The 57,124-nt window shown below is 61.2% G+C and carries 52 protein-coding genes and 3 pseudogenes (2 of these 55 running past the window's edge); 28 read left to right on the top strand and 27 right to left on the bottom strand.

Features of this window, described 5'->3' with window-relative positions:
• From J5278_RS23900 to J5278_RS23915, 4 genes are all read left to right on the top strand, one after another.
• Positions 1-845: the 3' portion of an efflux RND transporter periplasmic adaptor subunit gene (locus J5278_RS23900; protein WP_142831305.1), read on the top strand. 235 nt of this gene lie to the left of the window's left edge; the window shows 845 of its 1,080 coding nt (coding positions 236-1,080); its start codon lies off the left edge, out of view; the stop codon is at positions 843-845.
• Complete coding sequence (locus J5278_RS23905; protein ID WP_219258612.1) at positions 842-3,913, top strand: efflux RND transporter permease subunit; 3,072 nt, start codon at positions 842-844, stop codon at positions 3,911-3,913. The genes J5278_RS23900 and J5278_RS23905 overlap by 4 nt, the downstream gene beginning before the upstream one ends.
• A 149-nt stretch (positions 3,914-4,062) precedes the next feature.
• Positions 4,063-5,133 carry an alpha/beta hydrolase gene (locus J5278_RS23910; RefSeq protein WP_257623430.1) on the top strand — a complete coding sequence of 357 codons (1,071 nt, stop codon included), beginning with the start codon at positions 4,063-4,065 and terminating at the stop codon, positions 5,131-5,133.
• Positions 5,134-5,173: 40 nt separating this feature from the next.
• Complete coding sequence (locus tag J5278_RS23915; protein WP_209229615.1) at positions 5,174-5,608, top strand: hypothetical protein; 435 nt, start codon at positions 5,174-5,176, stop codon at positions 5,606-5,608.
• Between the two features lie 34 nt (positions 5,609-5,642).
• Here the strand turns inward: J5278_RS23915 and J5278_RS23920 are convergent, their stop codons facing one another.
• Entirely contained in the window at positions 5,643-6,251 is a 609-nt protein-coding gene (locus J5278_RS23920; protein ID WP_219258614.1) for a GNAT family N-acetyltransferase, read from the bottom strand.
• 162 nt (positions 6,252-6,413) lie between these two features.
• Between J5278_RS23920 and J5278_RS23925 the strand changes: the two genes are divergently transcribed.
• Positions 6,414-6,659 (top strand): hypothetical protein, encoded by a 246-nt coding sequence (locus tag J5278_RS23925; protein WP_142831300.1) that lies wholly within the window; start codon positions 6,414-6,416, stop codon positions 6,657-6,659.
• 64 nt (positions 6,660-6,723) lie between these two features.
• Here the strand turns inward: J5278_RS23925 and J5278_RS31685 are convergent, their stop codons facing one another.
• Positions 6,724-7,029, bottom strand: coding sequence for a DUF2934 domain-containing protein (locus J5278_RS31685; protein ID WP_374109197.1), 306 nt, complete (start codon positions 7,027-7,029; stop codon positions 6,724-6,726).
• Positions 7,030-7,085: 56 nt separating this feature from the next.
• Here J5278_RS31685 and J5278_RS23935 point away from each other — a divergent pair, with 56 nt between their 5' ends.
• Entirely contained in the window at positions 7,086-7,328 is a 243-nt protein-coding gene (locus J5278_RS23935; protein ID WP_209184732.1) for a hypothetical protein, read from the top strand.
• Between the two features lie 83 nt (positions 7,329-7,411).
• On the opposite strand, the gene J5278_RS23940 is transcribed toward J5278_RS23935, so the two are convergent.
• The 5 genes and pseudogenes from J5278_RS23940 to J5278_RS23955 all read right to left on the bottom strand — a co-directional run bounded on the left by J5278_RS23940 (position 7,412) and on the right by J5278_RS23955 (position 10,316).
• Complete coding sequence (locus J5278_RS23940) at positions 7,412-8,158, bottom strand: GGDEF domain-containing protein (protein ID WP_219258615.1); 747 nt, start codon at positions 8,156-8,158, stop codon at positions 7,412-7,414.
• A 235-nt stretch (positions 8,159-8,393) separates the two neighbouring features.
• Positions 8,394-8,501: pseudogene (locus J5278_RS31210) on the bottom strand (IS630 family transposase); the annotation flags it as partial.
• Positions 8,494-9,118 (bottom strand): annotated as a pseudogene (locus J5278_RS23945) (transposase). The pseudogenes J5278_RS23945 and J5278_RS31210, both read right to left, overlap by 8 nt.
• A 132-nt stretch (positions 9,119-9,250) precedes the next feature.
• A complete protein-coding gene (locus J5278_RS23950; protein ID WP_219258616.1) occupies positions 9,251-9,448 on the bottom strand; it encodes a hypothetical protein in 198 nt (65 codons plus the stop codon).
• Positions 9,449-10,067: 619 nt separating this feature from the next.
• Complete coding sequence (locus J5278_RS23955; RefSeq protein WP_219258617.1) at positions 10,068-10,316, bottom strand: hypothetical protein; 249 nt, start codon at positions 10,314-10,316, stop codon at positions 10,068-10,070.
• Positions 10,317-10,704: 388 nt separating this feature from the next.
• Between J5278_RS23955 and J5278_RS23960 the strand changes: the two genes are divergently transcribed.
• The 6 genes from J5278_RS23960 (at position 10,705) to J5278_RS23985 (ending at position 17,161) form a co-directional block, all read left to right on the top strand.
• Complete coding sequence (locus J5278_RS23960; RefSeq protein ID WP_161990991.1) at positions 10,705-11,685, top strand: sugar phosphate isomerase/epimerase; 981 nt, start codon at positions 10,705-10,707, stop codon at positions 11,683-11,685.
• 55 nt (positions 11,686-11,740) lie between these two features.
• The gene (locus J5278_RS23965; RefSeq protein WP_142831294.1) at positions 11,741-12,805 is read left to right on the top strand and encodes a substrate-binding domain-containing protein; all 1,065 of its coding nucleotides are present in this window, start codon (positions 11,741-11,743) and stop codon (positions 12,803-12,805) included.
• 70 nt (positions 12,806-12,875) lie between these two features.
• Complete coding sequence (locus J5278_RS23970; RefSeq protein ID WP_219258618.1) at positions 12,876-14,399, top strand: sugar ABC transporter ATP-binding protein; 1,524 nt, start codon at positions 12,876-12,878, stop codon at positions 14,397-14,399.
• Between the two features lie 25 nt (positions 14,400-14,424).
• Positions 14,425-15,405, top strand: a complete 981-nt coding sequence (locus J5278_RS23975) for an ABC transporter permease (RefSeq protein WP_161990988.1) — start codon at positions 14,425-14,427, stop codon at positions 15,403-15,405.
• Complete coding sequence (locus J5278_RS23980) at positions 15,402-16,277, top strand: MurR/RpiR family transcriptional regulator (protein WP_142831292.1); 876 nt, start codon at positions 15,402-15,404, stop codon at positions 16,275-16,277. The genes J5278_RS23975 and J5278_RS23980 overlap by 4 nt, the downstream gene beginning before the upstream one ends.
• On the top strand, positions 16,274-17,161 hold the full coding sequence (locus J5278_RS23985) for a ribokinase (protein WP_219258619.1): 888 nt from the start codon (positions 16,274-16,276) through the stop codon (positions 17,159-17,161). The genes J5278_RS23980 and J5278_RS23985 overlap by 4 nt, the downstream gene beginning before the upstream one ends.
• Here the strand turns inward: J5278_RS23985 and J5278_RS23990 are convergent.
• Positions 17,158-17,598 (bottom strand): RbsD/FucU family protein, encoded by a 441-nt coding sequence (locus tag J5278_RS23990; RefSeq protein ID WP_209187922.1) that lies wholly within the window; start codon positions 17,596-17,598, stop codon positions 17,158-17,160. The two genes, J5278_RS23985 and J5278_RS23990, sit on opposite strands and share 4 nt — an antisense overlap.
• A gap of 362 nt (positions 17,599-17,960) precedes the next feature.
• On the opposite strand from J5278_RS23990, the gene J5278_RS23995 reads away from it, so the two are divergent.
• From J5278_RS23995 to J5278_RS24015, 5 genes are all read left to right on the top strand, one after another.
• Positions 17,961-19,022: an ABC transporter ATP-binding protein gene (locus J5278_RS23995; protein WP_209229603.1), complete on the top strand. Its 1,062-nt coding sequence runs from the start codon at positions 17,961-17,963 to the stop codon at positions 19,020-19,022.
• Positions 19,023-19,096: 74 nt separating this feature from the next.
• Entirely contained in the window at positions 19,097-20,758 is a 1,662-nt protein-coding gene (locus J5278_RS24000; RefSeq protein ID WP_219258626.1) for a sugar ABC transporter substrate-binding protein, read from the top strand.
• Between the two features lie 113 nt (positions 20,759-20,871).
• Positions 20,872-21,981 carry a carbohydrate ABC transporter permease gene (locus J5278_RS24005; protein ID WP_374109198.1) on the top strand — a complete coding sequence of 370 codons (1,110 nt, stop codon included), beginning with the start codon at positions 20,872-20,874 and terminating at the stop codon, positions 21,979-21,981.
• A 10-nt stretch (positions 21,982-21,991) separates the two neighbouring features.
• On the top strand, positions 21,992-22,924 hold the full coding sequence (locus J5278_RS24010) for a carbohydrate ABC transporter permease (protein WP_142831287.1): 933 nt from the start codon (positions 21,992-21,994) through the stop codon (positions 22,922-22,924).
• Positions 22,925-23,015: 91 nt separating this feature from the next.
• Positions 23,016-23,942 (top strand): ribokinase, encoded by a 927-nt coding sequence (locus tag J5278_RS24015; protein ID WP_142831340.1) that lies wholly within the window; start codon positions 23,016-23,018, stop codon positions 23,940-23,942.
• Positions 23,943-23,978: 36 nt separating this feature from the next.
• Here J5278_RS24015 and J5278_RS24020 read toward each other — a convergent pair whose 3' ends face one another.
• Positions 23,979-24,908, bottom strand: a complete 930-nt coding sequence (locus J5278_RS24020) for a LysR family transcriptional regulator (protein WP_143123236.1) — start codon at positions 24,906-24,908, stop codon at positions 23,979-23,981.
• Between the two features lie 159 nt (positions 24,909-25,067).
• Between J5278_RS24020 and J5278_RS24025 the strand changes: the two genes are divergently transcribed.
• Entirely contained in the window at positions 25,068-25,895 is an 828-nt protein-coding gene (locus J5278_RS24025) for an alpha/beta fold hydrolase (RefSeq protein ID WP_219258628.1), read from the top strand.
• A gap of 74 nt (positions 25,896-25,969) precedes the next feature.
• Positions 25,970-26,872 carry a VOC family protein gene (locus J5278_RS24030; protein ID WP_219258630.1) on the top strand — a complete coding sequence of 301 codons (903 nt, stop codon included), beginning with the start codon at positions 25,970-25,972 and terminating at the stop codon, positions 26,870-26,872.
• 197 nt (positions 26,873-27,069) lie between these two features.
• Here J5278_RS24030 and J5278_RS24035 read toward each other — a convergent pair.
• Positions 27,070-27,285 (bottom strand): annotated as a pseudogene (locus tag J5278_RS24035) (Fic/DOC family N-terminal domain-containing protein); the annotation flags it as partial.
• A 290-nt stretch (positions 27,286-27,575) separates the two neighbouring features.
• Between J5278_RS24035 and J5278_RS24040 the strand changes: the two are divergent.
• Positions 27,576-28,733, top strand: coding sequence for an esterase (locus J5278_RS24040; RefSeq protein WP_219258631.1), 1,158 nt, complete (start codon positions 27,576-27,578; stop codon positions 28,731-28,733).
• 221 nt (positions 28,734-28,954) lie between these two features.
• On the top strand, positions 28,955-29,983 hold the full coding sequence (locus J5278_RS24045; RefSeq protein WP_142831282.1) for a GH25 family lysozyme: 1,029 nt from the start codon (positions 28,955-28,957) through the stop codon (positions 29,981-29,983).
• A 31-nt stretch (positions 29,984-30,014) separates the two neighbouring features.
• Here the strand turns inward: J5278_RS24045 and J5278_RS24050 are convergent, their stop codons facing one another.
• Entirely contained in the window at positions 30,015-31,340 is a 1,326-nt protein-coding gene (locus J5278_RS24050; RefSeq protein ID WP_142831281.1) for an FAD-binding oxidoreductase, read from the bottom strand.
• Between the two features lie 238 nt (positions 31,341-31,578).
• Between J5278_RS24050 and J5278_RS24055 the strand changes: the two genes are divergently transcribed.
• Positions 31,579-32,055, top strand: coding sequence for an Lrp/AsnC family transcriptional regulator (locus J5278_RS24055; RefSeq protein WP_219259220.1), 477 nt, complete (start codon positions 31,579-31,581; stop codon positions 32,053-32,055).
• Between the two features lie 3 nt (positions 32,056-32,058).
• Here the strand turns inward: J5278_RS24055 and J5278_RS24060 are convergent, their stop codons facing one another.
• From J5278_RS24060 to J5278_RS24090, 7 genes are all read right to left on the bottom strand, one after another.
• Positions 32,059-33,720: an ABC transporter ATP-binding protein gene (locus J5278_RS24060; RefSeq protein WP_219258633.1), complete on the bottom strand. Its 1,662-nt coding sequence runs from the start codon at positions 33,718-33,720 to the stop codon at positions 32,059-32,061.
• Positions 33,720-34,562, bottom strand: coding sequence for an ABC transporter permease (locus J5278_RS24065; RefSeq protein ID WP_219258634.1), 843 nt, complete (start codon positions 34,560-34,562; stop codon positions 33,720-33,722). The genes J5278_RS24060 and J5278_RS24065 overlap by 1 nt, the downstream gene beginning before the upstream one ends.
• 2 nt (positions 34,563-34,564) lie before the next feature.
• The gene (locus tag J5278_RS24070) at positions 34,565-35,515 is read right to left on the bottom strand and encodes an ABC transporter permease (protein WP_219258636.1); all 951 of its coding nucleotides are present in this window, start codon (positions 35,513-35,515) and stop codon (positions 34,565-34,567) included.
• 92 nt (positions 35,516-35,607) lie between these two features.
• Entirely contained in the window at positions 35,608-37,221 is a 1,614-nt protein-coding gene (locus tag J5278_RS24075; protein ID WP_219258644.1) for an ABC transporter substrate-binding protein, read from the bottom strand.
• Between the two features lie 63 nt (positions 37,222-37,284).
• Entirely contained in the window at positions 37,285-38,001 is a 717-nt protein-coding gene (locus J5278_RS24080) for an HAD-IA family hydrolase (RefSeq protein ID WP_219258646.1), read from the bottom strand.
• A gap of 268 nt (positions 38,002-38,269) precedes the next feature.
• Positions 38,270-39,643 carry an aspartate aminotransferase family protein gene (locus J5278_RS24085; protein WP_219258649.1) on the bottom strand — a complete coding sequence of 458 codons (1,374 nt, stop codon included), beginning with the start codon at positions 39,641-39,643 and terminating at the stop codon, positions 38,270-38,272.
• Positions 39,644-39,657: 14 nt separating this feature from the next.
• The gene (locus tag J5278_RS24090; protein ID WP_374109211.1) at positions 39,658-40,494 is read right to left on the bottom strand and encodes a GNAT family N-acetyltransferase; all 837 of its coding nucleotides are present in this window, start codon (positions 40,492-40,494) and stop codon (positions 39,658-39,660) included.
• A gap of 376 nt (positions 40,495-40,870) precedes the next feature.
• Here J5278_RS24090 and J5278_RS24095 point away from each other — a divergent pair, with 376 nt between their 5' ends.
• The gene (locus J5278_RS24095; protein ID WP_143123229.1) at positions 40,871-41,539 is read left to right on the top strand and encodes a haloacid dehalogenase type II; all 669 of its coding nucleotides are present in this window, start codon (positions 40,871-40,873) and stop codon (positions 41,537-41,539) included.
• A gap of 11 nt (positions 41,540-41,550) precedes the next feature.
• On the top strand, positions 41,551-42,828 hold the full coding sequence (locus J5278_RS24100; protein ID WP_219258653.1) for an FAD-binding oxidoreductase: 1,278 nt from the start codon (positions 41,551-41,553) through the stop codon (positions 42,826-42,828).
• Between the two features lie 57 nt (positions 42,829-42,885).
• On the opposite strand, the gene J5278_RS24105 is transcribed toward J5278_RS24100, so the two are convergent.
• The 3 genes from J5278_RS24105 to J5278_RS24115 are packed head-to-tail and all read right to left on the bottom strand — an operon-like array spanning position 42,886 to position 46,879.
• A complete protein-coding gene (locus J5278_RS24105; protein ID WP_219258655.1) occupies positions 42,886-44,343 on the bottom strand; it encodes an NAD-dependent succinate-semialdehyde dehydrogenase in 1,458 nt (485 codons plus the stop codon).
• Positions 44,344-44,360: 17 nt separating this feature from the next.
• Positions 44,361-45,404, bottom strand: coding sequence for a tartrate dehydrogenase (locus tag J5278_RS24110; RefSeq protein WP_209187910.1), 1,044 nt, complete (start codon positions 45,402-45,404; stop codon positions 44,361-44,363).
• 11 nt (positions 45,405-45,415) lie between these two features.
• Positions 45,416-46,879: an aldehyde dehydrogenase gene (locus J5278_RS24115; protein WP_219258657.1), complete on the bottom strand. Its 1,464-nt coding sequence runs from the start codon at positions 46,877-46,879 to the stop codon at positions 45,416-45,418.
• Here J5278_RS24115 and J5278_RS24120 point away from each other — a divergent pair.
• On the top strand, positions 46,863-47,090 hold the full coding sequence (locus tag J5278_RS24120; RefSeq protein WP_219258659.1) for a hypothetical protein: 228 nt from the start codon (positions 46,863-46,865) through the stop codon (positions 47,088-47,090). The genes J5278_RS24115 and J5278_RS24120 overlap by 17 nt on opposite strands.
• Here J5278_RS24120 and J5278_RS24125 read toward each other — a convergent pair.
• The 3 genes from J5278_RS24125 to argE all read right to left on the bottom strand — a co-directional run bounded on the left by J5278_RS24125 (position 47,072) and on the right by argE (position 49,563).
• Entirely contained in the window at positions 47,072-47,425 is a 354-nt protein-coding gene (locus J5278_RS24125) for a cupin domain-containing protein (RefSeq protein WP_111218673.1), read from the bottom strand. The genes J5278_RS24120 and J5278_RS24125 overlap by 19 nt on opposite strands.
• A gap of 22 nt (positions 47,426-47,447) precedes the next feature.
• The gene (locus J5278_RS24130) at positions 47,448-48,371 is read right to left on the bottom strand and encodes a glyoxylate/hydroxypyruvate reductase A (RefSeq protein ID WP_219258660.1); all 924 of its coding nucleotides are present in this window, start codon (positions 48,369-48,371) and stop codon (positions 47,448-47,450) included.
• 67 nt (positions 48,372-48,438) lie between these two features.
• Positions 48,439-49,563, bottom strand: coding sequence for an acetylornithine deacetylase (gene argE / locus J5278_RS24135; protein ID WP_219258661.1), 1,125 nt, complete (start codon positions 49,561-49,563; stop codon positions 48,439-48,441).
• A 248-nt stretch (positions 49,564-49,811) separates the two neighbouring features.
• Between argE and J5278_RS24140 the strand changes: the two genes are divergently transcribed.
• Complete coding sequence (locus J5278_RS24140) at positions 49,812-50,687, top strand: GNAT family N-acetyltransferase (protein WP_209188018.1); 876 nt, start codon at positions 49,812-49,814, stop codon at positions 50,685-50,687.
• A 32-nt stretch (positions 50,688-50,719) separates the two neighbouring features.
• On the opposite strand, the gene J5278_RS24145 is transcribed toward J5278_RS24140, so the two are convergent.
• The 3 genes from J5278_RS24145 to J5278_RS24155 all read right to left on the bottom strand — a co-directional run bounded on the left by J5278_RS24145 (position 50,720) and on the right by J5278_RS24155 (position 53,978).
• A complete protein-coding gene (locus tag J5278_RS24145) occupies positions 50,720-52,147 on the bottom strand; it encodes an aldehyde dehydrogenase family protein (RefSeq protein ID WP_209187906.1) in 1,428 nt (475 codons plus the stop codon).
• A gap of 167 nt (positions 52,148-52,314) precedes the next feature.
• Positions 52,315-52,953, bottom strand: a complete 639-nt coding sequence (locus tag J5278_RS24150; RefSeq protein WP_209187905.1) for a response regulator transcription factor — start codon at positions 52,951-52,953, stop codon at positions 52,315-52,317.
• On the bottom strand, positions 52,950-53,978 hold the full coding sequence (locus J5278_RS24155; RefSeq protein WP_257623431.1) for a sensor histidine kinase: 1,029 nt from the start codon (positions 53,976-53,978) through the stop codon (positions 52,950-52,952). The genes J5278_RS24150 and J5278_RS24155 overlap by 4 nt, the downstream gene beginning before the upstream one ends.
• Positions 53,979-54,526: 548 nt before the next feature.
• Between J5278_RS24155 and J5278_RS24160 the strand changes: the two genes are divergently transcribed.
• The gene (locus J5278_RS24160) at positions 54,527-56,260 is read left to right on the top strand and encodes an ABC transporter permease subunit (protein ID WP_209187903.1); all 1,734 of its coding nucleotides are present in this window, start codon (positions 54,527-54,529) and stop codon (positions 56,258-56,260) included.
• A 29-nt stretch (positions 56,261-56,289) separates the two neighbouring features.
• A protein-coding gene (locus J5278_RS24165; RefSeq protein ID WP_209187902.1) for an AAA-associated domain-containing protein crosses the window boundary here: on the top strand, positions 56,290-57,124 show its 5' portion. 476 nt of this gene lie beyond the right edge of the window; 835 of the gene's 1,311 nt are visible here — the first part of the coding sequence; its start codon is at positions 56,290-56,292; its stop codon lies off the right edge, out of view.

The raw sequence follows: 57,124 nt of genomic DNA on the forward strand, positions 1-57,124 counted from the left end.
AAAAGGGTGATGTCGTCGCCGCGATCGATCCGATTTCGCTCGAACTTGCGGTCAGGAGCGCCCAGTCCGATCTGGCAAACAGCCAGGCAACGCTTGCCAATGCCGCGTCCAGCCAGGAGCGCCAGCGCGCTCTAGCGGCCAGCAAGTCGGGAAGCCAGGAATCGCTCGACGAGGCGGTTCAGGCCTATAAGAGCGCCATTGCCGGTGTCGGTAAATCGCAGGCCAGTCTCGACAAGGCGCAGGAACAACTCGGCTACGCCAAGCTGCATGCCGAGTTCGATGGCGTCGTGACGGCAACCTCGGCCGAAGTCGGCCAGGTGGTTTCCGCCGGATCGAGCGTCGTGACGATCGCTCGCCCCGACCAGCGCGATGCGGTGATCGATATCCCGGAAGCAAGCTTCGGCAAGCTCACCGTGGGAGCCCCGTTCCAAGTGGCGCTGCAGCTCGATCCGACCGTGGTCGCCAAAGGCGTGATCCGCGAGGTCGCCCCGGAGGCCGAGTCGCTGACCCGCACAAGCCGAACGAAAATCACGCTCATCGACCCGCCCGACGCATTTCGCATCGGCTCGGTGATCACGGCGTCGGCGACCATTCCTTCCCAGCCGTTCATAGTGCTGCCGTCCTCGGCCATTCTGCTGAAAGACGACAAGCCGAATGTCTGGCTCGTCGATACGGCTGCGGCCAAGGTCTCCCTTCATCCGGTGACGCTTGACGGACCTGTCGTCGACGGCGGCTCCGTGAAGGTCACGGGCGGCATCAATCCTGGCGCACGCGTTGTCGTCGCCGGAGTTCATAAACTGAGCGACGGCCAGGCTGTCCGGATCGATCAAGGTGAAAATCCGTGAAAAAATTCAATCTTTCCGACTGGGCGCTCGAGCACCGTTCGCTCGTCTGGTATTTCATGATCGTCTTCGTGATCGCCGGTGTGTTTTCCTACATCAATCTCGGCCGCGAGGAAGATCCGAATTTCACGATCAAGACGATGATCATCCAGGCCCAGTGGCCGGGTGCATCGGCCGACGAGATGAGCCGGCAGGTCACCGACCGCATCGAGAAGAAACTCGAAGAACTGGATGCGCTCGACGTCACGCGTAGCGAGACCACAGCCGGGCAAAGCACCGTCTTCGTGGATCTGCTCGATACCACCAAGGCCAAGGATGTTGCAGGGATCTGGGTCAAGGTTCGCAACATGATCGCCGACATCAAGGGCGATTTCCCTTCCGGTGTCACGGGACCGACCTTCAACGATACATTTGGCGACGTTTACGGCAACATGTACGCCTTCATGGGCGACGGCCTGACCCAGAGGCAGCTGCGCGATCTCGTCGAGACCGCCCGCTCCAGGATCCTGACCGTCCCGAACGTCGGAAAGGTCGATGTCATCGGGGCGCAGGACGAAGTCGTCTACCTGGAGTTCTCGACCCGCAAGATCGCAGCATTGGGGATCGATCGCCAGTCGATCATCGATACGCTTTCCAACCAGAACGCTGTCACCCAGTCCGGCTTCGTTGATGCCGGGCCGGAGCGGATCGCGTTGCGCGTCGGTGGCCAGTTCACGTCTGAAGAGAGTCTGAAATCCATCAATCTTCGTGTCAACAACCGCTTCTTCCCACTCTCGGACGTTGCCACGATCAAGCGCGGGTATGTCGACCCACCCTCGGCCCTGTTCCGCTACAACGGACAGCCGGCAATCGGCCTCTCGATCGGCATGCGCGCCGGCTCCAACCTCCTGGAGTTCGGCAAGGGTCTCGATCAGAAGATGGATGCCATCATCGCCGACTTGCCAATCGGCGTGGACGTGGCACGCGTTTCCGATCAGCCGGCAGTCGTCGACGAAGCGGTATCGGGCTTCACACGTGCGCTGTTTGAAGCCATCGTCATCGTTCTTGCCATCAGCTTCATCAGCCTTGGCGCCCGCGCGGGCCTGGTGGTGGCGATCTCGATCCCTCTGGTGCTGGCGATCACCTTCCTCGTCATGTCCTACAGCGGCATCTCGCTGCAGCGAATTTCGCTCGGCGCGCTGATCATCGCCCTCGGATTGCTGGTGGACGATGCGATGATCGCGGTGGAAATGATGGTTGCCCGCCTCGAGGAGGGCGACGACCTGAAGACGGCCGCGACCTATGTCTACACTTCGACGGCTTTCCCGATGCTGACCGGGACATTGGTGACTGTGTCCGGCTTCATTCCGGTGGGCTTGAACAGCAGTGCTGCCGGCGAATTCACCTTCACCCTGTTTGTCGTCATTGCAGTTTCCCTGGTGGTCTCCTGGATCGTCGCCGTGGTGTTCACGCCGCTTCTCGGCGTCACATTCCTGCCAAAGACCTTGAAGTCCCACCACGACAACAAAGGTCGCGTCGCACGCACGTTTTCCTGGTTGCTGCGGCTCGCCATGCGCTTCCGCTGGATCACCATCGGCCTGACCGTGATTGCCTTTGCACTCTCCGTCGGCGGCATGGGCATCGTGCAGCAGCAATTCTTTCCATCGTCAGACCGCCCGGAACTCGTCGTCGACTGGAACCTGCCGCATAACAGCTCGATCTCCGAGACCAATAGGCAGATGGCGCAGTTCGAGAAGGAAGCGCTTGTCGGCAACACCGATATCTCGCACTGGACCAGCTACGTCGGCCAGGGCGCACCGCGCTTCATCCTGTCCTTTGACGTCCAGACCCCCGACGTGTCGTTCGGCCAGATGGTGATCGTGACCAAGAGCGTCGAGGTGCGCGACCAGGTGCGCACCAAGCTGCAGGCCTATCTGAACAAGACGTTCCCAGGCACCGACGCATTCGTCAAGCTGCTCGACATCGGTCCTCCCGTCGGAAAGCCTGTCCAGTATCGTGTCAGCGGCCCGGACATCCAGCAGCTGCGCGACATCACCCAACGGTTTGCCAGCATCGTCGGCAACCACCCGCTGCTGAGCAACATGACCTTTGACTGGAACGAACCTTCGCGCGTGGTGAAGGTTGACGTTCTCCAGGACAAGGCCCGCCAGTTGGGCGTGACATCCGCCGATATCGCCACTGCGCTGAACAGCGTCGTGCAGGGGTCTTCGGCCACGCAGATCAGGGACGATATCTACCTGATCGACGTCATCGGCAGGGCTCAGGGTGCTGATCGCGGCTCGATCGAGACGTTGAAAAATCTTCAGCTCCCCGGTACCAGCGGCAACTCCGTTCCCCTGTCGGCGGTTGCCAACTTCCACTATGAGCTGGAACAGCCGGAGATATGGAGGCGCGACCGTGTGCCAACGATCATCATCAAGGCAGCGGTGGTCGGTCCGACGCAACCTGCGACCATCGTCCAGGATCTGAAGGAGAAGGTCGACGAATTCCGCAAGACGCTCCCTCCCAGCTACAGCATCGTCGATGGCGGCGCCGTCGAGCAGAGCGCAAAATCGCAAGGGCCGATCGTTGCCGTTGGACCGCTCATGCTGTTTGCCATGGCGACTATCCTGATGCTCCAGTTGCAGAGCTTCAGCCGGCTGTTCCTGGTGTTTGCTGTCGCTCCGACCGCATTGATCGGCGTGGCATCGGCACTGCTCATCAGCAACTCGCCCATGGGCTTCGTGGCGATCCTTGGCATCCTGGCGCTGATCGGCATCCTTATCCGCAACTCAGTCATCCTGGTGGTGCAGATCGAGCACCTCAGAAGCGAGGGGCGGCCTCCATGGTTTGCCGTCATCGAGGCGACCGAACATCGTATGCGGCCGATCATGTTGACGGCGGCGGCGGCCACCCTAGCTCTCATCCCGATCTCTCGCGAGATCTTCTGGGGACCGATGGCTTACGCCATGATGGGCGGCATCGTCGTCGGCACCGTCCTGACGCTGCTGTTCCTGCCGGCACTCTATGTGGCCTGGTTCCGCATCCGTCGGGAAGAAGAGCCGGCCAGGCACGAGCCCGCCGCCGGATAACCGACTTGTCTGCGAGCGCCGGTGTTTTCGTCGGCGCTCACCTATCTCACGTATGATGCCGTTGAGAACGGTGTCGCGCCAACAAGGGCCGTGCCTTCATGATGTTTCCAGACAGATCGTACCGCCGCGCGGTACAATTGACGGTCGTAATGGCTATAGGCCTTTCCGGCTGTGCGTCCCGGCCATCCGCCGCCGTTCTCGACCCAGCACGGCTGACCAACCTCCCGCAAAAACGCATCGTTCTCTTGACTGCGACAAACCGCAACGCGCTCGGGCCTTCCAAGGGTTACGGGGTCAACTGGTCCGAGACCGTCGCCTATCAAAGCTATGAGATGTCGGTGCCGCCAGCCCATAAGGTCTCGGCGATCGAGTACCCCACGGATCGCCCGGATCCGCAGAAGCAATTCGTGGTGACGAAGCGTCAAGACCTGTCCGAGGGCGATTTCACCGCCGCTGCGGCTCGTTCCGTCGGCAGCGACGGAAGCGTCGAAGTCTATGTTCATGGCTACAATAATTCTTTCCAGGAAGCGCTTTATCGGGAAGCACAAATGATCACCGATTCAGGGCTCGACAGTCCCATCATGTTTTCTTGGCCGTCGCAGGCATCGGTCGTCGGATATGTGGCTGACAAGGACGCTGTGCTCTATTCCCGGCATGATCTCGAAACTGTCGTCAAAGCCCTTTCATCGGCAGACAAAGTCAAGCGCATCGTTCTTTTCGGCCACAGCATGGGCGGCTTTCTCGTCATGGAGGTTGTGCGTCAATTGAAGCTCGAGCATCGTGAGGACGTCATCGCCAAGTTGCAGGTGGTGCTTGCCTCGCCCGACATCGACCTCGACGTCTTCAAGTCGCAGATGAAGGAGATCGGCAAACTGCCTTCTCCGCTCACCCTGCTGATCTCCAAGGACGACCGCGCCCTTGAGGTATCCAGCCTTCTGGGTGCTGAGCGACCGCGGATCGGACGGCTGGATATCAGCGATCCAATTATTCAGCAGGAGGCCGTCAAGAACCACATCCGGGTTGTCGACCTGAGCTCCCTGAAGGCCACCGACGGCGTGGGACATGACAGGTTTGCATCGCTTGCCCGATTTGGTCGGCAGCTTGAAATGCTGGACAGAAAGCCATCGGCTGCTCGGGTTGGTGCATTCGTCTTCGACGCGGCAGGCTTTGCGGTATCGAGCCCGTTTAAACTGGCCTCGAGCGTCGTGACGCCGCGGTAACGTCGCTGCGGGCGGGCACCTCATTTGATAGGAGGTCCTTGTGGACGCTGCTTATGTTTCGGCCTTTTTCGGCCTGGCTGGTGCATTGGTGGGTTCTGTCACGTCATTCACCACGTCCTGGATCACCCTGTCGTCACAGGTGAAAGAGAAACGGCGCGAGGCCAATCGCACCCGTCGTGAGGCGCTTTTCGAAGGGTTCCTGTCGGAGGCTGCCAGATTATATGGTGATGCTCTCAGTCACGAGAAGGACGATATAGGCGATATCGTCATGATCTATGCGATCCTCGCCCGCATGCACTTGGTGGCGTCAAAGGCTGTCACCGACGCCGGCGAGCGGGTCATGGACGCCATCGTCGGCGAGTACATGACGCCGAACCGGAGCCTGTCAGAGCTCCGTCTTCTTGCTCGCAGCGGTCATATGAACGTCCTCGAAGAGTTCGCTGCCGCGTGTCGCAACGAGCTGGATGCTTTCTAGGGCCGCAAATCCGAAAACGCGATTGCGAGGCCGCCTATGCTTCAAGCAGCGCGACATGCGGAGCGGCAGTTTTCGGTATCGAGCCTGAAAGCCGCGGATCGGCGATGATTTCGACCATAAATTGAAACGGCTTAAAACCAGACCTACAGTAAAATGCGTAAGCTGATGGATGATCGAAGTGGCAGGTATGCAACCATAGGCGATCGATGTCCCTTGACCAGGCGGCGTTCAGCGCACTGGCCATCAGGTATCGTCCGCCACCTCGGCCGATAGCGCTGGCCACAAGCCCGCAATAGACGATTTCGCACTGGCCTGCTTCGCGAAAGTCGAGTTCAAGGAAGCCGATCTTCCGCGAACCGGCTTCGAGATAGTAGGTCTCGACATCGCGATCCGCGAGGGTTGCGGTGAGTTCGTCGTCCGGCATCTCGAGACGCGATACCCAAAGCCAGTTTTCGCCGACCGCTCGGTATAGTGCACGATATTCGCCGAGGTCCGGCGATTTCCAGCGCTGAAATGACATGCCGTCTTGCTCCGGGACGCTGATTTCCGGGCGCTGGCGCATCTCCAGACACGTGACGACGCTTGCAATCTGGCCAGGCGATACGGTCGAGTAGCCAGGCGGCAGCGGCGGCTTCAGTTCCATCAGTCATATTCCTTGTCGCGTACGGGGTAGAATGCGCTGCCCGTTAAAATTAACCTTAATTGATGATGAACAAAGTTTTGGCTAAGTCCCATGGATACCATAGGGCATTATAGGAAGTGATCACCGGGACGCCAGCGCGTTTCCAACAGCATCGAGGTCTCCATGAGCCGCCGTGCAAATCATTATGCCGAACTGTCCGGCCGCATCGTGTCGGCAGCGAAATTTTGCGAATTCCTTGACGCGGGGGGACGGGTGATGACGGGGGAGGACAGCAGCGGCTGGCGCGATGTCACGGCTGATGTCTTGCACAAGGAACGCATCAAGGTGCGAGAGCTCGAACGTATCCGCTCGCTTCTCTACTCCGACATGGTCCGAAAGGACAATGAGCCAAGCTTTATGATGCACTGACGTTGACAGACGCAAGCCCCCAGTGAATGGGGGCTCGGAACGAGCATGCGGCTGGGACGTCGCATTATTGTCCGGTTGCACCCAGCTGCGGTCTGAACCGGGTTCCCGAATGTCCGTTCCTGGCGCGCGCGCGAAACTGCAGAATCTCTGCTCCGTCAACTGATGCCCGCGTTTTCATCATCATTTCGTATTCCGCAACAGCCTTGCACCACGTTTCGTGATCCCTGCCGTTCGGTCTGCCGGCCTCCTCCCAGAGGGCGTAAGCGCGTTTGCTGATCCATCCGTCCCTGTCGATATTCATCCTCTCCTCCTCCTTGGCCAGAATCAACCAGCAACTGTGGTTTCGGTTCCCGGAGGACTGGGGAACCATTGGGCAGAACACAGGTTGGAGCTGTGTAATTGCTCTGGACACGATGGAGGAAAGAGATGGCCAACCCGGACAACCCAAGCAAAGCCAAGGCTACCGATATCGAAAAAGACGCCGCCGGCCAATACGGCAAGCTCATCAAATCAAGCGACAACAATGGTGTCGCAAGTGCCAAGCCGCGTGTCCTCACGGGCTCGGACGACGCCACGGTCAACAAGGCACCCGATGGCAAGGAGCGGAAGAAAGACTGGGAGCTGAACTATGACCCCGCCGACATGAACGAAGGTAAGTTCAGGGGCTAACGACTGGGTTTGGGGCGCTTGCATTCGCCAAGTTGCCCGGACCGGACGGAGGCAGCGATGCGTCCGATTGCGCACACTGGTATTCACCCGGTTACAATATTGACCCGGTTTCGGCCGCTAGCCTTGGCGAGGTACAAGTGTTGGTCCGCAATGGAAAACAGTTCGTCGTACGAAGCGGGGCGTTGGAAGGTGACGCCTCCGACGCTCACCGAAAGCGGGTTTGTGTCGTTTCCGGCGGGAAACTGGGCGTTTCGGATTGTCGACCGAATACGCTCGGCGATCTTGGATGCCTCCGTCACCGCCACACCTGGCAGAAAAACGCCGAACTCCTCGCCGCCAACCCTGCCGACAAGGTCCGCTGGTCCGAGGCAAAGCTTAATGCTCTGCGAGATGATCTTCAGAGCTTCGTCGCCCTTTTGATGCCCGAAAGTATCGTTGATAGCTTTGAAATGGTCGGCGTCTATCAAGAGGAGTGAACCGGAACGCAGCGTAACCTGCTCCTCGGCTCTTGCCAGATAGCTTTCGACCAGAAGAGTGAATGCGCCTCGGTTTAGGACCGCTGTTAAGCTGTCTGTCGATGCTGTGATGGTCAGTTCGCGGTGGGAGATTGCGAGTTGCTGAACTTTCCTCAACAAGAGAAAAAGCAATGGGCCAGCCAAGCATACGGGCAGAAGGATATCCACGACAAGCGAGCGGTTTATTGCCTCGTCCGTCAAGTTCACGAAATTGAACGAGTCAACGAACACCGAAATGCCTACGCACGCCAGTGTGATGGAGATCGTGCCAGCGATGACCCGCGTCCAGCCGGTTGGCGTCCAGTCCAGTTTCATTCAGAAGTCCTAGTACAATTTCGGCAAGGCGGTATTTATTCGGCAAGGATATATGCATCATAGCTTTAATTCATTAAGCAAATTTGCAGGCCGACGTTGAGCTATGCCCGCCATCACGGTGTGGCTGCGTGCGTCAGAGGGATTATCGAGCGACCGCAGCACCAGAGTTTTTTTAAACATCAGAAGCAATGGGAACAGTCGGCATCCCTTCTATCCGTCAGCATCAATCCGCATTCAGAAAGTCGAGGAGTTTGCTCGCTCGGTGGTGTTTGTAACACTGGCCAATCACAGCGCTAGTGGCAACGTCCAACGCAGCAAACAGCTGCGACGTGCCACTACGAACATCGTGTCCCATGTTGTGGTGTAGCTCCGGCTGTCGCCGTGCCTTCCAGACAGAGCCGGGAATGGATCAGCTTGCGTCTTGGCAGGCTGATGAGCGGATCATCGCTCATTGTGGCGATGGTCTCAAGTGACTTGTATCGGGATCGCTGAACGACCCACTCGTCATTCTGCTCAAGCAGTAAGGGCACCGACCAATCTGACGATGGCATCGTGTTGGGGAAGATGCCGACGACCTCAGTGCGCCGTTTGATCTCACCATTGAGGCGCTCGATCGGGTTTGTCGAATGAAGCTGCCCAATGCTGTCTGGGAAAGGTCATGTAGGCGAGCACGTCATGCTCAGCGCTATCCATGATATTGGACACCTTCGACACCTTCGACCTGATCTGGTCGGCGACATTGCGCCACTGGTGCTTGCAGCTTCGGGAGTCTCATGGGCAAAGGCCGTTGCGATGAAGGCGGACACGACACGCCGTCCGCTCTTTCCGGCATTGGCCAGGGCGTTACGCACGAAGTGGAAGACGGCACCTCTGCCAAGTGGCGGAGAGCACCTTCGACGCGGCTGCCTTGATACCCTCGTGCGCATCGGAGACGGCCAGCTTCACGCCCCGCAGGCCCATCAGTGGTATCCTTCAGGTTGGCTCTAAGCAACCCGACCCTAACGGAAAACACTGGCTCCTCGTCAGCGACACCACGGTGGGGGACACGATCGCTACGAATGTGGGTGTGGGTTCGCGCCTCAGCGACGCCCGTCAGCGCAAGTGCTGGAAAATGCCATAGTGATCCCCCGCATCCACGCGGGGCGTGATAAATTCCTCCCAATATTGGTCTGCTTCCGGTGGGTCCAAGCCCTCGTCTCTGCTTATTGTTTCACCATCTTCCATTAATCGGCCCACGCCGCCTCGCGATCTGTATTCTTTTGCAATTTCTAGGTCTCGTTCTTCGGACATCTGAATCTGCTCCGCAATGATGGAATTTCCGCCTTGTCGAGCGAACGCTCGGCACGTGGTAGAGTGATGAAGGTCGTTCGGCGAGTGCTTCGCGCTCGGCTCAACGTCTAGAACGCGCTAAGCCCAACGGGCGAAGGTCTGATGGGTTCCGGCTTAAATACAAAAACAAGCCCGGCCGTAGAGGTAGCCAAAACACCGAGCTTTCGGGTCGGCTAGCACTATGGGCGCCATCCAAACAACGATCGTGCCCGATTTCTGTCCTGGTGATAAGAAAATTCAACACGGCCTTTCAGGTGGATCATCCTCCTTCGGTTCAGTGCTTGTCACCTCTCCGACATCGTGAAGCGAATGAGGTGTTTGTGTCCACGGATCTGAGATTCAAGAACGTTTGCATCTTCCTGCTCAGCGTCACCCTCGGCATGAGGAGGCGATCACCTGTCTGAGGCGCCCCGTCTGGAAGTCAGATGTCGATACCGAACCCAGGATCGAAGGTCTGGTAGCATTCCTGGCCGAGGTAACCAGAACCCGCGTCGATCCCACGACGTGGTCCGGCCTGCTATGCAGGCGACGTGGAGCTAAATTTCGGGTCGCGGCAGGCTGCCTTCATGTATCCCAAGTTTCAGGCGTCAGCCGCCGATAGCGGGTCTGCCCGCTGCCGGTCCTCGCCCGAACGCTGGCTCGGCGCGTTGAGAGGCAAGAGCACGAGGCTGCCGTCGCCGCCCTCGCAAACGCTGTCTTCGAGGAACCGTCGGCTGACACCGTGCTTGTGGACCGTGTGAACCGGATGCAAGGGATTGAACGGCAGCTTGGAATCCTTAGGCAGCCTGTACTCGTCAAGCTCCGCCGCCTTGTCCTCCAGAGTATGCAAGTTTTCGCTTCCCTTGTCGTGACGGCAACCCCGATGCTACCGCGCAGGAAGGCGCGGCAGGACGCGTGGTTCCCGGCGCAGAAGCCGACCGGCATGCGGAGTGCCACGTTCCCGTCCAGAAGTCGAAGACTTGGAAGGGCGCCGATTGTCAAAACGTCCCCAGCGACCACACAGGACCGGGCAAGCCCTTCGACAGAAGACTTCAGCTAAGGGCCAAATGCTCCGCGTGCAGGATGACATTTGTGAACGCCTATTGAGAAGAAGCACGCCGCGCGGCGGCGCAAGAGCGATTTGTTGCACAGCACAACATTTCATAACTTTACAAAAAAATATAAATATGTGAAGTAAACACGGTCGATAACGATGCGAGCGTAGTCCAGTGACCCAGTTGAAATTCGCCACCCGCCTCAATTCATTTGCTTCCCGGCCGCAGGCGGAATGGCCGGACCTTTCCGGCAAGCCAACCGTTTCGCAGATGGTCGCCCGGGCCGCGAAGGTGAAGGGCCTGACGGATCTGGATCTCAACTACCCCGACCACGTTTCGGAAAATCCCCGCGAGCTGGCCAAAAAGATCAACGATCTCGGCCTTTCCATCAACGGCTTTGCTATGCGCTACTATACCAACCCGGCTTTCAAGATCGGCGCTTTCACCAATCCTGACGCTGCGGTCCGTCGTGAAGCGATCGAACTGACCAAAAAAGGCATCGACGCAACGCGTGAAGCCGGTAGCAACCTGATGACCATCTGGCTTGGTCAGGACGGTTTCGACTACGCGTTCCAGGCCGACTACGCCACGCTGTGGAAATACGAATTGGACGGTATTCGTGAAGTCTGCGAGCATGACAAGGATTGCCTGATCAGCATCGAGTACAAGCCGAACGAGCCCCGTTCCTATAGCCTGATGCCCGACTGCGCGACGACGCTGCTGGCGATCAAGGACGTCGACATGCCAAACCTCGGCGTCACGCTCGACTTCGCCCACGTGCTCTATGCCGACGAGCAGCCGGCCTTCGCGGCAGCATTGATCGCCCGCTACAGCCGCGTGCTCGGTGTGCACCTGAACGATGGCTACGCCAAGCGCGACGACGGCCTGATGGTGGGCGCGGTACATACGCTGCAGACCATCGAGCTGCTGCGCCAGATCCGCAAGGACGGCTATGACGGCGCCATCTATTTCGACACGTTCCCAGACATGACCGGGCTCGATCCGGTTCACGAATGCGAGGTGAATATCCAGACCGTGCAGCGGATGCTGAAGGTCGTGGATCGCCTCGAGCAGGACAATCGCCTGTCCGGCGCGATTGACCGACAGGATGCTGTTTCCGCTCAAGCCGTCATCCAGGAATTGATGTTCGGCGCGGGAGCATAACGCAATCTCCGCAGCGCAGACGCTGCTGTTTCCATTTCATATTCGGGAGGAACCGATGAAGACTTTTCTGAAAACCACGCTTGCCGGCGGTTTGGCGGCGACCTTGCTGTTCAGCGCCGCCATGGCACAGGAACTGGCGCCCTTGAATTCGGACACCGAGAAGGACCGCATCGACTGGTCGCAGCTCGATGCGAAGCTAGGCCCGCTGCCCAAGCCAGCCGCTGGCACCAAGGCTGGCGCCGTCTCCAAGACGCTGACCAACGAATACTGGCGCTCGCTCGGCGATGGCTACAAGAAGTTCGGCGAAAAGATGGGCGTTTCCGTCGCCTACCAGGCAGCCCAGAGCGAGGGTGACCAGCTCGGCCAGCTGACGATTGCCGAAGGCTTGATTACGCAGGGCTTCAACGTGCTGCTGGTATCGCCCCAGACCGATGCCAACCTGCAGCCGGTAATGGAGCAGGCAAAAGCGGCCAATGTTCCAGTGGTCAACGTCAACGATGCCGTCATTCCACAGGCGGAACACTATGTCGGCAACGTCCAGCGCGATAATGGCGCCCGCGTCGCCAAGTGGTTCATCGAGAACCGCCCTGAAGGTGGCAAGGTTGCCATCGTCGAAGGCCAGGCCGGTGTCTACGCTGCCGTGCAGCGCACCGACGGCTTCAAGTCGACGATCACCCAGAACGGCAAGTTCCAGGTGGTTGCCAGCGTTCCAGGCAACTGGGATCGCCAGACGTCCTACGACGCTGCCACCAACATCCTGCAGCAGCATCCCGATCTGATCGGCTTTTATGCCAACAATGACGGCATGGCACTCGGCATCGTCGAGGCCGTCAAGTCGGCTGGTCTCCAGGGCAAGGTCGCAGTCTTCGGCACCGACGGCATTTCGGACGCCTACAAGTCGATCAAGGCCGGTGAACTCACCGGCACCGTCGACAGCTTCCCGGTTCTGACCGGCGAAGTCGCTCTGGAAACCGCCCTGCGGCTCGTTGCCGGCCAGAAGGTTCCGCGCGTCGTCGCAACGCCCCAGGCGCTGATCACCAAGGACAACATCGCACGCTACCAGGGTGACGACACCGCCATCCGCGCCGTCCTGATGGAAGACGCGGCCAAGGCTCCCTGACATTCAGCGGCCAGTTATCCGACGCCGGCCAGCAATGGCCGGCGTCTCCGAGTACAAGAGGTGCCGAGACATGACGCAGACGCCCAGACTAAGATTTGAATCCATATCCAAGTCGTTCCCCGGCGTCCTTGCCCTGTCGGACATATCCTTCGATGTTCCGCCGGGCGAAATCCACGGGCTTCTCGGGGAAAACGGCGCCGGAAAATCCACGCTTCTTCGCATTCTGTCCGGCGTGTTCCGGCCAACCAGCGGCAGCGTGTTCGTTGATGGCGAGGCGGTCTCCTTCCGCAACCCGTCCGACGCCCGCCTGGCCGGCATTGCCATGATCCACCAGGAACTGCAGCAGGTGCCGCATCTCAGCGTCGCCCAGAACATGTTCCTGGGCCATCCCCTGACCAAGGCCGGCGGCATTTTCGTCGCACGGCACGAGCAGGAGCGCAGGGCCGCCGAAGCGCTGGCGATGATCGACCCGACCATCGATCCGGCAGCGCCGATTTCGACGCTGAAGGTCGCCCAGCGCCAGATCGTCGAGATCGGCCGTGCGCTGCTCGACCGCGCCAAGATCATCGCAATGGACGAACCGACTTCGAGCCTGACACCCAGCGAGTTCGAAAAGCTCGCCGAGGTCATCGCCAATCTTTCCGCGACCGGCGTCTCCATCATCTACGTCTCGCACAAGATGGACGAAGTGTTTCAGATCTGCCAGGGCGCCAGCGTCATGCGCGACGGCAAGCTGGTCGGTCGCGTCGATATCCGCACGGCATCCCACCAGGATGTCATAACCATGATGGTCGGCCGCCAGCTGATGCAAGAAAAGCATGTGTCGCATGCGACAACCATGGTGAAGCTCGAGGCTAAGAACCTGTCTTCGGCGACCAAGATCCGCGATGCCTCGTTTCGGCTGCACCGGGGCGAAGTACTCGGCGTGGCCGGGCTCGTCGGCTCCGGGCGCACCGAACTGCTGCGCCTGCTCGCCGGCGTCGACCGCATCACGTCCGGTTCGGTCGAGATCGACGGGAAGCCGCTTCCTCTGCGCAGCCCGCGCGATGCAATCGCTGCCGGCATCGGCCTTGTGCCGGAAGAGCGCAAGCGCGAAGGCATTATTCCCGGTCGCTCGGTGACCAACAACATGGCGCTTGCGTCCTTGGGCAGCTTTTCCAAGGCGGGCATCATCCGCAACGGCAAGCTGCGGGCGACCGCGACCGACCTGCTGCGCCGCGTCAACCTGCGGCCTTTCCAGTTGGACCGGCCCATCCGGCTGTTCAGCGGCGGTAACCAGCAGAAGGCGATCATTGCGCGCTGGCTGGCGGCCAAATCGCAGATATTGTTGTTCGACGAACCCACGCGCGGCATCGATGTCGGGGCGAAGTCGGAAATCTACCAGCTGATCGAGGCCCTGGCCGCCGACGGTCACTCGATCATCGTTGTCTCCTCCGAGCTGCCGGAAGTCATTCGTCTCTCCGACCGGGTGCTTGTCATGCGCGAGGGGCGGATTGCCGCCGAGATCGAGCGCGCCGATTTGTCCGAAAGCGCCATCGTCGCCCACGCCATTCCCGGCGTCAGTCAATCCCCCATGTCAGCTCCGGCTGCGTGAGCGCTGAAAAGTATAGGAGCTCATCATGAACCATACGTCACCCGCCGATGCGACAAAGCTTTCCTCCGGTTTCGGCCGCTTCTCCTTTTCGCTGCGTGACGCCGGCACCCTGATCGGACTGATCGTTATTCTGGCGGTGTTTGCAGCGATCGTCCCGGGCTTCATCTCCGAACGCAACCTCGTCAATATCCTGCAGCAGTCCAGTATCAATGCCTGCCTCGCGCTCGGCATGACCCTGGTCATCATCTCCGGCGGCATCGATCTTTCGGTGGGCCCGACGGCTGCCATTGCGGCTGTGATATCGGCAACAATGCTGCTTTCGGGCGTTCCGATCCCGCTGGCGATCCTTGCCGGCATCGGCATCGGCGCCGTCTGCGGTTTCATCAACGGCGTGCTTGTGGCCTATGTCGGGCTGCAGCCGTTCATCGTCACGCTCGGTACGCTCAGCACCTACAGGGCGATTGCGCTGATCTACACCGGCGGCAATCCCGTGCTCGGCATTCCTGTCGGCTTTCGCAGCCTGTTCAATGGCAACCTCCTGGGCTTGCCGACGCCTGTCTGGATCGTCGCAGTCGTGGCAGTTGCAGCATGGGTCCTGTTGAAAAAGACGCCGATCGGCGAATATCTCCTGGCCGTTGGCGGCAACGAGGAAGCAGCCTACGTCGCCGGCGTCCCCATCGCCCGCACCAAGATCACCGCCTATGTCATCTCCGGCGCGCTTGCGGCACTGGCTGCCCTGATCCTTGTCGGCCGCCTCGGTGCTGCCGAACCGATCCTTGGCAATCTCTGGGAACTCGACGCGATTGCGGCCTCTGCCATTGGCGGCGCTTCGCTGATGGGCGGCAAGGGGAGCGTGCTTGGGACAATCCTCGGGGCGATCATCCTCGGCGCGATGCGCAACGGTCTTACCCTGATGAATGTGCAGGCCTTCTATCAACTGCTCGCCACTGGCCTTATAATCCTTGTCGCAATGATGATCGATCGCGCCACAAGGGGACGAGGATGAATACCGAAAGCTTCGATACTAAGGCTGTTGGCCCACGCATCCGAATGATGATGCCGCTGCTGACACCACTCGAAGCAAAGGTCGTCGATACCGTCTTCGCCCTCCGTGACTTCAGCGACAGCACATCGCTGAAGCAGATCGCCGACGATGCCGGCGTCTCGGAGGCCATGGTGGTGAAAATCACCAAGAAGCTGGGATTTGCAGGATACCGCGATTTCCGTACCGCCGTTAGCCAGTACAACCGCCAGCCGACGGCGGAGATGCATCAGGAACTGTCGGCAGACGATACGTCTCAGGAAATTGTCCAGAAGGTGTTCCGAACATCCATTAATGCGCTTGAGGAAACGCTGTCGATCCTCGACATGGAGGCGTTCGATCGGGCCTCCGACCTCATACACCGCGCAAGACAGCGCGATTTCTATGGCGTCGGCGGATCGGCACAGATTGCCCGGGATGTTGCGCACAAATTCCTGCGGATCGGCGTGCGGGCGAATATGTTCGACGACAGCCACATGATGCTGATGTCGGCATCGTTGCTCGGCGATGGCGATATCGCCATCGGGTTTTCTCATTCGGGAAATACGACGGCAGTGATCGAGGCGATCCAGCTTGCGCGCCGCAACGGCGCCCGGACGATTGCCATCACCAACTACAATTCTTCTGCCCTGGCGCAATCCGCAGACGTGGTGCTGTGTTCGACCGCCCAGGGTTCGCCGCTGATGGGTGAAAATGCTGCAGCCCGCATAGCGCAGCTGAATATCCTCGACGCCATCTTCGTGTCGGTCGCCCAACGCGATTATCAGGCTGCCGAACGAAACCTCGACCGGACCATGTCCGCAGTTACATCCAAACGGAAAGAGCGACCTTTATGACGTCTTTGCCCCTCGTGACCGTGTTCGGAAGCCTGCATTACGATATCGCCGTGAATGGACCTGCGCGACCGCGCAAGGGCGAAACCATCACAGGCGTGTCGTGGCACCCGAAGAACGGCGGCAAAGGGGGCAACCAGGCGGTGTCAGCCGCCCGCACCGGCGTTGCGACCGCCATGATCGGCGCTGTCGCCGATGACGATTTCGGCCATGCGCTGCTTGCCAACCTCGAGCGTAAAAAGGTCGACGCCCGGTTCGTACGGCGAAAAGCGTCGCTGTCCACCGGCATGAGTGTCGCGATCTTCGACGCCGAGGGCGACTACGGTGCCGTCATCGTATCCGGCAGCAATCTGACGCTGGGCGATGACGATATCGCCGCTGCTGCAAACGTGCTGCAAAAGACAACGGTCCTTGTCCTCCAGAACGAGGTGCCGGATGCGGCCAACGTCGCTGCAGCGCGGGCCGTCAGCAATGCGGGCGGCCTGGTGCTTCTCAATGCAGCCCCGGCGCGCGCCCTGTCGGACGAGCTCCAGTCTCTTGTCGATGTCATCGTCGTCAACGGGATCGAGGCGGAAATGCTGGCAGGCGTGCCGGTGGTCGAGACGCTGGAAGGCGCTCTCGCCGCCGCGCGGCTCTTGTCGAAAAGCTTCCGGCAGGCGGTGGTGACCGCCGGCGGAGCAGGGGTTGCCTATGCCGACGCCGATGGCAAGGAGGCTTTCATGGCCGCCCTGCCGATCAAGGTCGAGAGCACCCACGGTGCGGGCGACGAATTCATCGGCGTGCTGGCCGCAGGCATGGCGTCGGGCAATGACATCGAGATCGCGCTGCGTCACGCCAACGAGGCGGCCGCTTTGCTGGTCTCGACGCCTGAGAGCGAGCGGGGCTAGATGACGCCCTTGGTCAGGATGAAGCAGCCGTAAGGTCCGGGATCGGACGTCCTGACGATGGCAAAGGCGCGCTTGGCGACATCATAGAACGCAAATCGCTCCAGCGCCTCGACGGTGATGGGTCGGCCTTCCGCCGCATCGAAGACTGCCTGCATCGCCGGAAAGATCGGCATCTGACCGTCGGGATCGCCGACCACCTGCATGCGCTTGACGGGGGCATCGACGAAAGTATCCAGCGGCATCAGCGTCAAAATTGCTTCAGTCGCCCGCGCCAGACCGCATCCCGATATGTTCAGCAACTGGCCATGGGTCGTCTGCCGTGCGATCGTCTGGGCCGGATGGTTGATATCGCAGACGACAAGCGTATCGCCGTGACCCATCAGCATCAAAACGTGGATGAGTTCCGCGCTGATGACCGGATCTATGCCTTTGAGCATGGCTGTTTCCTCCCGAAAAGCTCTCCATGACTTCACGAAGTATATGATAATCGTGATGCATGCAATCCGGCCCCAGTGTGCACCGCAGTGAAATCGAGGTTATCCATTTTCCTGCATCTGCAATGAGGTTATGATCGAAAAAAGAACCTTTTCAATAGAGATATTTAGGCAATAAACTCAAGTCACCAAAACTTTACACTTTACAGTTCGAATTTTACGTGTGAAGTTTTTCCAATGTGATTGAGCCTCCCAGGGCAGACTGCACGGGGCGGGTGCGGTGATCCGGCGCTCGCCACCGCAGGTAGCCGAGACCGATCGCATGCTGCGGGGAGAGCGCGGCGCAATGGGCAGGAGATTTGTTTTTGGCATCGATGAATATCGTCAATGTCGGTAAGGCCTACGGTAGCCTGACGGTGATCCACGGCGTTTCCGTTGAAATCCCGGACGGCGAATTCGTCGTTCTGGTCGGGCCATCCGGCTGCGGAAAATCGACCTTGCTGCGCATGGTCGCTGGCCTTGAGCCCATCAGCTTCGGTGACATCGAGATCGACGGGAAGGTGGTGAACAACCTGCCACCCAAGGATCGCGACATCGCCATGGTGTTCCAGAGCTACGCGCTCTATCCCCACAAGACCGTGGCCGACAATATGGGTTTCGCGCTGAAGATGCGCGGCGAGCGCAAGGCAGATATCGACGCCCGCGTCCGCAAGGCAGCCGAAATCCTCGATCTTGTGCCCTATCTTTCCCGCTATCCGCGCCAGCTTTCCGGGGGCCAGCGGCAGCGTGTGGCCATGGGACGTGCCATCGTGCGGGATCCCAAGGTGTTCCTTTTCGACGAGCCGCTCTCCAACCTCGATGCCAAGCTGCGCGTCCAGATGCGCGCCGAGATCAAGGAACTGCAGCGCCGCCTTGCGACGACGATGATCTACGTGACCCACGACCAGGTGGAGGCCATGACCATGGCCGACCGCATCGTCGTCCTCCGGGATGGGCGGGTCGAGCAGATCGGCTCGCCACTGACGCTCTACGACAAGCCAGCCAACACTTTCGTCGCCGGCTTCATCGGCTCGCCGTCGATGAACCTCGTCAAGGGCCATATCCGCTCGGGCGCAGCGCCGTTCTTCGAAACCGACGAGGGCATCCGGCTTCCGCTTTCCGGCGCACCGGCAGCGTCCGATGGAAAGCCTGCCTATTACGGGATCCGACCGGAGCATTTCGTGCTTGGCGGCGACGTCAGGGCTGATCTCACCATCGTCGAATCGACCGGCTCCGAGACGCAGGTCTTTGCCCGGCTCGGACAGCAGAAGATTATCGGCGTCTTTCGCGACCGCGTCGAGGCTGCATCCGGCCAGCCCTTTGCGATGACGCCCAATCCGGCGATGGTGCATCTTTTCGATGCGCAGAGCGGCTTGCGTCTCGACTGAGTTTTCAGGAATGCGCTCCGAGGGGGGAGCGCCAGACGCCACGATGCGTGGCAACTTCACGGGAGGAGAGAGAAATGAAAGTTGGCGATTACGAACGAATGATGGCCATGGCGCTGAGCCGCCGCGCCATTTTGAAAACCAGCGCGGGCCTTGGGGCACTTGCTGCCGCTGGCAGCGTGCTTGCACCATTCGGCAATGCCTTTGCGGCCGACGCGTCGCTGCGCTCGCAGATCCTGCAGGTGCCGGGTGTCGGCAAGGGGTCGCCGACCGATGCCGACTGGCAGAAGGTCGGCCAGATGTGCCTCGATGCGACCAAGGCCAACGTCAAGCAGGGTGAGTTCGCCGGTGTCCAGCTCTCCTTCATGGGGCTCAACAACCAGAACCTCCACAACCTCCTCTTCCGCGGCTTCCTGAAGCCCTGGGAAGACTATACCGGCGCCAAGATCACCTGGATCGACCTTGCGCAGGCCGACTATAATCCGCGCCTGCAGCAGGCGATTGCCACCGGCACCGTTGACTTCGACATTCTCGAAATGGGCGCACCGTTCGAGGGTGACGTCTGCGGCAAGGGCCTTGCCTCCGTCATGCCCGACTGGGTCAAGGCGCAGATCGACATGGACGATTACGTCGACTATCTAAAGGCGCCGGTTGGCACCTGGGATGGCAAGACCTACCGCGTCTCCGTCGACGGCGACTGCCACAACTTCAACTACCGCACCGACTATTTCACCGACGCCGACCTTGCCAAGGCCTGGAAGAGCGAAGGCCATGAAGGCGAGTGGGGCGTGCCGAAGACCTGGCAGAAGGTCCAGGAAGTCACCAAGTTCCTGAAGGGCAAGAAGATCGCCGGCGCCGATGCCATCGGCTACCTCGATGCGCCCAAGGCCTGGGGCGGTTTCGGCTTCTACTTCCTCGGCAGCCGCGCCACCGCCTATGCCAAGCACCCGGACGACAAGGCCTGGCTGTTCGACATCGACACGATGAAGCCACGCATCAACAACCCGGCCTGGGTGCGCGCAATCCAGGACGTGGTCGATGCGTTGCCGTCCGAATCGGGCGACCAGCTGAACGCCGATCCAGGCACGACGGCCTTCCAGCAGTTCCTTGCCGGCACCGGCTCGATGATCTCCTGGTGGGGCGACGTCGGCCAGAGCGCGCAGACCAGCGACAGTTCCGTGGTCGGCACGACGGTCGCCTTCGACATCCTGCCCGGATCGGACGATGTCTACAACGCCAAGACCGGCACATGGGACAAACTCGCCAGCGGGCCGAACTATGCGCCGAACATGGCCTATCTCGGCTGGGGCGTCTACGTGATGGCCCGGGTGGACAGCGACGAGAAGAAGAAGAAGGCCGCCTGGAGCGCTGCTGCCCATCTCGGCGGCAAGGACCTGGCACTCTGGACCGCCGCCTATCCTTCCGGCTTCCAGTGCTACCGCAAGAGTCAGTTCGACATCAAGGAATGGGTCGCGGCCGGCTACGAGGAGGCCTACATCTCCAACTACCTCGCCTCGCAGTCGAAGTCCTACAACCACCCGAATGCGGCAATCGAACCCCGCATTCCCGGCATCTTCCAGTACTACAGCGTTGCGGAAGATGAGCTGGCCAAGGTGTTCGCCGGTCAGGTGAAGCCTCAGGACGGCGCCGATGCGATCGCGGCGGCGTGGGAGAAGATCACCGACCAGCTCGGGCGCGAAAAACAGATCGCGCTCTACAAGGCCTCGCTCGGCGTCTGATTTCGCCGGAGAAGCCTACCCCGTCAGGCGCCGCTGCGTGCGTTGCCTGACGGACTGCCGGACCGGAGTCCGGCCGGCTGCAGAATTTGTCCGGGTTAGCCAGGGATGTGCTTATGTCGCATGCGAATATGCCGGTTATCGGCACGATCGAGCCGGTGGGGGCGCCAAGCCCGTCCGCGCGGCAGGGCCGCCTTCTGCTGATTGGGGCGAGCGTCCTGCTTGTGGCCGTGCTCATCCTGCAGATCCTCGATGCGTCCGGCGTGACGGCCATTGGGCTCGTCAGCTGGCGACCGCTGGTCTATGCCTATGTCGTCTGGTCGGTGGCGCTCTGTGCAGCCCAGGTGATGATCCGTGGCGAAGCCGGACAACGGGCCGCATTCGTGCTTCCGGCCGTCCTGTTCACCGTGGCGATGGTGATCTTCCCGACGGTCTTCGGCCTCTACATCGCCTTCACCGACTGGAACCTCAGCGCTGCGAACGGCAGACAGTTCAACGGCCTCGACAACCTCCGCACCCTGTTTGCGGATACCTATTTCTGGAATGCGCTGCTGAACATGGTCTATTATGTTCTCTCCGTGCTGGTTCAGTACACGATCGCCTTCGGACTGGCGCTGCTGCTCAATGCCGAGATCCGGGCTCGCAAGTTTTTCCGCGTCGCGTTCCTGCTGCCACTGATGCTGAGCCCGGTTGCCGTCAGTTGGATGATCGGCAAATCGCTGATGGAATATCGCTTTGGCCCGGCGGCAACGCTGGCGCGTCATCTCGGCTGGGAAAATCCCGCCTTCTTCTCGACCCCGGCGCTGGCCCGCGCCTCGATCATGGCGATGGATGGATGGGTTTCCATCCCGTTCATGATGATCCTGCTTTTGGCTGGCCTCCAGGCCCTGCCATCCGAGGTCAAGGAAGCGGCCAAGGTGGATGGCGCCTCGGGCTGGCAAAGCTTCAAGGAAATTACCTTTCCGCTAATGCTGCCGGTCAGCCTGACGGTCGTCATCCTGCGCGTCATCTTCGAACTCAAGCTCGCCGATATCGTCATCAATGTCACCGCGGGCGGGCCGGGCGGCGCCACCGATACGGTCTCGAGCTTCATCTTCCGCGAATACCGGGATCGCTCGAATGTCGGCTACGGTACGATGCTCGCGGAATTCTACCTCGTCGTCATCATCATCTTCGTCTCGCTGATCCTGAAATTGGCGAGCCGGTGGATGCAACGTGCAAATTGAGGGCAGACCGATGTCGACAAGCCAACCCCTTCACGCGCCCACCGAAAGGCAGCCCGGCCTCTGGGCCCGGCGCCCGGCGTTTCTTACCAGCAGCCTTCTGATCTATGCCGCACTGGTGTTCTGGGCATTCATCTCACTCTTTCCGATCTACTGGACCATCACCACGTCGTTCAAGACAGCTGTGAATGTGACGCAGGGCAATATGATCCCCTTCGTCGACTTCACCCCGGACTGGAAAGGCTGGCGCTCGCTCGGCCTGTCGCCGGACACGATCTTCGTGCAGTCGACCGTGCGCGACGAGTTCATGATGCGGTTCCTGAACAGCATCATCGCATCGTCCGGCGGGGCACTGCTTGCGGTCATCATCGGCTCGCTCGCCGCCTATGGGCTCAGCCGGTTTTCCTACCGGTTTCTCTGGATGCGCAACAAGGATATCTCCTTCTTCTTCCTGTCCCAGCTGATCCTGCCGCCGGTGGTTCTCGCCATGCCTTTCCTCGTGCTCTACAAGCACCTGATGCTGCTCGACACGCTGGTCGGCCTCATCCTCATCTATACGCTGATGGTGCTGCCGATCGTCATCTGGATCATGCGCGACCAGTTCGACACGATCCCGGTCGAGCTGGAACAGGCAGCCCTGGTCGACGGCTGCTCCATCTGGGGCGCCTTCGTGCGCATCGTCCTGCCGATTGCGTTGCCCGGCATGGTGGCGGCTTTCATCCTGTCCGTCATTCTCTGCTGGAACGAATATTTCTTTGCAGCCCTGCTGACCAGTTCCAGCGCCAAGACCCTGCCGGTCATGGTGGCGAGCCAGACGGGGTCGCAGGGGATCAACTGGTGGTCGATGGCCGCCATCTCGACCGCCGCGATCCTGCCGCTGATCCTCATCGGTATTTTCCTCGAGCGCTACATCGTCAAGGGCCTGACGGCAGGTGCCGTCAAGTAACCGGCTTGCGTCGAAGCTGGCAGTTGCGAGACGGGCGATAGGACGGATATGATCCGGCGCAGACACTGAACGTCGACAAGGGGTGGTCATGGTGGGAACAGGCGTTACGATCCTCGGCATCTTTGTGGCCGACACAGCTTATCTGGCACACCGGATGCCGGATGTCGGCGAAACCATCAAGGGCAGCGGCTTTGCCGTCGGCCCCGGCGGAAAAGGGTCGAACCAGGCGGTCGCGGCCGCCAAGGCCGGTGCCGAGGTCTCGTTCATCTCCAAGATCGGCCGCGATACATTCGGCGATCTTGCGCAGAAAACCTATGCCGATGCCGGGGTTAAGCCGCTGCTGGTGATCATGGACGACGAGCCGACGGGGGCGGCCTTCATCTATGTCAACGACAGCACCGGCGACAACGCCATCATCGTCTATCCGGGCGCTGCCGGGACCATCGGGGTCGATGATGTCGAGGCGGCGCGCGAGGCGATCCGCCAGTCGGCCGTGTTTGTCACGCAACTCGAGCAGCCGGCCGTCGCCGCCTTGCATGCCCTTGCGATTGCCCGCGCTGCTCGCGTCACAACGATCTTCAATCCGGCACCCGCCGAAACTTTTCCCGAGGCGATGCTCGACCTGTGCGACTATATCATCCCGAACGAGACGGAGGCTGCAGCCCTCGTCGGCTTTTCCCTCGACACGATCGCGGATGCGAAGCGGGCCGGCGAAGCGCTGGTCGCGCGCGGTGTCGGTGCCGCCGTCATTACGCTCGGCGGGCGTGGCGTCTATTACCATGACGCAGGCACATCCGTGCATGTTCCGGCCATGAACTACGGACCCGTGATCGACACAACGGGCGCAGGCGATGCGTTCGTCGGCGGTTTTGCTGCCGCGATATCGCGCGGTTCGGCGCCGCTCGATGCCGTCAGCTTCGGCTGCGCCACCGCCGGCATCGCGGTGACGCGACGCGGAACGGCGCCCGCCATGCCGACGCGCAGCGAGATCGAGGCGCTGCTTGCTTCGACAAAGTAGATGCTGGTGTAACGTCCCGTCGTCCAGGCCGCAGCCTCAGGATCTGACTGTGGGCCCAGTCCACTGCGCGCGGGAAAACTCGCGCGTGAAATGCTCGATCACGGCCTTGACCCTGAGAGGCCGCAAGGGGCTGGGCGGAGTGACGAGGTAGAGACCCAGCGATGTCGCCGACCACTCCGGCAGGCCTGTTTCGAGCTTGCCCGCCTCGAGGTCGCGCCACACCATGAAATCCGGCTGCAGGGCGAGCCCTTGGCCGGCCAGCAAGGCGGGGTTCAAGATGTCGACATTATCCGTCCACATGGAGACCGGCGGCGCGACGATCTGCTCGCCAAGGACGGGATGCGTGAATTTCCAAACCCCTCTGGAGGGGCCGCCCGTATAGGCAAGCGCCCGATGGTCTGCAAGCTCGCCGGGAGTTTTGGGGCGTCCGTATCTGTCGAAATAGTCCGGCGACCCCACCAAAAGGATCCGCACGGTGGCAAGGCGTCTGGCAAGCAGCGACGAATCCTCCAGGCTGGCGATGCGGAGTGCGAGATCGTAGCCCTCGGCAATCAGATCGACCTTGCGATCGCTCAGCGAGAATTCCAGCGTGATCTCCGGATAGGCTTTTAGAAGGGGCGGCAAGGTCGCCCCGAGATACGCCGTGCCGAACGACAGCGGTGCGCTGACCCGCACGAGGCCGCGCGGCATATCCGTCTGCTCCGACGCCTCTTCTTCCAGCGCCCGGGCCTCATGAAGGATGCGGGTCGCACGTTCGAGCGACGACCGCCCGGCCTGGGTGACCGAAAGGCGCCTGGACGTGCGGGCGAACAGCGAGAAACCCAGCCGCTGTTCCAGCCGGGAAATCGCCTTTGAGACGGTCGGGTTCGACAGGCCCAGCTCTTCCGCCGCCCGCGAGAATGAACCGAGTTCGGCGACTTTGGCGAAGATGGCCCAGGCTTCAAGATCGGGGAGTCGCGTCTTCATTGTCATTTCAGGAAACAATATGTTTCCAATGTTTCTATTTCGTCAAGTGGAAATCAAGGTCATCTTCAGGGTGTCGGAAAAACGCGGTTCCTAACCAGCCGCCCGGCCGCCAACGACCCGAGCACATCATCATCTGAAACCCCAACATTGGAGACCACCATGCCCACGATCACCACACAAGACGGAACCGAAATCTTCTACAAGGACTGGGGTTCTCGGGATGCCCAAGTCATCATGTTCCACCACGGCTGGCCGCTCACCTCAGACGACTGGGATGGGCAGATGATGTTCTTCCTCGACAAGGGATACCGGGTCATCGCCCACGACCGCCGCGGCCATGGACGCTCCTCGCAGATCGGCACCGGCCACACTATGGACACCTATGTTGCCGACGTCATGGCGCTCACCGATGCCCTCGACCTACAAGATGCCATCCATGTCGGCCATTCCACGGGTGGCGGCGAGGTTGCCCGCTACGTGGCCAATGCCAAGGCCGGGCGCGTCTCCAAGGCTGTCCTTATCAGCGCTGTTGCGCCGATCATGGTCAAGACGGACCGCAATCCGGATGGCGTGCCCATGGATGCCTTCGACTTCGTTCGCGACCAGACGGCCACCAATCGTTCGCAGTTCTTCTACGATTTCACGATGCAGTTTTTCGGCTACAACCGCGAGGGTGCCGATGTGAAGGAAGGCGTCCGTCGCAACTGGTGGCGGCAGGGCATGATGGGAAGCGTGCTCGCCCACTACCAGGGCATTGCGGCCTTCTCGGAGACCGATTTCACCGAAGACCTAAAGAAGATGGCAGTGCCGACGTTGGTGATGCATGGCGAGGACGACCAGGTCGTGCCGTTTGCTACGACCGGCAAGATCTCGGCTTCGATCGTTCGGGGCGCCGTCCTCAAATCCTATGCCGGTTATCCGCACGGCATGCCAACGACCCATGCCGATGTCATCAATGCCGATCTGCTGGCCTTCGTCCGGAGCTGATCCCCGATGCCATCTTGGGTCCTTCTGAGCCACGATGGCATTCCAATCCTATTCGAGGAATTTTCCCCATGTGCATGCAAACGACAAGAGCTCGGGCCCTGCGACTGACTGTGGCTGTGGCAATGCTTGCCTTGCCTCCCTTAGCGGCTTTTGCTGCCGACGCCGGCGTTGCCGTAGGTCCGCAATACGACACGACCCACGTCTATCTCGACGTTGGTGACGTCGATCGTTTCATTGCCAGCTTCACGGCGACATTTGGCGGCACATCGACGAAGCAGGTGGTCGCGACGGTAACGCCGACGCCGAGCTCCACGACATCGCAGCTGATCCAGACGTCGGCAGGGCTGGTTTCTCTTTTCGGCTTCAAGACGCCGATACCCTATCCATTCGGCACCGAGCGGACCGGCTATCTGGTCAAGGATCTCGACAGCGCCATTGCCGCGGCCCGGAAAGCAGGCGCCGCCGTCGTTGTCGACAGTTATCCCGATCCGATTGGCCGGGATGCCATCGTTCAATGGCCGGGTGGCGTCAACATGCAGCTTTACTGGCATACCAAGGCACCTGCCTATGCGCCGCTTCAAACCGTTCCCGAAAATCGCGTCTACCTGTCTCCAGACGTTGCGGATGTCTTTGTCGCGGATTTCGTAAAATTCTCGCAAGGCAGGGTAGTGTCCGATACCAGTGACGCGGCGGGTACCGACATCGGCCGTGACCGCGCCGACACGTATCGCCGCATCCAGCTGGAATCGGCCTTTGGAACAGTGACGGTGCTGGTGACCGATGGTCATCTGCCTTACCCCTTCGGCCGGGAGACGACAGGCTACGAGGTGACCGACCTTGAGGCAACGCTTGGGAAAGCGACGGCATCGGGTGCGAGAATCCTCGTGCCGCCATTCGCAGCCAAGGGACGGGAGGCAGCGATGGTGGAGTTTCCAGGAGGCTATATCAGTGAAATACACAGCGTTGCAGAACGATAGGTTCGACCGGTTAAGAAAGCCTCCGCACGAGCAAGGACACCGGCCCGCAGCGCTTCTCCGAAAGCGAGATCAGCAAGCTCATGATCGACAAGTTCGAGTAGCCCGGTAGGCGGCTTTCGAAAAGCACATGCGAGACGAGGACATCCGCCTCGGCCGCGTTCAGGAGCTCACCAGGTCGCTAAAGGAGGTCCTGCCGAAGGGCAGCCGGTCTGCGCCTCGGTCTCGAAGCAGAGCAGGTCCGAAAGGGTCGATTGCGTGCGCTCGATCTGGGACGAGAGGGCCGCGTCCTTCCTCACATACATATAGAGGAACAGCTCCTGGCGCGGGAGCAGCATGGTGATGCCGTCCAGACCCCCCAAGGCGTGCTCCGCCAGGCTCACGAGGGCGCGCACCATGTCGCCCGCAACGGGCAAGTTCCAGGCTCAGACCGAACCCTTACTATAAAGATCCTGTCATTGCAAAACCGAGGGTCAAAGGAGGGGTATGTCAGAAAAGATAACCCGTGCCGTGAAGGGGAGGGCGTGCCTATGGCCATTGTCCGGCGAGGAGAGGCTCAAACGCGCTGCTTCCTTTCCAACCCGCTATCTGCCTCTCGATCGGTACCCTTTTCTGCTCCCCAGTGTAATTATGTTGAAAGTTTATGGGCCATCCTTAGGCTGACCAGCCGAGTCGTCTGTTTTGAAATTTTTTGGAGGAGGTTTTCATGCGGTTGCTTTTGCCTGTTCTCTCGATTGCCGGATGCCTGATCGGCATACCCGCGTCTGCTGTCGATCTGCCGGCGGCGCCGCCCTCGGACCGTCCGTTGAAAGAGTTCGTGACCTCGGTCGAGAAAGACGGATCGATCATCTTTCGCTTGTATGCGCCGTCGGCCAAATCCGTGTCTGTGGTGCTGGGGACCGGCGATCCAATGCCAATGCAGCGTAGCGACACCGGCGTGTGGACTATGCAAAGCGAACCGCTGAAGCCCAATCTCTATGAATACTACTTTAACGTCGACGGGTTCCGCAGCATCGATACCGGCAGCAATGCGCCCAAACCGCAGCGGCAAGTCAATAGCAGCCTCATTCTGGTGCCCGGCAGTATTCTCGACACCCGCAATGTCGCACACGGCGATCTAAGGCTCGTAACGCTGCATTCGAAGGCTCTGAAATCCGAGCGGCAGATGTATGTCTATACGCCGCCCGGCTACAGCGACGCCTCCAAGCGGCTCCCCGTGCTCTATCTTTATCACGGCTTCGGCGACACCGCCGCGTCCTGGATTAGCCAGGGCAGGGCGCCGCAGATCCTCGACAATCTCATGGCGGAAAACAAGATCCGGCCGATGATCGTCGTTATTCCGGACACGGAGACCGATGTGGATGAGGCCATCGCCGAGAATTTCCCCGCCGCAGACCGGCGCAAGACATTCTATCCCGTCAATGCTGAGGCAGCGGACCGCGAGCTGATGGAAGACCTCATTCCCTATATGAAAAGCCATTACCGGGTTCGCAACGACGCCGACGGCCGGGCCGTGGCCGGTCTGTCGCAGGGCGGATACCAGGCGCTTGTCTCCGGCTTTTCGCATCTCGGCACCTTCAGCTGGGTGGCGACCTTCAGCGGCGTGTCGACCACGACTGTGCCTAACAAGGCCGTTGACGATGCCTTGAACGATCCTGCCAGGATCAACAGGAACCTGCGCAATTTCACCGTCACGGTCGGCGCCAAGGATCAGGTGACCGGCAAGGACATCGCCGGCCTCAAAGCGACATTGGACAAGAACAAGATCGCTTATGAATACCACGAATATCCTGGCCTGCAGCACGAGATGGATGTGTGGCGGCCGTCACTCGTGACGTTCCTGGAGAGGCTGTTCAGGAAATAACGACCTGCAGACTTTCGGGCACGAATATCGAAACGGAGGGCATTGTCCGGCGGATGACGGAATGTTGAACGAGATACCTCGCTTTGCGGTGCGAGGAAAAATGCAAATGTCTGCTGCGTAAAGATCGCATTCAGTCTTTTTTGCTAATCTGGCGTTAGTAATTGGCGCCGGCGCGGTCATTCGCCCGTCTCCATGGGCGATTGTCTTGCGTACGGGTTCTCATGCGTTCATTCATTTTGTCAGCAATCGTCTCGGCCTGCGTGCTTTTGTCCGGCTGCACATCGCGTTCGGCGCCCGAGGCTGCCGCCGCCGCTGTCCCCTCACAGGAGACGACGGGTTCGATCACTCGACCATCGGCCGTGGTGCCGCCGGCCAATGTCGGGCAGTCCGCGCCGAAAGTCGTGGCCGCGCGCGGCCAGTCGAATTTGGCAGGGGCAATGCCGGAACCATTGGGCTTTGCCTCTCCTTCCGGCAACATCGGCCTGCCAGTGCCGGGCTCGCGGCCCGCGCTCCAGGTGGCGATGGCGATGCCGGAGATGCCTTCCGCCGCACGCTCCGCCGGGCAGATCTACGGCCATCGGTTCAGGGATGCCAAGCCGATGAATTTCGGGCGATCCAACCCGCGCAAGCTCGAGGTCCACGGCGTCGACGTTTCGCGCTGGCAGGGCGATATCGACTGGGACCGGCTGCGCACGCAAGGGGCGAACTTCGCCTATATCAAGGCCACCGATGGCGGCGACCATCTAGACCCGATGTTCAAGACCAACTGGCGCAAGGCCAAGGAAGCCGGCGTGCGCCGCGGCGCCTACCACTTCTTCTACTGGTGCCGCACGGCCGGCGAGCAGGCAGACTGGTTCATCCGCAACGTACCCCGCGAGGCCAATGCGCTGCCGCCCGTCATCGATGTCGAATGGAACGGCCAATCGGCCTGCAAGCAGCGGATTTCACGGGCAAAAGTGCTCGAAAAGATCCAGGTCTTCGCCGAGAAACTGGAGCGCCATTATGGCCGCCGGCCGATCATCTACACAGCGCCGGATTTCTATCGCGACAACCTGCAGGGCGAACTGCTGGATTATCCCTTCTGGCTGCGCTCCGTTGCCGCTCATCCGTCGGAACTCTATCCCGGGCGCAAATGGCTGTTCTGGCAATATTCCGGTTCCGGCCTGACGGACGGCGTGCGTGGCAAGATCGACCTCAACGTGTTCCACGGCAGCGGCGGCGAGTGGCAGAACTGGGTCGCGTCGCGCTGAGCGTCACCGGCGCCCCGTGGCGTCGGCATGCTCAGAAGTCGGCAACCTTGCCCCAGACCGATTTGCTCAACCGCGCGGGGTCGTAAGGTACCGGGTCTACCAGCGGCGGCGTTCCGGCAATGATATCAGCCACCAGATGGCCAGCGCCCGGTCCGATGCCGAAGCCATGGCCGCTGAGGCCGGCCGCGAGGATCAGCCCGGGGAGGCTCGCAATTTCGCCGATGGCGGGAACCCCGTCCGGCGTGCTGTCGATGTAGCCGGCCCAGGCGCTCTCTTGGCCGATATCCTTTAGTCCCGGCAGAAGCTTTCGGGCCCGCCGCAGCGTCTCGTCGATCTGCGATTGATCCGGCGTCGGGTCGAGGACGCGATTGCGCTCCATCGGGGTGGGGGCGTCGAGCCGCCATTTCGTGACGCTCTCGTGTCCTGATCGCCATCCCTCGGCCCCGCCCAGCGCCAGGCTGCGGCGGCGCTTGGCAAACATCGGCACGAACTCGCGGGCAAAGCGCACCTGTTGCGCCGTCGGATCGACACGCGCCCGGCCGCTGATGGCCAGCGTGTAACCGCCATTGCCCCGGCGCGTCACCGAAACCTCGGCAGTGTGAAGCGCATCTGGAATGCCTTCGGCGCCCGGTCCCACCGACAGAATCGACGACCGGACCGAGGCTTGCGGAAAGCGGATGCCGAGCTGGCGGCAGAAGGAGGAGGCCCAGGCGCCGCCGGCCAGCACAACGGTCTTTGTTCGGATGGTGCCGGCCTCTGTGATCACGCCGCTGACGCGCCCGGCCTCGGTTTCAACACCCCGCGCAGCACAGAGCTGGTGGACGGAACCGCCGGCAGCGATGATGCCGCGTGCCACGATCGGTGCCGCACGGGCCGGGTCGGCGATGCCGTCGCTCGGCGAAAATACGCCGCCTTTCCAGCGCTTGCCAGTTGCCTGTCCGCGCTGCGTGGCCTCATCGGCAGTGAGCACGTGCGTCGTGACCCCGACGGTTGCCGCAAAATCGCGCCAGCGGGCCCAGCCGGCTATCTCGGCTTCGTTGTCGCTCAGATAAAGCAGCCCGCACTTGGTGAAGCCGACGTCCTCGCCGAGATCGCCGGCAAGCTTGTCCCACAGGGCGAGACTTTTCGTCGCCATCGGCAATTCGCGGGCATCTCGATTTTGCTGGCGGCACCATCCCCAGTTTCGGCTGGATTGCTCCGCGCCGACGTAGCCCTTTTCGACAAGTGCGACGCGAAAGCCGCGGCGGGCGAGATAATATGCCGAGAAGACGCCGACGACGCCTCCGCCGATAACGACGACATCCGCTTCCGCAGGCAAATCCGGTGTTGTCTCGATCTTCAAAAGCGGCGCGGGCATGCGATTTCTCCAATGAAGACATAATTATAGCCAGAGGCTTGCGCTAGCGTTTGCCGCAGAGCATGGCCAATCAGCATTTCATGGCGTGACTGCCGTCGCTGGAAGATTATTCTGCTTAACTTGTCAATTGCGCGATTTGCAGGGCGAGAGCGGCCTTGCCCGGCTTGATGCATTTTTCATTCCGCATAATATGCTGCAGCAAGCGCGGTGAATGAGCACCGGACGTCATGGAGCGCTGATGAAACTCGACCGGATCGACATCAAGATTCTCTCCGAACTGCAGAAGAACGGCCGCATCACCAATGTAGAGCTGGCGGATCTGGTCAACTTGTCGCCCAGTCCCTGCCTGATGCGGGTCAAGAAGCTGCAGGCGGAAGGCTATATCGTCAGCTACTCGGCACAGATCAACGTTGCCAAGCTCGGGCAGACCCTGACGGTCTTTACGGAAGTGACGTTGAAGAACCATCGGCAGATCGATTTCGCCCGGTTTCTGGCGGCCATCGAGAAGGTCGACTCCGTCATCGAGTGCCATCTGGTCTCGGGCGGATACGATTATCTCATCAAGTTCGTCACCGGCAGCATCACCGAATACCAGACGATCATGGAACGCCTCATCGACATGGATATCGGCATCGACAAATATTTCAGCTTCGTCGTGCTGAAATCGCCGATCACACGGGCGCATATGCCGCTCACCAGCCTCTTCCCGATGTAAACCTCAGCGCTTTGCAAAGGCCGCAACGAGTTCAGGGTCCCGCTCGAGGCTGTCGAGCCAGGTGGGATCGAGCTTCGGCACCGAGGAATAGAGCAGCCGCGAATAGGGATGTCCGCCGGGATTCCCGAAGTCGGACGGCGCCATCTGTTCGATCTTTTCGCCGGCATACATCACTGCGATCTCGTCGCAGATCGCCTGCACGACCGAGAGATCATGGCTGATGAAGATGTAGGACAGCCCGAGTTCGGTCTGCAGCTCTTTCAGCAGATCGATGATCGCCGCAGCCACGACCGTGTCGAGGGCCGAGGTGATCTCGTCGCAAAGAATGAGTTTGGGCTCGGCCGCAAGCGCTCTTGCCAGATTGATGCGCTGTTTCTGCCCGCCCGACAATTCGGCAGGTCGCCGGTATTTCACGCTGCGCGGCAGATGCACCATGTCGAGCAGCTGATCGATGCGGGCTTGCCGCTGGCCCTTCGCCATGCCGTGATAGAAGGCAAGCGGTCGCTCCAGAATGTCCGAGATCGATTTGGACGGGTTGAGCGCGGTGTCTGCGAACTGGAAGACGATCTGCAGCTTGCGCAATTCGTCGCGACGGCGGCTGGCAGCGTTTGGTGCAAGTTCCTTGCCGTCGAAAATGATATGGCCGGACGCCGGCGACAGGATGCCGGCAATTGCCCGGGCCAGTGTCGACTTTCCGCAGCCGGATTCCCCAACGATGCCGAGGTTCTGGCCGTAGTCGAGTTTCAGGCTGACGGATTTCAGCGCCAGAGCCAGCGGCAATCCATTCGGCTGGATCGGGCCATAGCCGGCCGACAACGCATCCACCTCCAGCAGCGGCTGTCGCGCCGCCTGCTCTACTGGGGCCGGTGGGATCCGCAGGGTCGGCTTGAAGGCTGCCACGAGTTGGCGCGTGTAGGGGTGCTGCGGCGATGCCAGGATTTGCGCCGTTTTGCCGATTTCCTGGATTTCACCTTCCTTCAGAACGACGATGCGATCGGCGATCTGGGCAACGACGGCGAGGTCGTGGGAAACATAGACGCCGGCAAGGCCGCCCTTTTTCATGACCGACTTGAAGGCCCTGAGCACGTCGATCTGGGTCGTGACATCGAGCGCCGTTGTCGGTTCGTCGAAGATCACCAGCTTCGGATTGCCGATCAGCGCCATGGCGGCCGAGAGCCGCTGCAACTGGCCGCCGGAGACCTGGTGCGGGTAGCGCGCGCCGATGGTCTCGGCGTCGGGCAGGGCCAGCGCCTTGAACAGTTCGACCGCCCGCGAACGGGCCTGGTCGATGGACATCAGCTTGTGGATGCGCACGACCTCGATCACCTGATCCATGATCGTCTGCGCCGGATTGAAGGCTGCGGCAGCACTTTGCGGCACGTATGCGACTTGCGTGCCGCGCAGGCTGGCGAGGCGCTTTTCGGGCAGGGCGGCCATGTCGTTGCCGGACAATAGGACCGAACCGCCACTGATGCGACAGCCCGGACGCGTATGGCCCATCATCGTCAGGGCAATGGTGGTCTTGCCCGAGCCGCTTTCGCCGATCAGCGCGACGATCTCGCCCTCGGCGATATTGAAACTCACATCGCGGATGATTGCCACGGTGCGGTTGGCATCGGTCTTTGCCTCGACCTCGAGATTGCGGACTTCGACAAGGTTTGCCATCACATGCTCCGGTCTCTGATTTTATGCGGCAGGTTGTCGATCAGAAGATTGACGCTGATGGTGAGGCTGGCGATGGCGATCGACGGAAAGATCACCGCAGGGGCTGCAAAAGGCAGGCCGCCGATGTTTTCGCGCACAAGCGCGCCCCAGTCGGCGTTCGGCGGCTGAACGCCGAGGCCGAGGAAGGACAGGCCCGAAAGCAGCAGAACAATGAACACGAAGCGCAGGCCGAGATCGGCAAGCACGGGGCCGAGGATGTTCGGCAGGATTTCCGAACCAATCAGGTAGATGGTCTTCTCGCCGCGGGCCCGGGCGACGGTGACATAGTCCATCGTATTGATGTTGACGGCGAGCGCCCGGCTGAAGCGATAGGCGCCTGGCGTGTAGATCACGGCCAGGGTGACGATGAGCACCGGTATTGAGGAGCCGACAGCGGCAACGACGACGAGCCCGAAGAGCTTGCTCGGAATGGAGCTCAAGGCGTCAAGAAAACGGGAGAGGCACGTGTCGAACCATCCTCCGGCAACGGCGGCACTCATGCCGAGCGCAACGCCGGTGAAACAGGCGACAGCCACGGCGGCAAGCGATATGCCCACAGTGTAGCGCGCGCCCATCAGGATACGCGACAGGATGTCTCGGCCGAGATAATCGGTGCCGAGCAGGAATTTTGCCGAGATCGGTCCGAAGTAGTCGTAGTCGACGATATCGCCGATCGAATAGGGGATCAGCAGAGGCGCGAAAATAGCGACCAGTGACCAGGCGAGGATGATGGTCAGCCCGAGGACGCCGACGATGTTGAAGCGGTAGCCGAAACGTGCCGGGGATACGGAGAAATTTGCCATGGTCAGCGCAGCCTCGGGTTGGACATGATGGCGATGATGTCGGCAATCGTGATCAGGATCAGGTAACCGAAACAGAAGATCATCGAACAGGTCTGGATGAGCGGGAGGTCGCGCGTCGCCACCGCATCCACCATCATCTTGGCAATGCCGGGATAGTTGAAGATCGTCTCGACGATGATGACGCCGCCGAGCAGGTAGGACAGCGACAGCGCGACGGCATTGACGATCGGTCCTAGCGCGTTGGGAAGCGCGTGCTTCAACACGATCCGCGTTCGCGAGGCCCCTTTCAGAAGCGCCATTTCGATGTAGGGCGTTCCGAGCGTCTCGATCACCGCTGCCCGCGTCATGCGGACCATCTGCGCCGAGATGACGAAGCTCAGCGTGATCACCGGCATGGCAAAGACCCGCAGAAGCTCGCCGAAGCTGTGGACCTCGTTGGCGAAGGAGAGCGCCGGAAGCCATTTCAGATAGACCGCGAAGACGAGAACGGCTGAGGTCGCGACCATGAATTCTGGCACGGAGATCACCGCGATGGTCACCGTGGTGACGATCCGGTCAAAGATCGAGCCCCGTGCAATCGCCGAGGTTATGCCCAGTGTCAGGGCCAGCGGCACGGAGAACAGGGCAGTGGCAGCCGCCAGTTTCAGCGTGCTGAGGAAGCGCGGACCGATCAGCTTTGCGATGGGCATGTTGTTGGCATAGGAGATGCCGAGATCGCCGGTGACGAAACCGCCGAGCCAGTGAATAAACCGGTAGAAGGCAGGGTCGTCGAGATGCATCGCGGTCCGCAGACCTGCCACGGCTTCCGGTGTCGCTGCCTGACCGAGAAGGATCTGGGCGACATCGCCCGGCAGCATCTCGGTTGCGAAAAACACGGTGAAGGACACGATCAGCAAGGTGACGACAGCCACGAGCAATCGGTTGATCACCAACACGAGGACGTGGAGGTTCATGGGCGCTCCGCAGGGGGACGGTGCTTTCAAAGCACTGTAGCATGGAGGGGGGCCGGAAACACGATTGATCTCCGGCCGGCTTCATGGCGGTGCTAGGCCTCGAGCCAGACATACTCTGCGAACGCATATCCCATCATGCCGCCGAGCGGATTGGATTCCAGCCCCTTGAGCTTGGAGGAAATGGCGTCGACATTCGAGATGAAGGCGGGAATGGCGGTGCCGGCCTCTTCCGCGATCATCACCTGCATCGCATTGTATATTTCCTTGCGCTTGGCCTGATCCAGCATGCCGCGTGCTTCGATCATCATCGTGTCGAACTTGGGCGACTTGTACTGGCTCTCGTTCCAAGGGGCGTCGGAGGAATAGAGGAGCGAGAACAGGATATCCGGCGTCGGGCGTGGATTGATGTTGCCGAAATGAATCGGCGCCTTCAGCCAGTAGTTCGACCAATAGCCGTCGGAGGGGACGCGCTGCACGTCGAGCTTCATGCCGATCTCGGCGCCAGCGGCCTGGGCGACCATGGCCATGTCGATCGACGAGGTGGCCGCATCCGAGGCCACGACGGGGATCGATTGTCCCAGCACGCCGGCCTTCTGGAAGTGGAACTTGGCCTTTTCGGGGTCGAAGGCTTTCGGCTTCAGATCGGCATTGTAATAGATGCTGGCCGGGGAAATCGGCTGGTCGTTGCCGATCTCGGCCAGGCCGCGCAGCACGGATTTCTGGATCTGCTCCCTGTTGAGCAGGTATTTCATGCCGGTGACGAAGTCGGCCTTGTTGCCCGGGCTCATGTCGAGGCGCATGTTGAGGTTGGTGTAGTTGCCCGATGTCGTCTTGGAGATGGCGACGGAGGGCTGGGTTTCGAGCAGGCGCATGGAGCGCGGATTGATCGAGGCTGCGAGCTGGATGTCGCCGGAAATCAGCGCATTGACGCGGGCGCTATCGTCGGAGATGGCGAAGAACTCGAAGCTGTCGAGGTGCGGGCCGCCCTGCTTCCAGTAGTTCTTGTTCTTGGTCGCAAGGGAGCGCACGCCGGGCTCGAAGACTTCGCAAACAAACGCGCCGGTCCCGTTTGCCTTGGAGAAATCGGTCGTGCCGTCGGCCAGGATCATGAAGTGATGCATGGCGAGAATGGTCGGCAGGTCGGCATTGGGGCTGGCGAGCGTGATCTCTACGGTGAGGTCGTCGACGGCCTTGAAACCGGTCATCTGCTTGGCGATCGAATTGACCTTCGATCCGACGGCCGGGTCGAGGTGGCGCTTCAGCGAGTAGACGACGTCGGCGGCCTTCAGCGTCTTACCGTCGTGGAACGTGACCCCCTTGCGCAATTTGACGGTCCAAACCTTTGCGTCCGAGCTTTCGACGCTCTCGGCAAGTTCCATCTGCGTTACGCCGGCCTTGTCGAGGAATGTCAGCCGGTTGTAGAAGGCGCAGCAACGGACGTAGTCGGTCGACAGCGATGCCTTGGCCGGGTCGAGCGTATCTGCCGTCGAAGCCGACCAGCCGGCTGCCTTCAGCGATCCGCCGGAAACAGGCGTGGCGGCAATCGCGCTATTGGCGCGGCCGAGGATCAGGCTGCCGGCAGTGGCGGCAAGGCCTCCGGCCATCATCATCTTCAGAAGATCGCGGCGGCTTGCACCACGGCGAATGGCGTTCTCGACCATGGCATCGTCGGAAGACGTCCAGTTTAAAAATTTATTGTCAGACATGCGCATTCCCCTTTTATGATTGTGTGAAGGCATTGCCGTGTCCGTCCGGGGCTCGTTGAAGCCTCAGGCGGCGTTCGTCTGTTCCACGGCATCCGCAAGCGCTGCCATGGAGGTAAAGTGGAAATCCGGCTTGGTGAAGGCTACAGGCTCGATCGTTCCGCCATAGCCCTTCTGGGCGTGGCGTCGCTCGATCCAGCAGTTTGCTATGCCAAGCTGCCTGGATATCCCGATGTCGTGATACTGGCTCTGCGCGACATGCAGGATGTCGGCGCGGGAGCCGCCTGCGGACGTTATGGAGGCGAGGACATGCTCGAAAAATGCCGGGTCTGGCTTTTCCGTGCCCGTGTCGTCGGCGGTAAAACCCTTGAAGAACGGATTGCCCAGCGCTTGCGAAAAGCACTCGAACGCCCAGCGTTGGGCATTTGTCATGGCGATGAGCTTGAAGCGCTTGGCGAGGCGGGCCATTGCATCGGCGCTGTCGGGAAATGCCATCCACGTCTTTGCCGAGTCACGCAGCCGCTCACCCAACCGGGCCTCCGCCGGCAGTCCGAGCGCCGGTGCAATGACCATGTAGACACGCACGAGATCATCCGGGAAAAGCCCGACATCCGGCATGTAGCGGGCATTGCGATAGAGGCTGAGCGCCGTTTCGCCATCGACGGACTTGCCGTTCTCGGCGGCAATTTCCTGCAGGCAGCCGATCAGCCCGCCCTCGAAGTCGATCAGCGTGCCGACCACGTCGAAGGTCAGATATTTGAAGCTTTCAAATGTCGTTCCCAAGCCTCTAGTCCTTTCTCGGTGGACCCTTGGTCCTCCTCTGCAGCGTCCTAACAGAACGATATGCTGTGTGCATTTCAGGCGATACGATCCTGTTGAGACTGCCTGATCGCTTTGTTTGCGGCTTTTGACCGCCGGTTGAAGGACAGTGTCTCAGTTAACGGGCACCGAATGCGCTTAAAGACGGAAGTGCCACGGCAGAAAATTCCGAATATTCAGCCACCGCGGTATTTCGGCCCACATGATTCTCGCTCATGGGGAACCGGTGATCTCACGCCATGGCGGCACGGATATCCGGATCTTCCAGCGTCTGGTCCAGCGTTTTGCGCGTACGCTCGACGATGGCATCGATTTCGGCCTCCGTGCAGCAAAGCGGCGGCGCATAGCCGAGAATGCCGTTGCCGAAGGCGCGCACGACCAGCCCGTTGTCCCAGGCGCGGTCGAAGATGCGGCGCGACGGGTCCGACGCTGCCGGCAGCGGGGTCTTGTGCTCCTTGTCGGTGACGAGTTCGAGCGCCGCCAGCATTCCGCGACCGCGGACCTCGCCGACCAGCGGATGGCTGGCAAGGCTGTGCAGGCCCTCCATCAGGCGGGCACCGGCCTTGCGGCCGTTGTCCAGCAACCCGCCCTCATAGAGACGCAAGACTTCGAGGCCGACGGCGGCGCTGACCGGATGGGCGGAATAGGTATAGCCATGTCCGACTGCAGCGCTGCCGGCGCCGTCGGCGATGGTCTGGTAGATCTTGTCGGTCATGAATACGGCGCCCATCGGCACATAGCCTGAGGTCAGGCCCTTGGCGACGGTCATGAAATCCGGAACGATGTCCTCGTCGCTGCAGGCAAACAGCGGTCCGGTGCGGCCGAAGCCGGTGATGACTTCGTCGGCAATGAACAGGATGTCGAGTTCGGTGCAGAGATCGCGCATCGCCTTGATCCAGCCTTTCGGCGGCACGATGACGCCTCCGGAGCCCTGTATAGGCTCAACATAGAATGCAGCGACGCGGTCCGCGCCGAGGGCCTCGACCTTGGCACGCAGCGCAGCAGTCGACGCGGCAATGATCGCCGCATCGTCGCTGCCGACCGGGTTGCGATAGGCGTAATGCGACGGGATTTTATGCTGCCAGTCGAACGGGATGCCGAAGCCTGCATGAAACACCGGCAGGGCCGTCAGCCCGGCGCCGACCGTCGATGATCCGTGGTAGCCCTGTTCGACGGAGATGAACTGGTCTTTCGCGGGCGTGCCCTTGGCATGGTAATAATAGCGGATGAAACGCACCGTGCTGTCGATGGCATCGGATCCGCCGAGCGTGAAGTAGACATGGTTGAGATCGCCGGGCGTCCGATCGGCAAGTTCGGCAGCAAGACGGATGGCGGGTTCTGAACCGAGGCTGAAATAGCCGGTGGCGTAGGGCAGCTCGCGCATCTGCTGCGCGGCGGCCTCGACGATGGTTTCCTGGCCGTAGCCGGCATTGACGCACCACAGGCCGGCGAAACCATCGATAAGCTGATGGCCCGAGGCATCCGTAACCGTCGCACCCTTGCCGGATTTCAGAACCCGCACGCCGATTTTCTCGTGGGTCCTGTAGGACGCGACCGGATGGACGAGATGGGCGCGGTCGAGTTCGATGAGAGAGTTGCTCAGCATGGTCGTCTCCTGATTTAGCCAAGCGCCTGGCTTGCAAGGGCAAAGGTTTGAAACGCGGATGTCCCGGTGGAAGGCTTGGCGCTGCGCCGCATTGCGATGCCGCCGCCGACATTGGCAAGGCCCTGCGCCTCCAGCCACGATGCCAGACCGCAGGCCTTTGTTGTGTCGACCCGGACGAATTGCCCGTGGCGGGCTTCGATGAGACCGGCGATCAGGGTCTTGGCCTCGTCAGCATGTCCGGCCACCACGGGACCGATGACCTCGCCGCGACCGAACGCGCGCAGGGCGGCAAAGGCGGTGATCTTGCCGGCGGGGCGCAAGACGGCGATCCGGCCGGCCTGGTGCAGCGCCTTTATAAGGTCGAAGCGTTCGAGGCCGGAGGCCGACTGGTCCAGCGCTGCGCAATCGGCAAGGTCTTCGACACTTGCCCAGTCGAGGCTGGCTTCCCCATTTCCAGCACCCAGGGTGCCCTGATGCTGGAGGATCCGGCCGGTCTCCTTGAAGCCAAGCTTGGTGTAGAGCGGCAGGCCTTCCTTTGTGGCGTTCAGGCGGCACTCGCGATCGCCACATTCGGCGAGCGCCATATCCATCAGCCGCCGTCCGATGCCACGGCCGCGCATCGCCTCGTCAACGATGACCATGTTGATGGTGGCGGCCGCAGTCCCGTAGGGGGTCACGAAGGTGGTGCCGACTACGCGCCCGTTCTCTATGGCCACGAAGCCGACGCTGAGCGAGAGCACCATCGCCCAGTCTTCCAGGCGGTGCGGCCAGCCGGCCTGACGCGAGAGCGTCAGCGCGCCTTCGAGATGGTCGGCAGAAAACTTCACGATGTCGATGTGGCTGGGGTCGATGTGGCTGGGGTCGATCTGGTCTGGCGGCATTCTCTTGTTCCGGATAATCCTGTCCTGTCTTCATTGATAGCGCCGGCGTGCAGGTAGAACCTCCTGACCATGGGGTTGGCGGCAACATGTTTGCATCGTCTTTCCGGAGAGGCGCCGCATCTTATGCCGTGGGTCGAGCCGCGCCGGGCGACAGGGACGACCGGCCGGGACAGGCGGCGCAACTCTCTGCCAAACGGCTATTGAGATACGCAACAATCTGCTTTCAGTCACAGCAATTGCGGTCAACGACATATCCGGGACGCGACTATGATCGGGGCAACAAGGCGCCCGGCCATGGCGCCAATATCCCGTCACCAGCCCAAAACCAGTAAGGAATTTGAGAGCGATGTCCCAGTTTCGGCCCAAATACATCACCTTCGACTGCTACGGAACGCTGACCCATTTCCAGATGGCGGAGGCGGCTGAGAAGATCTATGGCGGCCAACTCGAAGCCGCCGCCATGAAGCAGTTCATCAAGAATTTCGCCGCCTATCGCCTCGACGAGATCCTCGGGGACTGGAAGCCCTACAACGAAGTCATCCACAATGCCGTCGAGCGCACCTGCAAGAGGAACGGCGTCGCCTTCAACGATGCGGATGCGCGCTCAATCTACGAGACAGTGCCGAGCTGGGGACCGCACGCCGACGTTCCGGCTGGCCTTGCCAAGGTTGCCAAGGAAATTCCGCTGGTTATCCTGTCGAACGCCATGAACGAGCAGATCATGTCGAACGTCGAAAAGCTCGGCGCGCCATTCCATGCGGTCTACACCGCTGAGCAGGCCAATGCCTACAAGCCGCGCTTCCAGGCATTCGAATATATGTTCGACATGCTCGGCTGCGGTCCGGAAGATGTTCTGCATTGCTCGTCGTCGTTCCGCTACGATCTGATGTCGGCCCACGATCTCGGCATCAAGAACAAGGTCTGGGTCAACCGTGGCCATGAGCCGGCCAATCCTTATTATGAATATACCGAGATCAAGGACATTTCGGGCCTGCCCGGCGTCGTCGGGCTCTGACGGGGATGGCGATGCAGTTCAAGTCCTACTGGCAAGATACAGCGCCCGCTTTCGCGGCGGCCAGCAAGGGCCCGGTCGAAGGCCATTACGATGTGGCCGTGATCGGCGGCGGTTTCGGTGGCCTGTCGGCAGCCCGGCACCTGGCGAAGGCCGGGGTCAAGGTCGTCGTTCTCGAGGCGGCCCATGTCGGCGCGGGCGCATCGGGTCGCAACGGTGGACACCTCAACAACGGCATTGCCCACGGTTTTGCCTCTGCCCGGAAGGAACTCGGGGCGGAACGGGCGAAGGCGCTCTACCGCGCCTTCGACGCTTCCATCGATACCATTGAGCGCATCGTTACTGAGGAGGGCATCGACTGCAATTTTCGCCGTGCCGGCAAGCTGAAGCTCGCCTCGAAGCCGGAGCATTTCAAATCGATCGCCGCCAATTTCGAGCTCGTCAACCGGGACGTCGATCCCGACACGGCCCTGTTGACGGCGACTGACCTGCGGCACGAGATCGGCTCGAACGCCTTCCACGGCGCCATGCTGTCGAAAAAGAGTGCCATGATGCACATGGGCCGCTACGTCGCGGGGCTTGCCAACGCCGCCGTGCGCCATGGCGCGGTGATCTTCGAGAATGCCGCGGTGACGGACCGCAGTGTGGCAGGCGCCAGGCATACGCTGACCACAGCGCGTGGCAGTGTCACAGCCGATGCAGTCTTTGTGGCAACGGGTGCCTATACCTCCGGTCCCTTCGGCTTTTTCCGGCGCCGCATCGTCTCGGTCGGAAGCTTCCTGCTGGCCACCCGGCCGCTGACCGATGCCGAGGTCGCCGACGTCATGCCGGGCAACCGCACCTGCGTCACCTCGCTCAACATCGGCAACTACTTCCGCCTGTCGCCGGACCAGCGGCTGATCTTCGGCGGCCGTGCCCGGTTTTCGGCATCGTCGGATCAACGCTCAGACGACAAGAGCGGCGCCATCCTGAAGGCGAGCCTGCGCCAGATCTTTCCGCAGCTGGGTCAGGTCGAGATCGATTATTGCTGGGGTGGCCTCGTCGACATGACTAAGGATCGCTTCCCGCGCGCCGGCTTTGCCGACGGTGTCTGGTATGCCATGGGCTATTCCGGCCACGGAGCGCAGATGGCAAGCCACATGGGGATCGTCATCGCCGACGCGATCATGGGCAAAGCCGACCGTAACCCAGTCTCCGGTCTTGAATGGCCCGCTATCGCCGGCCATTTCGGCAAGCCATGGTTCCTGCCGATGGTCGGGCTCTACTACAAGACGCTCGACCGGTTCCAGTAAACCAAAGATCTCACGAACAGGGACGGAGAGTGAACTCCGCCCCTGTTCGCGTTCGTGTCAGCCAAGTCCACCGATGTGGAAGCTCTTCATTTCGAGATATTCCTCGATCCCGCATTGTCCGCCCTCGCGGCCGATGCCGGATTGCTTGACGCCGCCGAAGGGCGCGACCTCCATCGAGACGGAGCCGGTGTTGAGGCCAACCATCCCGAATTCGAGCGCCTCCGCCACCCGCCATGAGCGTCGCAGGCTCTCGGTGTAGAAATAGGACGCCAGGCCGAACGGGGTGGCGTTGGCGATTTCGATGGCTTCCTCTTCGGTCTCGAACCGGAACAGAGGAGCGACTGGACCGAATGTCTCCTCATTGGCCAGCAGCATGTCCGTTGTGGCTCCACCAAGCACGACAGGGACGGCATATTGCTTGCCATCTGGCATCGCAGGTCTCTCGGAAATGATGCGAGCGCCCTTGGCAAGTGCATCCTCGATATGGTGGTCGATCTTGTCGATGGCCGCCTTGTTGATCATCGGTCCGATATCCACGGGTTCGCCGGCCCCGGGGCCGACCTTCATGACGGAGACCCGGGCCGCCAGCTTTTGGGCAAACGTGTCATAGATGCCGGATTGCACGAGAATGCGGTTGGAGCAGACGCAGGTCTGCCCGCCGTTGCGGAACTTGGACGCAAGCGCGCCGTCGATCGCCAGATCGATATCGGCATCGTCAAAGACGATGAACGGCGCGTTGCCGCCGAGTTCCAGGCTGAGGCGCTTGATGCTGTCGGCGGCGCCCCGCATCAAAAGCGAGCCGACGCGGGTCGATCCGGTGAAGGATATCTTGCGCACGATCTCGTTCGCCATCATCTCATTGCCGATTTCGGCCGGCATGCCCGTGACGATATTGATGACACCTGCCGGGATGCCGGCACGCTCGGCCAGCACGCCAAGGGCCAGCGCGGAAAATGGCGTGAATTCAGAAGGCTTGACGACCACGGTGCAGCCGGCCGCAAGCGCTGGAGCGACCTTGCGGGTAATCATGGCGTTCGGGAAATTCCAGGGCGTGATGATGGCGCAGACGCCGACGGCCTCCTTCAGCACGATGATCCGGCGATCTGCCGTGGGCGATGGGACGGTCGTTCCGCCGACGCGGCGGGCTTCCTCGGCAAACCACTTGACGAAGGATGCGCCGTAGCGGATTTCGCCCAGCGCTTCCGCCAGCGGCTTGCCCTGCTCGAGGGTCAGGATCATGGCGAGATCCTGCTCGTTTTCGAGGATCAGGCGGTGCCAGGCTTCCAAGAGCGCTGCCCGTGCCGCATGGGTCTTGGCCTTCCAGGGGGCGAAGGCTGCCCGCGCTGCTGCGATTGCCTCGCGTGTTTCATCGCCGCTGACATCGGGAACGTGCCCGATAATCCCTTGCGTCGCCGGATTGGTGACCGGCACCGACGAACCGGAGGCAGCGTTGCGCCAGATGCCGTCAATGACGCATTGCTGCCGGAAGAGGTTGTTGTCCTTCAGAGTGTCCATTTTGGCGTTCCTTCTCGTCAGCAAAGCGTCGAAAGCACAGCGGCAGTGATCGCGTCGGTTTTGTCGCGGCCCGGCCTTGTGCCGATGCCGCTTGCGGTCGCAGTTTCGATGGCCTTGATGATCCCGGCTGCCGCGGCGGGCTCGCCGAGATGCTCCAGCATCATCGCTGCCGACCAGATGGTGGCAATCGGGTTGGCAATGCCGAGATGGGCGATATCGGGCGCCGATCCATGCACCGGCTCGAACATCGATGGCGCGGTGCGATCGGGATTGATGTTGGCGGAGGCTGCAAAGCCGAGGCCGCCCTGGATGGCGGCGCCGAGATCGGTCAGGATATCGCCGAACAGGTTGGACGCAACGACGACATCGAGACTGTCCGGTGCCATCACCATGCGCGCCGCCATCGCATCGATGTGATAGTTTTTCACCTCGACATCCGGATACTCGGCGGACAGTTGCGCCGTCACTTCGTCCCAGAACACCATCGAGTATTTCTGCGCATTCGACTTGGTGACGGAGGCCAGCATCTTGCGGCGCAGGCGGGCCTGCTCGAAGCCGAAGCGCAGGATGCGCTCCACCCCCTTGCGGGTGAAGATCGACGTCTCGACGGCGACTTCGTCGGGCGTGCCGACATGCACGCGGCCGCCGGCACCGGAATATTCGCCCTCGGTGTTTTCGCGGATGCAGAGGATATCGAAGGCCGTCGACTTCAACGGACCTTCGACGCCCGGTAGAAGACGATGCGGACGGATGTTGGCATATTGCACGAAGGCCTTGCGGATCGGCAGCAGCAGGCCGTGCAGCGATACGGAATCGGGCACCTCCGCCGGCCAGCCGACGGCACCCAGCAGGATGGCATCGTGTTTGCGAAGGGTCTCGATTCCGTCTGCGGGCATCATCGCGCCGGCTTCCTTGTAAAAGGCGCAGGACCAGGGGAAGGTCGTGCCCTTCAGCTTGAAGCCCGCCTGCTTCGAGGCTGCCTCCAGCACCTGCCAGGCGGCGTCGATGACGGGAACGCCGATGCCGTCGCCGGGGATCAGGGCTATGGAATAGGTCTTCATGGATTTTTCCTTTACAGGTCGATCAGGACGCTTTTGGATTTCCGATTGGCGAGGTAAGCGTCGCGGCCGAGATCCTTGCCGATGCCGGAGCTTTTGTAACCGCCTGTCGGAAGGATGTGGTCGCGCGAACGCCCGTAGCGATTCACCCAGATCGTACCGGCCTGCAGCCGCTTCGTCACCCGGATTGTCCGCGACAGGTCGGTCGTGAAAACGCCGGCCGCAAGCCCGTAGGTCGGGTGGTCGGCCAGCGCCAAGGCCTCTTCCTCTTCTACGAATGTCTGGATCGTCAGCACCGGGCCGAAGATTTCCTCGGTCACGGCAGGGGAGGATGGGGTGACGCCTGCGATCAGTGTCGGTGCATAGAAATATCCGTCGCGCTCCAGCATCTGGCCGCCACGCAGGCATTCGGCACCCTCGGCGACCGATGCGCGGACGATGCTGTCGATGCGGCCGATCTGGCGCTCGGAAATGATCGGCGAATATTGCGTCTTTTCGTCCCATGTCGGGCCTGGGGTAATGTCGTCCATGGCTGATGTCAGCGCATCGATCAGCTGAGCCGCCACCGACTGGTGGACGATCAGCCGCGATCCGGCGACGCAGGCCTGCCCGGCATTTGACAGGATGCCCTGCGCCACGGCCTTTGCGGTGCGGGCAATGTCGGCATCGGCAAAGACCAGCTGCGGGCTCTTGCCACCGAGCTCGAGCGTCATCGGTTTGATGCCCGTTTGAGCGATGTTGGCCATGATGGCACGTCCGGCCGCTGTCGAGCCGGTGAAGCTGATCTTGCCGATCTCCGGGTGGCCGGTGATTGCAGTCCCGGTCGTCGCGCCATCGCCGAGCACGATGTTGATAAGGCCAGCGGGCAGGCCGGCGCGCACCGAGAGCTCGGCAAGATAGAGCGTCGAAAACGGCGTGAGTTCGGATGGTTTGAGCACCACGGCATTGCCCGCGGCCAGCGCCGGCCCGAGTTTCCAGACGGCCATCGACAGGGGAAAGTTCCAGGGGGTGATCGCGCCGACCACGCCATAGGGTTCTGACATGATCATGCCGAGGCTGTCCTTGCTCGTCGGCACGAGGTCGCTGCCCTCCTTGTCGGCGAACTCGGCAAAGAAGCGGATCTGTTCGGCACTGATGGCGATATCGCCCCGGATGAGGTGGCCGACGGGGCGCGTCGAGGCGATTGCCTCAATCCTTGCCAATGTTTCCGCCTCGGCCTCGATCAGGTCGGCCCAGCGATGCATCATCCGCGTGCGTTCGCGCGGCCTCACATCCGCCCAGCCGCTTTCCTTCAAGGCGCTTTTTGCGCCCTGAACGGCCTCGTCGACAAGATCAGCCCCGGCTATGGGGCAATCGGCGAACGCGGCGCCGTCGGAGGGGCGGTGCATGGCAATTTCACCCTTTGCCGCGATCATCCGCCCGCCGATGAAATGTCCGTGGGGAAGCTGCACGGAATCGGGATTGAAGCTCAGCGACATGGCATTTCCTCTGGGCGTTGGCAGACCACCGAAACTAGCGGTCATTGTCGCGCAGTTTGCGTCGACTGTGGCCCGGGCGGCGATGGAATCTCCCGTTTACCGGTGCGTTCGCAGCGCATTCTTCGGCGGCTTTAAGCGCGGCGATATCGTGCCGCGCGCACTGGCGAGCGGTGCTGTCCCGCAGGGGAAAATTCAGTTGACGGTGACGTAGATCTTGCGGACGGTCTCGATCGTGCGCCAGATGCCGACGAAGCCGGGCTTCATGACAAAACTGTCGCCGGCGCGATAGGTATAGGTCTCGCCGTCCTTCTCGACGATTTCAACGACGCCGGTGATGAGGTGGCAGAACTCGTAGGTCGTCCCCTTGATCGAATGCGTTTCGCCGGGGGTCGCTTCCCATACGCCAGTCAGCACGCTGTCGTCGCGCGAGGCGTCCTGCGGCCAGGTCTTGAAGGACGGATCGCCGGAGATCAGGCGCTCGGCCGTCGGCTTCGATTCGCGCGGAGCGGTGGTCGGGTTGGTGTCGATAAGCTTGAGAAGAGACATGCGTTTTCTTTCCTTTTTAGTGTCAGTAGCCGCGCTTGCGGTCGACGAGGCCGATCGGGTCCTTCCCGGCCTCGTGACGGTGGATGTTGGCGATGACGGCCTTGGCGGCAGTCTCGGGTTGGGTGACGCTGGCGATATGCGGCGTCAGGATGATTCTCGGGTGTTGCCAGAGGGGATCGCTGGCGGGGAGGGGTTCAGGATCGGTAACGTCGAGCACCGCACCGGAAAGGTGCCCGCTGTCCAGCGCGTCGATCAATGCCTGTTGATCGAGCTGCGGCCCGCGACCCGCATGGATCAGCGATGCCCCAGCCGGCAGCTTCGAAAAGAGGTCCGTATTGAGCAAGCCCCGGGTCTGCGGCGTCAGCGGCAGGAGGCAGATCAGAATATCAGTGCGCGCCAGAAATGTATCGAGCTGGTCTTCGCCATGGAAGCACGCGACGCCTTCGATCTCGCGAGGCGAGCGGCTCCACCCCGCCAGCGAAAAGCCGAATGGCCCGAGGCGCTCCAGTACCGCCTTTCCGAGCAGTCCGAGACCGAGCACACCGACACGCTGGTCCGGCGCCTGACGCACTGGGCGGGATTTCCAGACGCCCTGTTGCTGCTGTGCGAGATAGCCCGGCAGGTCCCGGTGCAAGGCCAGTACGGCGAGCGTCACATATTCCTGCATCATCCGCACGATCCCGTCCTCGACCATCCGCACCAGCTTGACGCTGTCCGGCAGGGCCTGAACGTCAAACTGATCCACCCCGGCGCCGATGGAAAACAGCACTTCGAGATTGGTGTAGCGCTTAAGGTCGTCGGGCGCGGTCCAGGTCAGCAGGTAGCGCACGTCTTCTGGAGCGACCGACTGGGCGTCGGTCACGAATGGCAGACGAGGCAGCTCGCGGGCGAACTCTGCGGCAAATATCCGGGCGCGCGCTGCGTCTGAGTTGAATAAAAAGGCCATTCGATTGTCCCGCTCGTTGGTGTGGGAAGTGTCGATCAACTGCCAAGGCAATCTGTGGAGATCGCTCTCAGGCGCATGATCGCCGCCCGAGGTCTTCGATCATCTTCCGGCATGCGGCGAGCTCGCCCACTTCGATATATTCGTCGGCCTTGTGGGCGCGGCCGATATCGCCCGGCCCGCAGATGATCGCGTCCATGCCGGCGGCCTGGTATAGTCCGGCCTCGGTGCCGTAGCTGACGGCGGCAAGCGGCGGTTGTCCCGTCAACGCTTCCAGGAGGCCTGCCAGAGGGGCGTCGGCTGCAAGCGACAAGGCCGGATATTCGCTGAGCAGGTCCCAGCGGGTGGTGAAGCCTTGCGTTTCCAGGGCGAGCAGGGCGGCCTTTATCGGCTGCAACAGTGTCGAGGGCGAAACGCCCGCTATGGCGCGCGCCTCGACGTCGGCGGTGCAGAAATCCGGGATGATGTTGACAGCCTGGCCACCGCTGACGACGCCGACCTGTAACGAGGAGTAGGGCGGCTCGAAGTTGCCGTCCAAAGGACCATTTGCGAGGCGTCCAGCGGAGGCGACTGCCTCGCCGAGCACTGATGCCATCGCATGGATGGCGTTTGCGCCGAGATCCGGACGCGAGGAATGGCCGGTGCGGCCGCGGATCTCGATGCGGACGGCAGCCTTGCCCTTGTGGGCGCGGATCGCACGCAGGCCGCTGGGTTCGCCGATGATGCAGCCCTGAGGTTTGGCGCAGAGGTCGGGCAGCAACCGAAGCAGATGCGGCACGCCTCGGCAACCGGCCTCTTCGTCATAGGAGAAGGCCAGATGCACGGGCTGCGTCAGGGGCATGGCGGCCAGCGCCGGGAGGGCTGCGAGGGCGCAGGCGAGGAAACCCTTCATGTCGCTGGTGCCACGTCCGTAGAGCCTGTCTCCGTCTGCGCGCAGACGGAAAGGATCGGAGGTCCAACCCTGTTCAACGGCCGCCACCACATCCATGTGCCCGGAGAGAAGGACGCCCGGGACGTCTCTCGGGCCAATCGTCGCAAAGAGATTGGCGCGGTCGCCCTCCGGCCCCATCGCCACCGTCACGTTGGCGCCGCAGCTCTCTGCATGGCGACGGATCCACGCGACGATGTCATGGTTGGCAGTGCCGACCATACAGGGGAAGGCGACCAGCCGTTCAAGAATGTCCTGCTCATGCATCGCGCAACCGTCCCTCGTGTGTCGACCGCAGCATAGGGAGACATTCCGGCACGGGTCTCCCGAAGGTTCGTCCGCTGCAGCGCAAACTGCTGAAAAAGACCGTATTTGAAGCGAAATCTTCGGTGTCGAATGGCGGAAAATCGACAGTTCAAGATGGATGTTATGGGGTGGTGACGATTGTCGTCGCACGCCCGGCTCTCTATCTTGGAGTGCGGGCGACGGAGGGGGAATTGACCACAGAAGAAACGATGCGGCTGGAGTCCTTTGACCTGCAGCTTTGCGACATCGCCGGAACCGATCCCGAAAAGCTGCATGCGTTGTCGCTTGCCGTCGGCTGGCCGCACCGGGTGAAGGATTGGCTGATGCTGCGCGAGATCGGGTCCGGCGTGGTGGCGCAGGACGAGATCGGCCGTGCCATCGGCTCGGCCATGTGGTTTCCGCTGTCGGACGATTTTGTCACGGTCGGCATGGTCATCACCTCGCCGAGGCTGCAGGCGCATGGCCATGGCCGCTGGCTGATGGACCATGTCTTGAGACAAACCGGGTCGCGTCCGCTGCGCCTCAATGCGACACGGGCGGCGCGGCGGCTCTATCTTTCCATGGGCTTCACCGCAGAAAAAACCGTCTATCAGTGCCAGGGAACCGCGGTGCTATCTGGCGAGCCGCCGCTCCCAGAGCAGGCTATTCTGCGCGCTGTGACGCTGGACGATCTGGCGGAAATTGCAGCGCTCGACCGCGCCGCCTATGGCACCGACAGGGCAGCGCTGCTTGGCCGTCTGCTGCATGCTTCCAAGGGCGTGGCGCTGATACGCGGCGGCCGGATCGCCGCATTTTCCCTCGCACGCAATTTCGGCCGGGGCACCGTGATCGGTCCGGTCGTGGCCGTCGATGACGCCGATGCGATCGCCGTGACTGCCCCGCACGTGAAAGCCCATGCCGGCGCCTTCCTGCGCATCGATACGCGCCAGGCGATGGGTGACTTTGCCGAGTTCCTGACGCAATCGGGGATGCCGGTCTTCGATACGGTCACCAGCATGTCGCTTGGCGGTCGCTGGTTGCTGGATCGCCCGGGCGATGAACCCCGTCCAACGATCTACGGACTGGTCAGCCAAGCCCTGGGCTGACCAACTCCGGCGAGGTCTAAAGCCTCTGGTTCTCAAGTGCCGGCATAGCCGACGACACCCTTGATCTCGGTAAACTCGTGGATGCCGAACTTGCCGTACTCACGGCCATTGCCGGATTGCTTGTAGCCGCCGAACGGTGCGGCGCCATCCCAGGCAGAATTATTGATACGCACAATTCCCGCTCGCAGCTTTCGTGACAGGGCGCGTGCCTCGCTTGCGTTCCCCTGGATGTAGGCGGCAAGGCCGTATGGCGTGTCGTTGGCAATGGCGACTGCCTCATCCTCGGTTTCATAGCCGATCATGACCAGCACAGGACCAAAGATCTCCTCCCGCGCAATCGTCATGTCGTTGGCGACCTTCGCAAAGACGGTCGGCTTGATGTAGTAGCCGACGTCCAGGTGATCCGGCCGATCATTGCCGCCGGCAATCAGCTCGGCGCCCTCGTTGATCCCCTTGCGGATGAGGTTCTGGATCTTGTCGAACTGCTGCTGGCTGACCACAGGCCCCATCGTCGTTGACGGGTCCGCCGGCGACCCGACGACGATTTCACCGGCGGCTTTTGCCGCTGCCGCGATGGCATCGTCCATCCGTTCCATCGGCACGAGCAAGCGCGTCGGCGCATTGCAGGACTGGCCGGAATTATCGAAGCATCGGCGCACGCCCATCATCACCGCCGCGCTAAGGTCAGCGCTTCTAAGGACGATGTTCGGTGACTTTCCGCCGAGTTCCTGATGCACGCGCTTGACGGTGGGGGCAGCTGCCGTCGCCACCGATATCCCCGCTCGGGTGGAGCCGGTGAACGATATCATGTCGACATCGGGGTGGTTGGCAAGGATCGTGCCGACTGTCGGGCCATCGCCGTGGATGAGGTTGAAAACACCGGCGGGAACACCTGCCTCGTGCATGATCTCCGCAAACAGGATCGCATTCAGCGGCGCGATCTCCGAGGGCTTCAGCACCATGGTGCAGCCGGTGGCCAGCGCCGGCGCGACCTTGGAGGCAATCTGGTTGATCGGCCAGTTCCAGGGCGTGATCATCGCGACGACGCCGATCGGCTCGTGGATAATGCGCGTGTCGCCTTGCATGTATTCCCAATCGAAGCCTTCGAATGCGCGGATTGTTTCTGCAAAATGGGCAGCCCCAAGGATTGCCTGTGACTGGCGTGCAAGTGCTGTCGGTGCGCCCATCTCCCGCGAGATGACGTCGCCGATCTCGTCGTTGCGACGCTTGAGGACCTCGAGCACTCGCCTGAGCAGGGCAAGCCGCTGCTCTCTCGAAGTTTGCGAGAAGGATGGGAAGGCCTGCCTCGCAGCCGCTATCGCCCTTTCGGCATCGGCTGCATTGCCCATTGCAATCGTCGCGAATGCCTGTTCCGTTGCGGGGTCGGTGACATCGATAGTGGCCTTACCGACGGGGTCCACCCATGCACCGCCGATATAGAATTTGTCCGTATTCTTCATCTCGTGCTCCCGCATCAAGGCGCCCCCGCAACCGGGAATTCCATAGGTCGCAGTTTAAGGCGGGCTGGCGGCAGGTCTTGCCGAAAGCTTGCCCGCTGCGGCCAAATCTGCCGATCGACGCCGCTGTTCAGGCCAATGGTTTCGACAGGGCTTCGATCCGCCAGAGGTCAGCTGCGGAGGTTCAGTTTGTCCCAGATCCTCACGAGGTCGGTCACGGACTTGACGTTCATCTTGCGCATGAGCTGGCCACGTCGCACCTTGACGGTGATTTCGCTGACTCCGAGCTGCCCGGCGATCTGTTTGTTGAGCAAGCCCTTAACGACCAATTCCATGACAGCCTGCTCCGACGTGGTGAGGCTCTGCCAGAGCTCGCGCAGCTTTGCCGATACGATTTCCTCTTTTCGCTGCAGGCGGTGTCTGTCTATGCCCAGCTGGATCGCATCAAGGAGGTCCTGATCGCGAAAGGGTTTCGTCAGGAACTCGATGGCCCCGTTCTTCATCGCCTTGACCGACATGGCGATATCGCCGTGTCCGGTGATGAAAATGACGGGCAGCGTAATTCCCATGGCCGTCATGCGTTGCTGGAATTCAAGGCCGCTTTGCCCGGGCATTCGAACGTCGAGGACAAGACAGCCAGGCGCGTCTGCTATCGGTGCGCTCAGAAATTCGTGTACGGAACCATAGGTCAAGACCGCCAGCCCCACGGATGCAAGCAGATCCTCCAGTGCGGTGCGCACGGATACGTCATCGTCGACCACATAGACGACCGGATCGTCCAAAATATCGAACTGGCCGAGCCCGATCATGATTGATCGTCCTCCTTGGCCGGCAGGCTGAACTGGACGGTGGTGCCCATGCGCGGCGCTGATGTCACCGAGATGCGTCCGCCATGCGCTTCGATGATGGAACGACTTATGGAGAGGCCGATGCCCATGCCGCTTTCCTTGGTCGTCCAGAACGCCTCGAACAGATGATCGATTGTCGATTGCTTCATTCCGATGCCGGAATCGGCAACGATAAAGGTGGCGCCTGTCGCATCGTCATAGGACGAGGAGATGGCCAGCTCCCTTTTGAAGCTCGGGACATCGGTCATCGCTTCGATGGCATTCAGCAGCAAATTGCTGATCACTTGCTGTATCTGGATTTTGTCTGCCATGACCATTGCCATGTCTTGCGCAAGATCGAGCCGCAGTACGACGCTGTTGCGCTCGATCTCGTGACGGGCCATTTCGATTGCTTCCGCTGCGGCCGCGTTGAGGTCGAAGCTTTCCCGATGGGGCACGTCGTTTTTCGCCAGCCCTCTCACCCGCACGATGACGTCGCTGGCGCGCTTGGCATCACCGACAATTCGCTCGGCCGCCTGCCGCGCTCTGTCGAGATTGGGCGGCGAATGGTCCAGCCAGCGGCGGCACGCATCGGCGCTGGTCGTCACTGCGGCGAGCGGCTGGTTGATCTCATGGGCGATCGAAGCCGTCAATTCTCCCAGCCGTGTCAGACGTGCCATCCGGCCGAACTGCTCCTGCGCGTCATAGACTGCGGCCTGGGCAGCGACAGTCTTGAGGCCCAGAAAGGTGGTGATGCCGATGGCGCATGCGCTGATGCCACAGTTGAACAGTCCGGCCTCGAAAGACCCATGCCGGGTCAGGAGCAGGCTAACGACAGTCAGGCAAATGCACAGCACTGCGAGCGCGATAACCCCCCGTGTCGAGAGAAATCCAATGGCGATCAGGATGACTGCAATATAAAAAACCGCAAAGGCGATTTCGAAGTCCGTCACCGTGTCGGCTATAAAGATCGATATCATCAGCAAGACGATGAACGCCGCCCTCAACCGTGGCCTTTTCTGCCGTTTCAAAAATATAGCGTGCATCATTGTCCGGCAGCCATGCCCAATTCTTCGCTCTGTTTTCGCGGCATTTTTCGTCGCTTTAAGCTCAAGCCTTCAGAAAATCTCATGGATGCCAGGCGTGTGAAAAAGCGCGCGCCCTTTCATGCTCAGTAGACGACTTGTGTCCGATCGAACAGCCAGTGGTCAGATCAATTCTGCCGGATATACCATGGTATAGGGTTCCTATGCCTAAGCGTCGCCCCGCTAACCTCAATTCAGATGGCCCGGGCAGGCAAGCTATTCTATGTGTCATCTGTCCCGGTTGGACGCGTCGAAAGCCGTGCACTCGTGCAGCAGACAAGGTTCGAGCCGTTTTCCCCGCAGTATGCGGTCGTCGGACCCGGGGGATGACAGCGATGTGATCTTCCGGGCAAGCATGCCGTCTTTTTGCAACCAACCTCGGATGGTCGCTCGACCGTCTGGCGATCGCAGTGGCTGCAACTGCCGCTTTTGGACGTTCAACGCATTGGCTCTCGAAACAGGAGCGACCCATGAAATTGCAGAAACTTGCGCCGCTCGCCATTCGCCGGTCGTTGATGCCCAGCCATTGGGATGTCATGGCGCTGCTCCTCGTCATTGGTGCCATCGTGCTCTTCGCCTATGGCGCAAGGGTGACGACAGTTCCGCTTTCGGCGCTCGACGTCGCGCCACTCTCGCTCGATCCCGCCAACCTGCCGATCTATGCCCTGCGCACTATTTTGCGGATGCTGCTGGCAATCGTGTTCTCGCTGGCCTTCACCTTCGTCTATGCCGCACTCGCTGCCAAAAGCCGACGGGCAGAGATGGTGCTGATCCCGATCCTCGACATCCTGCAATCGGTTCCGATCCTGGGCTTCCTGACCTTCACCGTGACGTTTTTCCTCAATCTCTTTCCCGGAAGTGTGCTCGGCGCCGAACTTGCCTGCGTGTTTGCGATCTTCACCAGCCAGGCCTGGAACATGACCTTCAGTCTCTATCAGTCCATGCGCAACCAGCCCAAGGATCTGGAAGAGGTTGCACGCGGTTTCCACCTGAGCGGATGGCAGCGCTTCTGGCGTCTCGACGTGCCATTTGCCATGCCGGGGCTCGTCTGGAACACCATGATGTCGATGTCCGGCGGCTGGTTTTTCGTCGTTGCCTCGGAGGCGATCACGGTCGGCAACACCACGATAACCCTGCCCGGAATAGGGTCCTATGTGGCGCTGGCCATCAAGCAGCAGAACATCATGGCGATATTCTATGCCGTCATCGCCATGCTTTGCGTCATCGTGCTCTATGACCAGCTGATGTTCCGGCCGCTGGTAGCTTGGGCCGACAAGTTTCGTTTCGAAACGACGACCTCGGGCGTCGCGCCGACATCCTGGATGCTCGACCTGTTAAGCAAGTCACGCGTCACGCGCATTGCCATGGCTCCCTTTCGCTGGATGTCGCGGCAGGTGTGGAATGTTCGCCTGCCCAACCTGGTGCCGGTTGGCTCGAAGGCGAGGGGCGTTGCACGATCGCGCGCGGTAGACTGGATCTGGATCGCTACCATCGTCGCTGCAGCAGCCTGGGGAGGCTTTCTCAGCCTAGACTATCTGCGCGCCAACATCGGTTGGTCGGATGTGGCGACCGCAGTTCTATATGGTTCGATCACGCTCCTGCGCGTCGTTGTCCTGATGACCATCGCTACTCTCATCTGGGTGCCGATCGGCGTATGGATCGGTCTCCGCCCTAAACTTGCCGAAAAGGTGCAGCCGCTGGCACAGTTTCTGGCAGCTTTCCCCGCCAACATCGCTTTCCCCGTCTTCGTGGTGGTGATCGTCCGGTTCGGGCTCAACGCCAACATCTGGCTGAGCCCGCTGATGATCCTCGGCACGCAGTGGTATATCCTGTTCAACGTCATTGCCGGCGCCAGCGCCTTTCCGAGCGATCTCAAGGAGGCCGCCCGCAGCTTCCACATTTCCGGCTGGCGCTGGTGGATCAAAGTCATCCTGCCCGGTGTCTTCCCCTACTACATCACCGGTGCCATTACGGCCTCCGGCGGGTCCTGGAACGCCAGCATCGTTGCCGAGGTCGCCAGCTGGGGCGATACCCAGCTGACGACCCCCGGCCTCGGTTCCTACATCGCCAATGCCACCGTGAACGGCGATTTCCCGCGTGTCGTCCTCGGCATTGTCGTGATGTGCACCTTTGTCACCCTGTTCAACCGCCTGCTCTGGAGGCCGCTCTACGCCTTCGGCGAACGCCACCTGCGGCTCGGCTGATACACCTCCTATCGTAAGGGACAAATCCTATGCTCGACCAAACCGCCAAGGCGTCGCTGATCGATATCCGCAAGGTCTGCCGCTCGTTCCCCAAGGCCAACGGCAATGATGTCGTCGTTCTCGACAATGTCGACGTGACCATCTCCCAAGGCGAGATCGTCGGACTGCTCGGCCGCTCCGGCTCCGGCAAATCGACGCTGCTGCGCATCATCGCGGGGCTGCTTCCGCCCTCGTCCGGCGAGGCCACGTATCGCGGCAACCCGATCGCCGGGCCACCCATGGGTATCTCGATGGTGTTCCAGTCCTTTGCGCTCTTTCCCTGGCTGACCGTGCTGCAGAATGTCGAGCTTGGCCTCGAGGCGAAGGGTGTCGACCGGGCGGAACGGCGATCGCTGGCCTTGGCTGCCATCGACCTGATCGGCCTCGACGGCTTCGAGAATGCCTATCCGAAGGAGTTGTCCGGCGGCATGCGCCAGCGCGTCGGCTTTGCGCGGGCGCTTGTCGTCCATCCGGACCTTCTTTTGATGGACGAGCCGTTCTCCGCACTCGACGTCCTCACCGCCGAGACATTGCGCACGGACATGATCGATCTCTGGATCGAGGGCCGGCTGCCCATCAAGTCGGTGTTGATGGTGACCCACAATATCGAGGAGGCCGTCCTCATGTGCGACCGCATCCTGGTGTTCTCGTCGAACCCCGGCCGGGTCGCCCGCGAGGTCAAAATCGACCTGATGCACCCGAGGAACCGCCTCGATCCGGCGTTCCGACAGCTGGTCGACAGTATCTATGCGCTGATGACCCAGAGAGCCGAGCCGCGAGCAACCGAAATGGAGGGCATTCCGGGAACCGGGATGGGCATGGTGC

This window comes from Rhizobium sp. B21/90, assembly GCF_019355815.1.
Taxonomy (GTDB): Bacteria; Pseudomonadota; Alphaproteobacteria; order Rhizobiales; family Rhizobiaceae; genus Rhizobium; species Rhizobium rhododendri.

Bases quoted from the DNA above. Each gene is read 5' to 3' on its own strand.
- J5278_RS23910 (WP_257623430.1), top strand. From the start codon at position 4,063: ATGGCTATAGGCCTTTCCGGCTGTGCGTCCCGGCCATCCGCCGCCGTT.
- J5278_RS23920 (WP_219258614.1), bottom strand. From the start codon at position 6,251: ATGGAACTGAAGCCGCCGCTGCCGCCTGGCTACTCGACCGTATCGCCT.
- J5278_RS23925 (WP_142831300.1), top strand. From the start codon at position 6,414: ATGAGCCGCCGTGCAAATCATTATGCCGAACTGTCCGGCCGCATCGTG.
- J5278_RS31685 (WP_374109197.1), bottom strand. From the start codon at position 7,029: ATGGTTCCCCAGTCCTCCGGGAACCGAAACCACAGTTGCTGGTTGATT.
- J5278_RS23935 (WP_209184732.1), top strand. From the start codon at position 7,086: ATGGCCAACCCGGACAACCCAAGCAAAGCCAAGGCTACCGATATCGAA.
- J5278_RS23940 (WP_219258615.1), bottom strand. From the start codon at position 8,158: ATGAAACTGGACTGGACGCCAACCGGCTGGACGCGGGTCATCGCTGGC.
- J5278_RS23950 (WP_219258616.1), bottom strand. From the start codon at position 9,448: ATGTCCGAAGAACGAGACCTAGAAATTGCAAAAGAATACAGATCGCGA.
- J5278_RS23965 (WP_142831294.1), top strand. From the start codon at position 11,741: ATGAAGACTTTTCTGAAAACCACGCTTGCCGGCGGTTTGGCGGCGACC.
- J5278_RS23970 (WP_219258618.1), top strand. From the start codon at position 12,876: ATGACGCAGACGCCCAGACTAAGATTTGAATCCATATCCAAGTCGTTC.
- J5278_RS23975 (WP_161990988.1), top strand. From the start codon at position 14,425: ATGAACCATACGTCACCCGCCGATGCGACAAAGCTTTCCTCCGGTTTC.
- J5278_RS23980 (WP_142831292.1), top strand. From the start codon at position 15,402: ATGAATACCGAAAGCTTCGATACTAAGGCTGTTGGCCCACGCATCCGA.
- J5278_RS23985 (WP_219258619.1), top strand. From the start codon at position 16,274: ATGACGTCTTTGCCCCTCGTGACCGTGTTCGGAAGCCTGCATTACGAT.
- J5278_RS23990 (WP_209187922.1), bottom strand. From the start codon at position 17,598: ATGCTCAAAGGCATAGATCCGGTCATCAGCGCGGAACTCATCCACGTT.
- J5278_RS24000 (WP_219258626.1), top strand. From the start codon at position 19,097: ATGAAAGTTGGCGATTACGAACGAATGATGGCCATGGCGCTGAGCCGC.
- J5278_RS24005 (WP_374109198.1), top strand. From the start codon at position 20,872: ATGTCGCATGCGAATATGCCGGTTATCGGCACGATCGAGCCGGTGGGG.
- J5278_RS24010 (WP_142831287.1), top strand. From the start codon at position 21,992: ATGTCGACAAGCCAACCCCTTCACGCGCCCACCGAAAGGCAGCCCGGC.
- J5278_RS24020 (WP_143123236.1), bottom strand. From the start codon at position 24,908: ATGAAGACGCGACTCCCCGATCTTGAAGCCTGGGCCATCTTCGCCAAA.
- J5278_RS24025 (WP_219258628.1), top strand. From the start codon at position 25,068: ATGCCCACGATCACCACACAAGACGGAACCGAAATCTTCTACAAGGAC.
- J5278_RS24030 (WP_219258630.1), top strand. From the start codon at position 25,970: ATGCAAACGACAAGAGCTCGGGCCCTGCGACTGACTGTGGCTGTGGCA.
- J5278_RS24040 (WP_219258631.1), top strand. From the start codon at position 27,576: ATGCGGTTGCTTTTGCCTGTTCTCTCGATTGCCGGATGCCTGATCGGC.
- J5278_RS24045 (WP_142831282.1), top strand. From the start codon at position 28,955: ATGCGTTCATTCATTTTGTCAGCAATCGTCTCGGCCTGCGTGCTTTTG.
- J5278_RS24050 (WP_142831281.1), bottom strand. From the start codon at position 31,340: ATGCCCGCGCCGCTTTTGAAGATCGAGACAACACCGGATTTGCCTGCG.
- J5278_RS24055 (WP_219259220.1), top strand. From the start codon at position 31,579: ATGAAACTCGACCGGATCGACATCAAGATTCTCTCCGAACTGCAGAAG.
- J5278_RS24060 (WP_219258633.1), bottom strand. From the start codon at position 33,720: ATGGCAAACCTTGTCGAAGTCCGCAATCTCGAGGTCGAGGCAAAGACC.
- J5278_RS24065 (WP_219258634.1), bottom strand. From the start codon at position 34,562: ATGGCAAATTTCTCCGTATCCCCGGCACGTTTCGGCTACCGCTTCAAC.
- J5278_RS24070 (WP_219258636.1), bottom strand. From the start codon at position 35,515: ATGAACCTCCACGTCCTCGTGTTGGTGATCAACCGATTGCTCGTGGCT.
- J5278_RS24075 (WP_219258644.1), bottom strand. From the start codon at position 37,221: ATGTCTGACAATAAATTTTTAAACTGGACGTCTTCCGACGATGCCATG.
- J5278_RS24085 (WP_219258649.1), bottom strand. From the start codon at position 39,643: ATGCTGAGCAACTCTCTCATCGAACTCGACCGCGCCCATCTCGTCCAT.
- J5278_RS24095 (WP_143123229.1), top strand. From the start codon at position 40,871: ATGTCCCAGTTTCGGCCCAAATACATCACCTTCGACTGCTACGGAACG.
- J5278_RS24100 (WP_219258653.1), top strand. From the start codon at position 41,551: ATGCAGTTCAAGTCCTACTGGCAAGATACAGCGCCCGCTTTCGCGGCG.
- J5278_RS24105 (WP_219258655.1), bottom strand. From the start codon at position 44,343: ATGGACACTCTGAAGGACAACAACCTCTTCCGGCAGCAATGCGTCATT.
- J5278_RS24110 (WP_209187910.1), bottom strand. From the start codon at position 45,404: ATGAAGACCTATTCCATAGCCCTGATCCCCGGCGACGGCATCGGCGTT.
- J5278_RS24115 (WP_219258657.1), bottom strand. From the start codon at position 46,879: ATGTCGCTGAGCTTCAATCCCGATTCCGTGCAGCTTCCCCACGGACAT.
- J5278_RS24125 (WP_111218673.1), bottom strand. From the start codon at position 47,425: ATGTCTCTTCTCAAGCTTATCGACACCAACCCGACCACCGCTCCGCGC.
- J5278_RS24130 (WP_219258660.1), bottom strand. From the start codon at position 48,371: ATGGCCTTTTTATTCAACTCAGACGCAGCGCGCGCCCGGATATTTGCC.
- argE (WP_219258661.1), bottom strand. From the start codon at position 49,563: ATGCATGAGCAGGACATTCTTGAACGGCTGGTCGCCTTCCCCTGTATG.
- J5278_RS24140 (WP_209188018.1), top strand. From the start codon at position 49,812: ATGCGGCTGGAGTCCTTTGACCTGCAGCTTTGCGACATCGCCGGAACC.
- J5278_RS24145 (WP_209187906.1), bottom strand. From the start codon at position 52,147: ATGAAGAATACGGACAAATTCTATATCGGCGGTGCATGGGTGGACCCC.
- J5278_RS24150 (WP_209187905.1), bottom strand. From the start codon at position 52,953: ATGATCGGGCTCGGCCAGTTCGATATTTTGGACGATCCGGTCGTCTAT.
- J5278_RS24160 (WP_209187903.1), top strand. From the start codon at position 54,527: ATGAAATTGCAGAAACTTGCGCCGCTCGCCATTCGCCGGTCGTTGATG.